The 57,671-nt window shown below is 39.6% G+C and carries 51 protein-coding genes (2 of these 51 cut by a window edge); 36 read left to right on the forward strand and 15 right to left on the reverse strand.

Annotation, left to right across the window (positions count from 1 at the left end; translation table 11 throughout):
* Window positions 1-338: the final stretch of a triose-phosphate isomerase gene (gene tpiA / locus A5888_RS20055; protein WP_086349216.1), read on the forward strand. 418 nt of this gene lie to the left of the window's left edge; the window shows 338 of its 756 coding nt (coding positions 419-756); its start codon lies beyond the left edge, outside the window; it ends in the stop codon at window positions 336-338.
* A gap of 150 nt (window positions 339-488) precedes the next feature.
* Window positions 489-1,787, forward strand: a complete 1,299-nt coding sequence (eno, locus tag A5888_RS20060; protein ID WP_086349217.1) for a phosphopyruvate hydratase — start codon at window positions 489-491, stop codon at window positions 1,785-1,787.
* A gap of 268 nt (window positions 1,788-2,055) precedes the next feature.
* Here eno and A5888_RS20065 read toward each other — a convergent pair whose 3' ends face one another.
* A complete protein-coding gene (locus A5888_RS20065) occupies window positions 2,056-3,567 on the reverse strand; it encodes a helix-turn-helix domain-containing protein (RefSeq protein WP_086349218.1) in 1,512 nt (503 codons plus the stop codon).
* A 320-nt stretch (window positions 3,568-3,887) separates the two neighbouring features.
* Between A5888_RS20065 and A5888_RS20070 the strand changes: the two genes are divergently transcribed.
* Window positions 3,888-4,352, forward strand: a complete 465-nt coding sequence (locus tag A5888_RS20070) for an ASCH domain-containing protein (protein ID WP_170924773.1) — start codon at window positions 3,888-3,890, stop codon at window positions 4,350-4,352.
* Window positions 4,353-4,421: 69 nt separating this feature from the next.
* On the opposite strand, the gene A5888_RS20075 is transcribed toward A5888_RS20070, so the two are convergent.
* Window positions 4,422-5,039 (reverse strand): TetR/AcrR family transcriptional regulator, encoded by a 618-nt coding sequence (locus A5888_RS20075; RefSeq protein WP_339101804.1) that lies wholly within the window; start codon window positions 5,037-5,039, stop codon window positions 4,422-4,424.
* A 524-nt stretch (window positions 5,040-5,563) separates the two neighbouring features.
* Between A5888_RS20075 and A5888_RS20080 the strand changes: the two genes are divergently transcribed.
* From A5888_RS20080 to A5888_RS20100, 5 genes are all read left to right on the forward strand, one after another.
* On the forward strand, window positions 5,564-8,722 hold the full coding sequence (locus A5888_RS20080; RefSeq protein WP_086349221.1) for a BspA family leucine-rich repeat surface protein: 3,159 nt from the start codon (window positions 5,564-5,566) through the stop codon (window positions 8,720-8,722).
* A gap of 10 nt (window positions 8,723-8,732) precedes the next feature.
* On the forward strand, window positions 8,733-9,209 hold the full coding sequence (locus A5888_RS20085; protein ID WP_086349222.1) for a hypothetical protein: 477 nt from the start codon (window positions 8,733-8,735) through the stop codon (window positions 9,207-9,209).
* A gap of 19 nt (window positions 9,210-9,228) precedes the next feature.
* A complete protein-coding gene (locus A5888_RS20090) occupies window positions 9,229-9,711 on the forward strand; it encodes a hypothetical protein (protein WP_086349223.1) in 483 nt (160 codons plus the stop codon).
* Window positions 9,712-9,740: 29 nt separating this feature from the next.
* The gene (locus A5888_RS20095) at window positions 9,741-10,184 is read left to right on the forward strand and encodes a hypothetical protein (RefSeq protein ID WP_086349224.1); all 444 of its coding nucleotides are present in this window, start codon (window positions 9,741-9,743) and stop codon (window positions 10,182-10,184) included.
* Window positions 10,185-10,554: 370 nt separating this feature from the next.
* A complete protein-coding gene (locus A5888_RS20100) occupies window positions 10,555-10,911 on the forward strand; it encodes a DUF7006 family protein (RefSeq protein ID WP_086349225.1) in 357 nt (118 codons plus the stop codon).
* A gap of 53 nt (window positions 10,912-10,964) precedes the next feature.
* On the opposite strand, the gene A5888_RS20105 is transcribed toward A5888_RS20100, so the two are convergent.
* From A5888_RS20105 to A5888_RS20145, 9 genes are all read right to left on the reverse strand, one after another.
* Window positions 10,965-12,383 carry a helix-turn-helix domain-containing protein gene (locus tag A5888_RS20105; protein ID WP_086349226.1) on the reverse strand — a complete coding sequence of 473 codons (1,419 nt, stop codon included), beginning with the start codon at window positions 12,381-12,383 and terminating at the stop codon, window positions 10,965-10,967.
* A 318-nt stretch (window positions 12,384-12,701) separates the two neighbouring features.
* A complete protein-coding gene (locus A5888_RS20110) occupies window positions 12,702-14,126 on the reverse strand; it encodes a gluconokinase (RefSeq protein ID WP_086349228.1) in 1,425 nt (474 codons plus the stop codon).
* Entirely contained in the window at window positions 14,123-15,034 is a 912-nt protein-coding gene (gene gnd, locus A5888_RS20115; protein WP_086349229.1) for a phosphogluconate dehydrogenase (NAD(+)-dependent, decarboxylating), read from the reverse strand. The genes A5888_RS20110 and gnd overlap by 4 nt, the downstream gene beginning before the upstream one ends.
* Before the next feature lie 122 nt (window positions 15,035-15,156).
* Window positions 15,157-16,560: a glycoside hydrolase family 1 protein gene (locus A5888_RS20120; RefSeq protein WP_086349230.1), complete on the reverse strand. Its 1,404-nt coding sequence runs from the start codon at window positions 16,558-16,560 to the stop codon at window positions 15,157-15,159.
* A 22-nt stretch (window positions 16,561-16,582) separates the two neighbouring features.
* Entirely contained in the window at window positions 16,583-17,896 is a 1,314-nt protein-coding gene (locus tag A5888_RS20125) for a PTS sugar transporter subunit IIC (protein WP_086349231.1), read from the reverse strand.
* A 13-nt stretch (window positions 17,897-17,909) separates the two neighbouring features.
* Window positions 17,910-18,947, reverse strand: coding sequence for a mannonate dehydratase (uxuA, locus tag A5888_RS20130; protein WP_086349232.1), 1,038 nt, complete (start codon window positions 18,945-18,947; stop codon window positions 17,910-17,912).
* A gap of 222 nt (window positions 18,948-19,169) precedes the next feature.
* Window positions 19,170-19,871 carry an FCD domain-containing protein gene (locus tag A5888_RS20135; RefSeq protein ID WP_086349418.1) on the reverse strand — a complete coding sequence of 234 codons (702 nt, stop codon included), beginning with the start codon at window positions 19,869-19,871 and terminating at the stop codon, window positions 19,170-19,172.
* Between the two features lie 195 nt (window positions 19,872-20,066).
* Window positions 20,067-20,909, reverse strand: a complete 843-nt coding sequence (locus tag A5888_RS20140; RefSeq protein ID WP_086349233.1) for a TIGR03943 family putative permease subunit — start codon at window positions 20,907-20,909, stop codon at window positions 20,067-20,069.
* 12 nt (window positions 20,910-20,921) lie between these two features.
* Window positions 20,922-21,839 (reverse strand): permease, encoded by a 918-nt coding sequence (locus A5888_RS20145; RefSeq protein WP_086349234.1) that lies wholly within the window; start codon window positions 21,837-21,839, stop codon window positions 20,922-20,924.
* 351 nt (window positions 21,840-22,190) lie between these two features.
* Between A5888_RS20145 and A5888_RS20150 the strand changes: the two genes are divergently transcribed.
* From A5888_RS20150 to A5888_RS20215, 14 genes are all read left to right on the forward strand, one after another.
* Complete coding sequence (locus A5888_RS20150) at window positions 22,191-22,865, forward strand: response regulator transcription factor (RefSeq protein ID WP_086349235.1); 675 nt, start codon at window positions 22,191-22,193, stop codon at window positions 22,863-22,865.
* Complete coding sequence (locus A5888_RS20155; protein WP_086349236.1) at window positions 22,838-23,998, forward strand: sensor histidine kinase; 1,161 nt, start codon at window positions 22,838-22,840, stop codon at window positions 23,996-23,998. Before A5888_RS20150 ends, A5888_RS20155 begins: the two co-directional genes overlap by 28 nt.
* Before the next feature lie 167 nt (window positions 23,999-24,165).
* The gene (locus A5888_RS20160) at window positions 24,166-24,825 is read left to right on the forward strand and encodes an ABC transporter ATP-binding protein (RefSeq protein WP_086349237.1); all 660 of its coding nucleotides are present in this window, start codon (window positions 24,166-24,168) and stop codon (window positions 24,823-24,825) included.
* Entirely contained in the window at window positions 24,826-27,303 is a 2,478-nt protein-coding gene (locus A5888_RS20165) for an ABC transporter permease (RefSeq protein ID WP_086349238.1), read from the forward strand.
* Window positions 27,304-27,618: 315 nt separating this feature from the next.
* The gene (locus A5888_RS20170; RefSeq protein ID WP_086349239.1) at window positions 27,619-28,932 is read left to right on the forward strand and encodes an ABC transporter substrate-binding protein; all 1,314 of its coding nucleotides are present in this window, start codon (window positions 27,619-27,621) and stop codon (window positions 28,930-28,932) included.
* A gap of 149 nt (window positions 28,933-29,081) precedes the next feature.
* Complete coding sequence (locus A5888_RS20175; protein ID WP_086349240.1) at window positions 29,082-29,945, forward strand: carbohydrate ABC transporter permease; 864 nt, start codon at window positions 29,082-29,084, stop codon at window positions 29,943-29,945.
* Window positions 29,945-30,769 (forward strand): carbohydrate ABC transporter permease, encoded by an 825-nt coding sequence (locus A5888_RS20180; protein ID WP_086349241.1) that lies wholly within the window; start codon window positions 29,945-29,947, stop codon window positions 30,767-30,769. The genes A5888_RS20175 and A5888_RS20180 overlap by 1 nt, the downstream gene beginning before the upstream one ends.
* 26 nt (window positions 30,770-30,795) lie before the next feature.
* Window positions 30,796-33,093: a glycoside hydrolase family 65 protein gene (locus A5888_RS20185; protein WP_170924774.1), complete on the forward strand. Its 2,298-nt coding sequence runs from the start codon at window positions 30,796-30,798 to the stop codon at window positions 33,091-33,093.
* Window positions 33,094-33,111: 18 nt separating this feature from the next.
* On the forward strand, window positions 33,112-34,770 hold the full coding sequence (locus tag A5888_RS20190) for a glycoside hydrolase family 13 protein (RefSeq protein ID WP_086349243.1): 1,659 nt from the start codon (window positions 33,112-33,114) through the stop codon (window positions 34,768-34,770).
* A gap of 70 nt (window positions 34,771-34,840) precedes the next feature.
* Complete coding sequence (locus tag A5888_RS20195; protein ID WP_086349419.1) at window positions 34,841-36,463, forward strand: glycoside hydrolase family 13 protein; 1,623 nt, start codon at window positions 34,841-34,843, stop codon at window positions 36,461-36,463.
* A 224-nt stretch (window positions 36,464-36,687) separates the two neighbouring features.
* Complete coding sequence (locus A5888_RS20200; protein WP_086349244.1) at window positions 36,688-37,650, forward strand: LacI family DNA-binding transcriptional regulator; 963 nt, start codon at window positions 36,688-36,690, stop codon at window positions 37,648-37,650.
* 292 nt (window positions 37,651-37,942) lie between these two features.
* Entirely contained in the window at window positions 37,943-38,854 is a 912-nt protein-coding gene (locus A5888_RS20205) for an AraC family transcriptional regulator (protein ID WP_086349245.1), read from the forward strand.
* 33 nt (window positions 38,855-38,887) lie between these two features.
* Window positions 38,888-39,859, forward strand: a complete 972-nt coding sequence (locus tag A5888_RS20210; protein ID WP_086349246.1) for a serine hydrolase domain-containing protein — start codon at window positions 38,888-38,890, stop codon at window positions 39,857-39,859.
* A gap of 193 nt (window positions 39,860-40,052) precedes the next feature.
* Window positions 40,053-40,352, forward strand: a complete 300-nt coding sequence (locus tag A5888_RS20215) for a hypothetical protein (protein WP_086349247.1) — start codon at window positions 40,053-40,055, stop codon at window positions 40,350-40,352.
* Between the two features lie 47 nt (window positions 40,353-40,399).
* Here A5888_RS20215 and A5888_RS20220 read toward each other — a convergent pair whose 3' ends face one another.
* Complete coding sequence (locus tag A5888_RS20220; RefSeq protein ID WP_212647202.1) at window positions 40,400-42,631, reverse strand: ATP-binding cassette domain-containing protein; 2,232 nt, start codon at window positions 42,629-42,631, stop codon at window positions 40,400-40,402.
* 80 nt (window positions 42,632-42,711) lie between these two features.
* Here A5888_RS20220 and A5888_RS20225 point away from each other — a divergent pair, with 80 nt between their 5' ends.
* From A5888_RS20225 to A5888_RS20250, 6 genes are all read left to right on the forward strand, one after another.
* On the forward strand, window positions 42,712-43,641 hold the full coding sequence (locus A5888_RS20225; RefSeq protein WP_086349249.1) for a helix-turn-helix transcriptional regulator: 930 nt from the start codon (window positions 42,712-42,714) through the stop codon (window positions 43,639-43,641).
* A 151-nt stretch (window positions 43,642-43,792) separates the two neighbouring features.
* Complete coding sequence (locus A5888_RS20230) at window positions 43,793-44,389, forward strand: DUF6630 family protein (protein ID WP_086349250.1); 597 nt, start codon at window positions 43,793-43,795, stop codon at window positions 44,387-44,389.
* A gap of 59 nt (window positions 44,390-44,448) precedes the next feature.
* Window positions 44,449-44,697: a hypothetical protein gene (locus tag A5888_RS20235; protein ID WP_086349251.1), complete on the forward strand. Its 249-nt coding sequence runs from the start codon at window positions 44,449-44,451 to the stop codon at window positions 44,695-44,697.
* A gap of 5 nt (window positions 44,698-44,702) precedes the next feature.
* Complete coding sequence (locus A5888_RS20240; protein WP_086349252.1) at window positions 44,703-45,170, forward strand: GNAT family N-acetyltransferase; 468 nt, start codon at window positions 44,703-44,705, stop codon at window positions 45,168-45,170.
* A 13-nt stretch (window positions 45,171-45,183) separates the two neighbouring features.
* Window positions 45,184-46,686 carry a hypothetical protein gene (locus tag A5888_RS20245; protein WP_086349253.1) on the forward strand — a complete coding sequence of 501 codons (1,503 nt, stop codon included), beginning with the start codon at window positions 45,184-45,186 and terminating at the stop codon, window positions 46,684-46,686.
* A 72-nt stretch (window positions 46,687-46,758) separates the two neighbouring features.
* The gene (locus A5888_RS20250) at window positions 46,759-47,058 is read left to right on the forward strand and encodes a hypothetical protein (RefSeq protein ID WP_086349254.1); all 300 of its coding nucleotides are present in this window, start codon (window positions 46,759-46,761) and stop codon (window positions 47,056-47,058) included.
* Between the two features lie 66 nt (window positions 47,059-47,124).
* On the opposite strand, the gene A5888_RS20255 is transcribed toward A5888_RS20250, so the two are convergent.
* The gene (locus tag A5888_RS20255) at window positions 47,125-48,108 is read right to left on the reverse strand and encodes an LPXTG cell wall anchor domain-containing protein (protein WP_170924775.1); all 984 of its coding nucleotides are present in this window, start codon (window positions 48,106-48,108) and stop codon (window positions 47,125-47,127) included.
* Window positions 48,109-48,335: 227 nt separating this feature from the next.
* Here A5888_RS20255 and A5888_RS20260 point away from each other — a divergent pair, with 227 nt between their 5' ends.
* From A5888_RS20260 to A5888_RS20270, 3 genes are all read left to right on the forward strand, one after another.
* Window positions 48,336-48,665 (forward strand): nucleotide pyrophosphohydrolase, encoded by a 330-nt coding sequence (locus A5888_RS20260; RefSeq protein WP_086349256.1) that lies wholly within the window; start codon window positions 48,336-48,338, stop codon window positions 48,663-48,665.
* Between the two features lie 998 nt (window positions 48,666-49,663).
* Entirely contained in the window at window positions 49,664-50,341 is a 678-nt protein-coding gene (locus A5888_RS20265; RefSeq protein ID WP_086349257.1) for a hypothetical protein, read from the forward strand.
* A gap of 395 nt (window positions 50,342-50,736) precedes the next feature.
* Window positions 50,737-51,726: a DUF975 family protein gene (locus A5888_RS20270; RefSeq protein WP_086349258.1), complete on the forward strand. Its 990-nt coding sequence runs from the start codon at window positions 50,737-50,739 to the stop codon at window positions 51,724-51,726.
* A gap of 151 nt (window positions 51,727-51,877) precedes the next feature.
* On the opposite strand, the gene A5888_RS20275 is transcribed toward A5888_RS20270, so the two are convergent.
* Window positions 51,878-52,348, reverse strand: a complete 471-nt coding sequence (locus A5888_RS20275) for a GNAT family N-acetyltransferase (protein WP_086349259.1) — start codon at window positions 52,346-52,348, stop codon at window positions 51,878-51,880.
* 386 nt (window positions 52,349-52,734) lie between these two features.
* Between A5888_RS20275 and A5888_RS20280 the strand changes: the two genes are divergently transcribed.
* Both A5888_RS20280 and A5888_RS20285 read left to right on the forward strand, forming a co-directional pair.
* Window positions 52,735-53,151 carry a hypothetical protein gene (locus A5888_RS20280; RefSeq protein ID WP_086349260.1) on the forward strand — a complete coding sequence of 139 codons (417 nt, stop codon included), beginning with the start codon at window positions 52,735-52,737 and terminating at the stop codon, window positions 53,149-53,151.
* 430 nt (window positions 53,152-53,581) lie between these two features.
* Window positions 53,582-54,490 carry an LCP family protein gene (locus A5888_RS20285; RefSeq protein WP_086349261.1) on the forward strand — a complete coding sequence of 303 codons (909 nt, stop codon included), beginning with the start codon at window positions 53,582-53,584 and terminating at the stop codon, window positions 54,488-54,490.
* Window positions 54,491-54,561: 71 nt separating this feature from the next.
* Here A5888_RS20285 and A5888_RS20290 read toward each other — a convergent pair whose 3' ends face one another.
* On the reverse strand, window positions 54,562-55,260 hold the full coding sequence (locus A5888_RS20290) for a TIGR00266 family protein (protein WP_086349262.1): 699 nt from the start codon (window positions 55,258-55,260) through the stop codon (window positions 54,562-54,564).
* 178 nt (window positions 55,261-55,438) lie between these two features.
* Here A5888_RS20290 and A5888_RS20295 point away from each other — a divergent pair, with 178 nt between their 5' ends.
* The 3 genes in view from A5888_RS20295 to A5888_RS20305 are tightly spaced (at most 3 nt apart) and all read left to right on the forward strand, a layout consistent with a single transcriptional unit that may run on beyond the window.
* Window positions 55,439-56,335: an ABC transporter ATP-binding protein gene (locus A5888_RS20295; protein ID WP_086349263.1), complete on the forward strand. Its 897-nt coding sequence runs from the start codon at window positions 55,439-55,441 to the stop codon at window positions 56,333-56,335.
* Window positions 56,336-56,338: 3 nt separating this feature from the next.
* Window positions 56,339-57,487: an ABC transporter permease subunit gene (locus A5888_RS20300; protein WP_170924776.1), complete on the forward strand. Its 1,149-nt coding sequence runs from the start codon at window positions 56,339-56,341 to the stop codon at window positions 57,485-57,487.
* Window positions 57,484-57,671, forward strand: partial view of an ABC transporter permease gene (locus tag A5888_RS20305; RefSeq protein ID WP_170924777.1) — the 5' end (the start) only. The gene runs 934 nt beyond the window's last position; 188 of the gene's 1,122 nt are visible here — the first part of the coding sequence; the start codon lies at window positions 57,484-57,486; the stop codon falls past the right edge of the window. The genes A5888_RS20300 and A5888_RS20305 overlap by 4 nt, the downstream gene beginning before the upstream one ends.

The following is a 57,671-nucleotide window of genomic DNA, read 5'->3' on the forward strand; positions in this document are numbered from 1 at the left end:
CTGAATGGATCGAAGGACAAATCACTGCTGGTTTAGAAGGCTTAACAGATGGACAAGTAAGTAATCTTGTTATTGCTTATGAACCAATCTGGGCAATCGGAACTGGTAAATCTGCGGATGCAACGATCGCTGATGAAATCTGTGGTGTTGTTCGTAAAACCGTTGAAAAATTATATGGCAAAGAAGTATCTGAAAGCGTACGTATCCAATACGGCGGTTCAGTGAAGCCAGAAAACATTGCTGAATATATGGCGAAAGAAAATGTTGATGGTGCATTGGTCGGCGGAGCAAGCCTTGAAGCAGATTCATTCTTAGCATTATTGGATGCTGTGAAATAATTCAGCATAATTCCTCTGCAAAAACTGCACAAAATGAATTTATTTCATAAAGATAGAAGAAATTCATTGCTAACTTGCGGAAAATTAACTACAATCGTAATTAAGGGAGAATCCCCTTAGTATAAAAACATTTTAAAGGAGAGACAAAACATGTCAATTATTACTGATGTATATGCTCGCGAAGTCCTTGACTCACGCGGTAACCCAACAATCGAAGTAGAAGTATACACTGAAAGCGGAGCTTTTGGCCGCGGAATGGTTCCTTCAGGAGCTTCAACTGGTGAATACGAAGCGGTTGAATTACGCGACGGCGACAAATCTCGTTACCTAGGTAAAGGGGTTACTAAAGCAGTTGACAACGTAAACAACATCATCGCTGAAGCAATCATTGGTTACGATGTTCGTGATCAAATGGCTATCGACAAAGCTATGATCGATTTAGATGGAACTCCTAACAAAGGTAAATTAGGTGCGAACGCTATTCTTGGTGTTTCTATCGCCGTAGCTCGTGCTGCTGCTGACTACCTTGAAGTACCTTTATACCACTACTTGGGCGGATTCAATACAAAAGTATTGCCAACTCCAATGATGAACATCATCAACGGTGGATCTCATGCTGACAACAGTATCGACTTCCAAGAATTCATGATCATGCCTGTAGGCGCTCCTTCATTCAAAGAAGGTTTACGTATGGGTGCAGAAGTATTCCACGCTTTGGCTGCTATCTTAAAAGCTAAAGGTTTAGCTACTTCAGTAGGTGACGAAGGTGGTTTCGCTCCTAACTTAGGTTCTAACGAAGAAGGCTTTGAAGTAATCATCGAAGCTATCGAAAAAGCTGGTTATGTACCTGGTAAAGATATCGTTCTTGCTATGGATGCTGCAGCTTCTGAATTCTACGACAAAGAAAAAGGTGTTTACGTTTTAGCTGATTCAGGTGAAGGCGAAAAAACAACCGAAGAAATGATCCAATTCTACAGTGACTTAGTTGCTAAATACCCAATCATCTCTATCGAAGATGGATTAGATGAAAACGACTGGGATGGCTTCAAGAAAATGACTGAAGTTATGGGCGATAAAGTTCAATTAGTTGGTGACGACTTGTTCGTAACAAACACAACTAAATTGGCTGAAGGTATCGAAAAAGGTATCGCTAACTCAATCCTTATCAAAGTGAACCAAATTGGTACTTTGACTGAAACATTCGAAGCGATTGAAATGGCTAAAGAAGCTGGCTACACTGCAGTTGTATCTCACCGTTCAGGTGAAACAGAAGATTCTACAATCTCTGATATCGCTGTTGCAACAAACGCTGGACAAATCAAAACTGGTTCTCTTTCACGTACTGACCGTATTGCAAAATACAACCAATTACTACGTATCGAAGACCAACTTGGTGAAGTTGCTCAATACAAAGGGTTGAAATCTTTCTATAACCTTAAAAACAAATAATTATTTATAAATGATTCACCCCTCGGAAATTTTTTTCGGGGGGTGTTTTTTGCTGTGAAAGATACGATAAAAATTTAGTTTTCTTGATACAAGATCTCTGTTTATTTAAATGCTGGTCAGATTCATTGCAACTTTCAGACAGTACCTTTTATAGAAGAAGCGAAGTGAGACTTTCTTAAATTAGTTTATCATCATGCACAAAAGCAGAGACTGCTAGAGAACTTTCAACAGTCAAAAAAATATAAGGTTGAAATAGCTTGATGAAATCTCAGTTTCGTTGAAGAAGTTCGCTTTTTTGGTTGGCTAAATTTTTGATGGTTTTTACAAGCAGTTGAAGATCGATTTTATGGATATCATTTGGGATATAGATCCGTGGGATATTCTCTTTAGAAAATGCATTATCCTGTACAACGCTATTACCCACAATCATATCTACAGACAATTGGTGTTCAAATCGATGAACAAATTGAACATGTAAATAAGGTGACAGCAAGTTTGTTAGGTTCTTTATATAAATTTCTTCTGTTACAGTAGATAAATCCATTTCTGAGCGGATTAAAATAAGCGGCTCAAAATCAGTCGGCTGATTGAGCAAGGCGTAAGCTTCGCATAGTCTTAAGAGAAGAACCCTGTTTCTTGTCAGAGTATTCTTTGTAGCAAGCTGCTTTAATCGATTTTTGATAGCTGGAATCAGGTTTGGATAGGTTTGACCAATATAACTGAGATAGTCAAAACCTTTTGCCGTTGTTCCAAAATTTTTAAATATATCTTCCGTAAGAAAACCAATTAGGATTGTTCCAAAATACAATTTTTTTGAGAACTCAAAGGTAAGTTTTGTGCTAACATTCAATTGATCAAAGGCAATATATTCCTCATATAGTGGATAAATACTAGTATTCATTTTCTTATGGCCGATAATACTTTTTTCCAAAAAGCGATCGATTGTATAAAATTGGGGTTTTGTTTGTAAAATAAGTGCAAAATAATGACATTCATCCTCTGAGAGATAAAACTGATTTTTTAAACTAGCAACACTCTTTTCGAAATCAGTAAATATGGATTTATTAAGCTGTTCTGTATATATGGGAAGATCAGAAAGCCTGACTGTTTTAGATAAATGAAATCTTGTCAAATTGAGAGCTAATACATAGGTCAGTTCAATAATTGTCGTCTCATTTAATGTTAGAAAAGGAAGCATATGTTCATTTACATAGCTGCGGATTTTTTGCTCGTTCACAAAGGGAAACGGCCAGCCTAATCCGCGGTACAGCTTCCAAAAAAAGATATAGCCCAGATACCTTATTTGTGGTTCCGGACCTTGTAACGATAGGAATCCTTTTGATAAAGCTATTGAAATATTTAATCTTGAAAATACATGATTGAGTTTACGTATTCTTCTCAGAAGGGTGTACTCACTGATAAATTGCTTTGTAGTGAATTTTTTTAAAGAAATTTCCGGTTCGAAAAATAATTTCTCCATTAAAGCGTAAATATAAGAATTTTTAATAACCAAGTAGACGCATTTCTGAAAACTATTGCCATCTCCTGAGAAAGAGTAACCTTTTCCTTTAGAAAAAATAAGGAGCTCTTGAAGCTCTGGGTCAGTACTGTTCTTAAGTAAAACTTGCCAGTCTTTCATATATTTTTGAACGGTTTTTCTTTCCAATGACGTATGATCAGAAAGCTCGCTTATGGTCAACCAATCTTGCCTGTTTTGAAGCTGTTCCAACAAGATGAGCATCGAGTTTGTTGGTGTATCAAAGATACGATAATAATCCATCGGAATCCCCCCATTTTCAGTATAGACTCAAAGTAGAGATTCTTCAAAATAATTAACCATAAGAACTGAAAGAAAAGGAATTATTTTTTAATATAAGTGTAATTTTTTTTATAGCACAGCTATGAATGATATAAAATTACAAAATAAAATAAATTGTAAACTTCTTTTTTCTATTTTTCCACTATTGTATTTACAAGAAGCGAGTTTGCAACAGTAATAGAAATTGGAAGTAAAGTAATTTTCTAACATTTTTAGGTAATAGAAACAATGAAAGAAGAATGTGGTGATTTGTCCTATTCTATGCAATAAGGAGGAGAACAATGATTGAGGAATTTTGGCAAGCGTATCTTGCAACGGTAGATGAAAAGAGCGGTATAGCAGATCAACTGTATCAATCCTGGCATTTTATGACGGATGATCCAAAGGATGAAGCGTTTGCGGATGAATTGACAGAACTTGTAAAAAATGGTGAGAAAACGGCTACGGCTACTCTTGCGTACATCTATGAAAGGAATCAGGAGCCCATGCCGCAAGTTGGCAGTTATCACATCCTAACAACATTTGCTGGAAGACCAACAAATGTTGTCCGAGTGACAAAAACCTCTTGCGTTCCCTTTTCCGAGGTATCTGCTGAACATGCTTATTTGGAAGGCGAAGGTGATCGTTCTCTTGCCTATTGGCGAGCGATTCACCACTGTTTTTTTACAGAGCTTATGGAGAGTTTTGATAAAGAATTTTCCGAGGATTTAATGGTTCTTTGTTTTGAATTTATCGTCGTTTATTAAGGAGAATTTGTAAGGACTAGCATAGTAAAATAATAGAACTTGATTACGTAGTAAATCTGAGAGGATGCTTTATGAGCATCTGTATAACGAACGTTTTTCGCTATACAGGTCACTAAGTGCAGGTGCCAACATATTGAGAATTGCGTGAGAAATCATTTCAGTTGAACTTTTGAACCCGGACTGGAACCAAGTCTCTACTAACGCAGCGACACCTTTTGTCATATAAGTGGCATAGAATTCAATAATATCGGGTGCAAATTTGATAAAAAATACTTGTGGAAGTGCTGTTAGAAAATGTTGATAGTATTGATCATAAAGAATGTCCATAAATTGTATACCACTGTTTTCAGAAAGAAGCCCTGTGATCAGCGCTTCTTTTTCTTTAAAGAAAGCAGCAATTTCAAGCGTATTTGGAAAGAGAGTATTTTTTATTTGATCAGTATCTGACATGTCGATACCATTCAAAAAAGAACTATTTCTTTTTTGAATAGTGCTGAAGCCTTCTATGATTTCTGATACCAAAGAATCAATGATTTCTTCTTTATTTTGAAAGTAATTATAGAAAGTTACTCGACTGATATAAGATTTATTGGCAATTTCTGTAATCGTAATCGATCCGATATGTTTTGTTTGGAGTAGGGTTAACGTACTCATTTTTATGAGGTTCGTAATATCATGATTTTCCATTTATAGCCCTCCTTATTTTTTGTAGGTTCTCTTGCGCTACGAGAAAGAAGAGGATTTAAGCTTATCGATTTTCGAAGAGAGAGAAGTGTTTTCTAATAAATCCGTATTTTTTTGATATATATAATAAAATAACTTAAAAAAATAGAATATATCTACCGAAAATCGGATGATAATTGTCCGTTTTTTGTGAATTCTGGCTGTTGAACTGTTCAAACAAGTATTTAGAGAATAAAAGAAAACAATTATACCTTTAAATGAAAGCTTCTATTGACTTGTCACTAAAAGAAAAAAACATACTATATTATTAATATCACAGCATTTCATGTTAGAAGTTTACAAAAACGTTAGAAATGTAAATTTATTTTTGAAAAAAATTTTATATTATTTGTTTGAAGAGGAGAATTAGTGCAAAGGGAAAATTATTCATACATAGATACACATGAATTTGCTTATTGTCAAAACTCTTATCAACTTAAAATAATAATTAGAGTTATAAGTGCATTAGGATCAGGAGGATTTGGGAGATGAAAAAAAAGAAGTTTCTATATGCAAGTCTGTTATTGTTGCTCAATTTAGCTGCGGTAAAAAATGGTTATGCAGTAGAACAATCAACAACGGAACAAGCAGTAATGAACAACAGGTTTGCGAATAGTGAGAGAAGTGACATAAATGCTTTGACAGATACCTTACTTTCAGGAAATTATGGGAGTGGTGTCGAAGAGGGGGAATGGACCTTTGATAGCGATACTGGCATATTGGTTTTGTCAGGCGGAAGGTTACCAACTGGAAGTAATAAGACTTGGGAAAAAACTATAAATAAATCAATTGTAAAAACGATCCGCTTTGAGAATGGGGTGAAAGCGAGTCGTGACATGGGCAGCTACTTCTCTATGTATAGAGAATTGGTTACAGTTGAAGGAGTACTGGATACAAGTGATACAACTAGCTTTGATTCTTTATTCTATTATTGCACAAAACTATCAAGTGTCGATTTAAGCAGCTTTGATACTGCAAAAGTAACGAATTTTAGATGGATGTTCATGTATTGTAGTGCTTTAACAACTTTGGATGTTACGGGTTTTGATACTGGAAATGCCGAAAATATGGCACAAATGTTTTATGGGTGCAGCAGTTTGACTGCTCTTGATATCAGTAGTTTTGATACTGGAAAAGTAACCAACATGACAGAGATGTTTAGGGATTGCAGTAACCTAATATCGCTTGATGTGAGCCATTTCACAACTGACAATGTGACTGGTATGGGTGGGATGTTTTTTAATTGTAGTTCTTTAAGTAGTCTAGATATTACGAATTTCAAAACAAGCAAAGTAACGAGTATGGCACAAATGTTTTATGGCTGTAATAAAATTATGAGCCTTGATGCCAGCGGCTTTGATACGTCACAGGTCGTTAACATGTCTGGCATGTTTATAGCTTGCCGAGAACTTACAGTATTAGATGTTTCAAATTTTTCTACCAATAAAGTGACAAACATGAGTAGTATGTTCTACAACTGTTCGAAATTGGAAAAGTTGGAAATTGGTGGCTTTGATACCAGTAATGTGACAACTATGAGTAGTATGTTTTTTGAATGTGCAAGCCTGACTGAAGTGAATACTGCAAATTTTGATACATCAAATGTGGTGGATATGAGTCAGATGTTTCGCGGGTGTAAAAGTCTATCAAAAATAGAAGTAGCCTCGTTTAATACAAACAAAGTGACAGATATGGCTTCTATGTTTCAGGACTGTTCCAGTGTTACTGCTTTGGCAATTGAAGGATTCAATACAGAAAATGTCATAACAATGACCAATATGTTTTACAATTGTCAAAACGTGAAAAATTTAGATGTTACTGCGTTTAATACGGCAAAGACAACTGCAATGGACGGGCTGTTTGCCTTGTGCAGCAAGCTCGAAGCGATTGATGTCAGTCATTTTAATACTGAGAATGTGACGAATTTAAGTTATATGTTTGATAGCTGTAGTAGTTTGACAGAACTTGACATATTAAATTTTAATACTTCAAAGGCTGAAGGAATGAGAGGGATGTTTCGCAATTTGACCGTAGAAGAATTAGAGGTAGGGCATTTTGATACTGCGAATGTAAAGATGATGGACAGTATGTTCGAGGGGTGTATCAATGTGAAACAGTTAAACATCAGTGGCTTTAATACCGCAAAAGTTGAGAGAATGAATAAGATGTTTCTAAATTGTAAAAGCATAACCGAATTGGATGTCACTAATTTTGAAATGGGCCAAGTACGGTATGCTGAATATATGTTTGCTGGATGTGAAGCATTGACAACACTGGATTTCTCTAATAAAAATTGCGAGAATATTTTAAATGCGCAAGTAATGTTTGCTTCACTAACGGATTGTCTTGAACTAAATCTAACAAATACAAGATTTGAGAAAAATAGAGATTTTTCTTATATGTTCTCATTTAATCCTAAAATTACTGAATTAGATTTGGCTGGTTTTTCTACAAGCTATGCAACGAATATGGATAATATGTTCCAGCATAATCAGAGCTTGAAAACATTAGATCTTGCCTCTTTTGATACAAGCTCAGTCGTTACAATGAGGTATATGTTTAGGTATTGTACAGCATTGACGGATTTAAATGTTACTTCGTTTGATACACGAAAAACGACACAAATGCCGGCTATCTTTGCAAATTGTTCTAGTTTGAAACAATTGGATGTCAGTTCTTTTGATACAACTAATACGACAAACATGGACTATATGTTTCAAGGATGTAAGAGTTTAACTAGTTTAGATGTCGATCACTTCAATACAGAAAAAACATTGTATATGAGCTATATGTTTGCTGATCTTGATTTGAAAGAGCTGAAATTGCCCAACCTTAATAATAGAAATTCTAGATCTAATACTGGTGTATTTTCTAAAAGTGATTTTATAGAAGTAATAACTTTAGGAAAAGACATCCTCATGTATGATTATATGTACTTGCGAGAGTTGCCTATTTCAGTTGACTATACTGCGTATTGGTATGATCAAGACAATGTTCAACTTTCTTCAACATCAGAGCTGGTTGCTTATCACAATGCAAATGGAAAAGAAAATACGTATCGAATTGGTTATATCTATACGTTGAATTTTGAGACCTATGGCGGAACGACGATACCAAGTCAAGATATTTTAAATGATCCGAATATTGCTCAATATTGGACAGAACCGGCTGGGTCAGTGAAGGAGAATCATCAATTCCTTGGTTGGTACACCAGTCCGGAATACACAGAAGTATTTGATTTTTCAAAGGAAGCAGTAAGATCTATGACAGCATATGCTAAATGGATCGAGGCCTATACAGTAGAAATTCCAGCAACGCTTTCCTTAAACGATGACACTGCGATTACTATTAAGGGAACCAATAGAGGGCTTGAAAAAACGTTGAAGGTTGTGTTGTCTAAAACTGAAAATGAGTTATCTGATGCCAATGAGTTTATGCTAATGAATGAAGAAGATCCGGCAGTGACCTGTACGACACAATTGACTTGGGCTGACACTGGAGAATCTGAGACAGTGTTGATTGTGGAACCAACGCAATTATTAGGTAGTGAGGTCGAAAAAACAGCGGCTATCGATTTCACTCTGCCAGTGAATCCTCAAGCTGGAAGATACAGCAATACACTGACATTTAAGGTTACGTATAATTAAGGAGGTCACTATGAAAAGAGGACGAATCATCCAAATACTGCTTATGGCTATTCTTATTTCCGGTGCGTCCATCTTCTATTTTGGAAATGTGGGGGCGCAAGAAAAGGATATAGCCGCTTTGGAGACCGAAGGAGAAGCTTGGACTGGGAAAAAGGAGCAGGGAGCTAAGAAGGCTGCTGATCGAATTGCTATCCCTGGTTTTGAATCTCTGACGCTTAAAGCAGATACAAAAGAACAAGCGGTGAATTTTTATAATCCGGAGCAAAACGTCTGTTATTTCAAATTAACATTATCTGTGGGTGAAACAACCTTATGGGAGTCAAAGCTAATAGAGCCTGGCTACGGTATCTATAACATTGAGTTGAATCAACCCCTTTCAGCAGGTGAATACCCTGAAGCTGTACTGAAATATGAATGTTACACCATAGAAGAGACGCCTTCACCGCTTAACGGCTCTGAAATAGAATGCTTACTTTTAGTCATCTGAGCGATTGAGGAGGATAGAGATGAAGAAGATATGGATAAAAAGAATAATTATAGCATTAGTAATGACTGTAGTATGCTGCTGTTTTGGTCAGGAAGCGCTGGCTAATAGACAGACAAAGGTGAGCTATGATCATGCTAGTAGCTATACATTGATTATTCCAGCAAAAGTGCAATTAAGCTTCTCAGAAACTACAGAATTAGTACTTAGTACGGTCAATCGGAATCTGTCACCAAGCAGTGAAGTAGAGGTCAGACTGATCGATGGATTAACAGCGGATGGAGAAATAACCCTTAGTCGAGAGAATGCATCAGAAGGGAAGCTAGTGAGTTCGATCAAAACAGCAGGCAATGATGTAACAAGTGCTAATCGAGTAGTGGGAAGCTTCAAGGGCTTTGTTGCGGAGGAAACACCGATAAGTGTCATTGATCTGGGGATTCCTCAAGGAAACAAATTAGCGGGTGACTATAAAACAGAACTTGTTTTTTCCGCATCCTACAAATAGAAAACAGAGAGCGAAGGGGAAGAGCTTACATGAAGAAGAAGGTAATCGCAAGCAGCATTCTGCTGTTCGGCATGCTTGCTTTCCAACCGACTACAGTGGCGGCTGAAACGACAGAAGTTTCAGCTAACTGTCCGAGTGATTACGTAGTGATGATTCCGCCTGATCAAGTAATTACGGAACGACAAGCAGAGATTGGGGAAGTTTCTATCTACGGAACAATCGAGCCTGGAAAGATAATTCGACTGACAACAACATCGGACGAATTTATACATGAAAATGGAGTGAATAAAGTCCCTTTTATAGTCAAAAGTAATAATGTACTTTGGACAGAGGACACTTGGAATGAGGCTGAGCTGATACAAGGGCAGGAAAAATCAGTTACCTTAGGGATTGAAATCGGGGAAATGAATTGGCTATTTGCTAAACCAGGCAGCTATAGAGCGAAAATCATTTATAAAACAAAAATTGAATAGATGGGCCCACTTTTTTGTATAAGGGGTGAAAGCTTTGGTAATCGTTTAGAAGATTCCAAAGCTTTTTTTTCGGTTAAAGGATCGTAAAAATTCTGTGGGAGAAATTCACCAGTACGAATACAGGCAAGGGCTTCTAAAGCGAAATCAGCTAACTGGAAAAGCTGGCTTCTTCCTAAAAGGAGCTTAATAGCTTTGTATGTACTGTTCCGTCAAAAAGGTCAGATAATCTGTAGAAGGCGTTTGTATCTTTCCATTTTTCTTTTTAAAGGTTTGGAAAAAAGAAACTCAAAAATATTTATAATAATAAATGACTTCTTAAAGAAAGTGTTCTTTGAGTCTTGAAAAATGAATAAAAATGGAGGGAACTATAGTGAAAAAATGGTGCGGATTGTGGAATTCTATGGCTTTTGAGCAGAACGATAGCCGCTCAGAAGCTGGGAATCCCTTATCAGACTATGCGAAAGAGCTTTGTCAAAAAGCGAATGAACTCGTTCTTACAATCAACGGAGAAAATTTTTACGAGATATTGCCTCAACTAATGAGACTTGATGCCAAACTTCGTCTGGTAAAGTTTTATATTTCCAGTCGTGGGTTACTTAATGAGCTTTCCGATCAAGAAATCGTTGCACTTATCGATAAAGAGTACAAGACGGCTCATTTTGAAAAAATACTAAATTTCAATCGGATGGCAGAAGCCGAAGATTCTGTTCTTTTTCAAATTAGCTAGCTGGGAAAAAGGCTGTTGCAGAAAAAATGCAACAGCTTTTTTTCTATTTTCTATCAAAGAAATGTGCAGGCTAAAAGCTTTTGCAGCTCTTTTGTTTCAGGAGGGAAATCGATGAACAGAGAACGGATCGCTACTTGACACTCTTTTGGTAGATAAGCATTTTTGTCAATAACGAATAAGGTTTCGTTTATTTTTTCGTTCTCTTTTTTTGCCTCCAATAGATTGGAATGGATAGAGAAACGGATCGTTTGAGGAAGAAAATCCTGAATCATCATCTTTGTGATATGGCTGTCCATGCTATTTTCTGAGATCAAGGCAATCGTTGAGACCTGTTTTTTGAGTATAAACGGGCTGAGACGACAGCACAGAACCTGGATATGCTTTGTTGTGATATGCAGGCCGTAAGTGTTCCACTTTTGGATGATGCACGCCACTTTACTGTAGATGCCGGTATCTGTTCTGCCAACACGTAAGTATTCTGTTGAAATCAAAGGATGTAAATCTAAGGTTATGTCTTTCAAAAAAATAAAAATGGCAGACAGAAACCACTCTTTTTCTGTAAGCTTTATAGAGAACGATTCTTCGAATAAATCTGTTAGACGGTGAACACTTGGATCATTCAAAAAATTCTCTTGATATGCTGCTAATGTTTCAGGTGCCATGGTCTGATCGAAGACGTGCGTATTAATGATCATTAAAGATAGCAGTGAAAATAAATACTCTACATCAAACTGATCTCCCCAAACAGGCTGGAAATGCTCTTTGATTGCCTCTTCAAAAGCAACAGGTCGCAAATAACTACGAATAGATTCTAGGGTTTCAGATGGGAAATACAAACATCCTTTAGGCATATTTTGAGCAGTGGTTGTTTGAAGCAAAGCGGTGAAAAATTGCTTTTCACTATTGGAAAAAGTAATTGATAGACTGGTTTCTACAGCTTGAAGAGCGATTAACGACTTTTCTGTAATTGTTTTGTCAAAAGCAATTAGATCTAAACCGAATTGTCTGGTTAGAACGGAGACTAAAAAACGAATCTTGATTAAATCTCCTGTTATTTGATTATCTGAAATCGTTAAACCAAGCTCTTTTAGAAATTTTTCTACGGTTGCTCTGAGAAGATACCCTTTTGATACAGAGATAAATTGCTCATCGATGAACTCAATGTACTTTTTTTCAAAAGGTTGTAGAAAGTAAGTCAGGGCTTTTAAAAAGAGTGATTGTGCATATATCTTTTTGCCGAGAATTTCTCGATTTCCTTCAGTAAATGGATCGATTCGAAAATCTCCGGAGCTGTTTTCTAAAATGGTTATATGTAAGGTATTACGCAGATAATTGATATCATTTGCGACTGTGACAGGTGTGCACTTTAGATGAGCGGCGATGCTCATAGGACTAACATATTCTTCGCCTAATAACAGATCAGTTAGTTCGACTGCCCTTAACAGATTTTTTTCTATGTAGGTATAGATCATTCGCGGCTCACCCGCTCCATAAGTGGGTTACTCCATTGCAGCCACTGAAAAAGAGAAGGGCTAGCCGTTATGTGAGCTAACTGTTTTAGCTTTTGCTTTATGGTAATCCCGTACGGGTAAACATCAGTCATATGGTAATCGTCCTTTCCGTTCTATTTTTTGACTCAAAAAAGATTTTAATGGAAAAGCTAGGTAATTGTAAAGCAATTATCTGTAAAGGGATTTTGAATTTATCCTTTTTTAATAAACGATCAATTTCTGAAAAAACAATGAAAGAATCAGAAGTATTTGTTGTGTGGCTCAAATACTTCTGATTCTTTATAAATGGCGGTTTTCATAAGTAATGACTGAGTGTATAAAATGCTGATAAACGGATTGATACAGCTGAACCTGCTCATTATCTTTTTTTATAAGTTTAAAGGAAGGGGTGGATGATGTCTTAAGATCAGTCTCTTGCAATCCTAATAATCCGAATCCCGGTTCGTTATGCGCAGAGAGCAAGCAATCTTTTCCAAGAATATTTGCAGTTAGCTGTGTCAGCTCCGTGTGTCTGAAAACACCGCCGTTGATTGAGACCTCTTCATCTGAAATTTCAACAGTCTCCATAATCATTTTCAGATTCAAAATCATCCCTTCGACAGCTGCGCGAATGAACTCTGAGCGGCGATGCGTCATGGTGATTCCTTGATAAGAGCCTTTAACAAAAGGATTCCACATAGGTGCTCGTTCTCCGTTAATAAAAGGCAGGAACTGTAATCCATTCGCTCCTGGTGAGGTGCTGCTCAGTACGTTGCCTAGCTGGTCGAAAAGCGTGGTCGAATCATCAAAGAATAGGTTACTGACCCATTCTAAAACAGCACCACCATTATTCGTAGGTCCCCCGCAGACCCAAAGATTTTCAGCCAAATAATAGCAGAAGGTTTTTCCATTCGGGTCCAATTCACGCTTTGTTGAAAGCTTTCGAACGGCGCCGCTTGTACCAAGTGTAACACTGGTATGAAGGCCAGTATTCAAATATCCTGCTAAAGCGGCAAGACACCCATCGCTTGCACCAATCAATAATTGGGTGTGGCTGTTTAAACCAAGTGCTTGTTTGCGGTGCTCTTCAATAGGGAGAACCGCATCGGTATCTACCAGTTGAGCAAGCTGGGTCCTGTTTACAGCTAAGAATGCTAGGATTTCGTCATCCCAATCAAGTGTAGAGCTATTAAACAAGCCTGTTGCAGAAGCTGTAGAATAATCCAAGATGTATTCTCCTGTGAAATAATCAGCAATCAATTCTTTCAAGCCGATCCATTGTTTGACTGGTAAAGGAAAGGGATGTGTTTCTTTGATCCATAAAAGCTTGGAAAAAGGTGACATATAATGGATCGGGGTTCCAGTCTTTTCATAAACCAGAGAGCTGAAAGCTGTTTTTCTAAAAGTGTCGATGGTACTTGCTGCTTGCTGATCTGACCATATCAGAATATCCCCATAGCCTTGGTCAAATACAGGGAGTAGACTGTGCATTGCAGTGCTCAAGGCAATAAAATCGATTGTCCTTTTTGTCTCTTCATTTAGAGCAAGTAGGACGGTATGCAATGTTTCTAGCAATTCCTCAGGCTTTTGATACACTTTTCCATTGGCTTCCGTATAAGTTTTAATTCGGTGCTCCTGTCGGTGGATCAGCTGGGCACCTTGGTAGAGGAACAGCTTGATTGCAGTCGTTCCGACATCAATGGTCAACGTTGTATGAGTTGTCATTGCGCGTTCTCCTTTACCGCAGCGTGTCCACCAAATTGGTTTCTAAGTAAGGCGACAACCTTTTCAGCAGTCCGATCTTTGCTTTCAGAGGAATAACGGAAGAGAAGTGACTGTGTGATAACAGGAGCAGCTATTTTCAAGCGTAAGGCTTCTTCGATTGTCCATTGACCTTCACCAGAGGAAGGGATGACACCTTCGATTGCATCAAGCTGCTCCGGAGCACGAAAGATATTTTCTGTCAGCTCCATCAGCCAGCTGCGAATGACAGAGCCGTGATTGAAAACATTGGCTGTTTTTTCCAAATCATAATCAAAGGGTGCGTGAGCAAGGATATCAAAACCTTCAGCAATGGACTGCATCATGCCATATTCGATACCGTTATGAATCATTTTTAAGTAATGTCCGCTACCGGAAGGACCACAATAGAGTGCGCCATCAGGTACGCAAAGGTCCATAATAAGTGGCTCGATTGTTTGATAGTGCTTCGGATCACCACCAACCATCATGCAAGCACCGTTTGTCGCACCTTCGACACCTCCAGATGTACCTACATCTAAAAAGAAAACGCCGTGCGCACGACACGCTTGCTCATTTTCTTGGCTATCCGTATATTTTGAATTACCGGCATCGATGATCGTGTCGCCTTCTTTGAGAAAAGGGAGGCATTCACGAACCATTTGATTGGTTAGCTTTCCGGCCGGAAGCATTAACCAAATCAATCGTTTTTCTCCTTCTCGTGCTGTCAGCAGCTCAGATAATGTGGGATAGAAGGTAGCGCCCAGTTCTTCAGAAGGTTGCTTTAAATCACGGTTGATGTCTGTGCAGTGAATCGAATAGCTGCTATTTTGAGATAAATTTGTTAGAATGCCCATGCCCATTTTTCCTAAGCCAATCATTTCGATATTCATTTGCCGTCTTCTCCTGTCTATAGTAATCTTCTGTCAGTCAAAAACTCCCCTTAAACAAGTCGACTTCATTTTCAAAATAGGGAAGTCTATCTGAATAAGGAGAGTTTTTGGGAAAGGGAAAGTTAGTCCGGAAGAATCAGCTGACGTTCAGTAACTAACTGTTTATACCAAAATCCGGATTTCTTCAATGTTCGTGTTCGCTCTTCATTCAGCTCGATTCGGACTAAACCATAGCGATTCTTGAAGGCGTTCATTGGGGATACACAGTCGGTAAATGCCCATAGCATGTAGCCTTCACAATTTGCGCCTTCCTCTATGGCACGAAGCAACCAGCTTAGGTGCTGTGAAATAAAATCGATACGGTAATCGTCCTGCACCTGTCCAGCTTCATCCATGTATTGCTCTTCCTGTTCACGGCCCATGCCGTTTTCAGTAACAAGCCACGGGATGTTGCTGTAATTCTCCTTCAAATACACAGCCATATCATACATGACTTTAGGATAAATTTCCCAACCACGCGAGTTGTTCATCTTTCTGCCTGGAAGATCGAAGGTTTCGTAGAACATCTCCGGATGGAAAGGTGTCTCAGCATTCCATTGATAGCGTGGCGCTCGTACTCGTTTTGGATAGTATTGGTTGATCCCAAGAAAATCTACTGTATTATTTTTGATGATCGCCAATTCTTCTTTGGTTGATGGGAACATAATATCATGTGTATGGCATAAATCAAGTAGCTCTTTAGGGTACTCACCAAGAATCATCGGATCAAAAAAGACTTTATTGAAGAATAAATCGTACATGTGCGCTGCTTTTTGATCGTGTGCAGCACTTGAACGCGAGTAAACCATTTCTGGGTTCAGAATGCAGCCGATCCGTCCAGCGTATTCATTTTCATGAAACAGCTTGACTACTTTTGCTGTAGCCAATGCTTTGTGGTAATTCCAAGTCATCCATTTTTTTGTATCCTGTTCGTGAGGCCAACGGACAGCATCCAGATAACAGCGTGTTTGTGGAACGATAGGCTCGTTGAAGGTAAACCATTGTGTGACCCGATCGCCATAACGCTTGAAAGCAATTTCGGCATAGCGAGTGTATAAGTCGACAACCTCCTTTGAGCTCCAGCCGTCATATTTATCCAATAGGACAGCAGGTACTTCGTAATGCTCCAGACAGAGCATTGGTTCCACATTCGCAGCTATCAGGCTGTCTACAACAGCATCGATATGAGTAGCGTAATCTTCATCAACGATCAGTTTTTCATGATCTGTAAAGAAGCGAGCCCAGTTGATAGATGTTCGATAATGGGTTAGCTTAATTTCTTTCATTAAATCAATGTCTTTTTGGTAATTTTCCATAAAGTTTGTTGCAACATCCGGTCCATAGCCGTCATGCCAGACAAACGTTTCATTTTTGAACCACAAATCGAGGAAGGAATCCTGATTGTCCTTTTTTCCTTTCCAGCCTTCTGTCTGCCAAGCAGATGAAGCCGCTCCAATAACGAAGTTTTCTGGAATAGTTAATTTCATGATAGTACCTCCGAAAGAGAATTTATTCAGCTGATTGCAGCTGTTGACGATTGGATACTTTTACAAATGGCAGATAAATCAAGACGGAAACAATGATACAGACCAGCTGTGTGATTACCGCACCGAAATCACCGGCAGTTGCCAGATAGCCATTGACTAGTGGTGGCATTGGCCAAGGGACCATAACAACTGCTTTGGCTGCAAAACCAAGATAGGTCGCAACATAGCCGATTGTTCCTGTAACTAAAGGTGTTAAGATGAACGGAATAGCTAGAATTGGATTGAGCATGATTGGCAATCCGAAAATCAATGGTTCATTGATATTGAAAATGCCTGGAGCTGCAGACAGCTTGGAAATTTCTTTCATGTCGTCTCGTTTTCCTACTAAGAATATAGCAATCAACAGCCCGATTGTCACCCCGGAACCGCCCATGCTCATGTACATATCCCAAAATGGCATAGTGATAATGTTCGGTATTTCTTTTCCGGCTTCAAAGGCTTCTGTGTTGACAGCAATTGCAGCTAAAAGCAATGGTTCTCTGACTGGTTTGACCATTTGATTTCCGTGAATCCCAATAACCCAAAATACTTGGGCGATAAACATTAATAATAGAATACCGGGTAGGCCCTGTACCACATTTTCCAGAGGTTTTTGTACAAGATTGTAGATGATGTCATACATATACATGCCAGTCATTGCTTTGACTGCAAAACCAAGCGTAGCGATTCCCGAAACGGTTAGAATCGTTGGAAATAGAGCAGAGAAGCTTACAGAAACATTTGTCGGTACAGTATCCGGCATCTTTAGCTTCAGTCGATCTTGTTTGCCTAACCAGCAATATAGCTCAATAGATAGGATAGCGATGAACATGCCTAGAAATAGCCCTTTTGTATCTGTAAATTGCTTAGCCAATACATTTTCTGCGATGACGGATTTCTCTTCAAAAAGAAATTCAAAGGTGGTCGGGTTGACAGAAAGATAAGACATAACCGCTACAATACCAGGAAAAACACCCTTGACCTGATTTAATTTTGCCAGCTCAATACCTATTAGAAAAACGGCGTAAATTGTCAGAAAGCTGAGTGTCACATAAGAAATGCTGTTTGCAATGGGCTTTAATGCGCCAAGAAATTGGAGCGGACCAAGCTGAGCCAGTCCATTTTCCGTATCAAAAACCATGGCAGAAAACAAGGTTCCAAAAGCACCGGTAATGATGACCGGTATCAGTGCGGCGAATGCTTCTTTAATTACTTTGATGTAACGAAGGCTATTGATTTTTGTTGCGACATTGCCTAGAACATCAGCGAACTTGTCCATAAAACTTCGATTTTCCATTAATAGTTCCCCCTTAATAATGTAAAGCTTCCCAAATACCATTTAAGTAACTTGCGCCAAGTGCCCGATCGTACAACCCATATCCCGGACGTCCATTTTCTCCCCAAATCATCCTTCCGTGGTCTGGCCTTACATAGCCATTGTAGTGGTATTGCTTCAATAGAGAGAAAACTTTGACCATGTCGACGGAACCATATTTAGACATATGGGCCGTTTCTTCAAAGCTGTTATCTGCATGAAGTAGGATGTTGCGTGTATGCATGAAGTGAACTTTTCCTTTTTTTAAATAATCCTCAAGCATAGCATAGATATCATTATCATTTCTTGCGCCCAATGATCCGGTACAGAAAGTCACGCCGTTAGCTGAACTCGGATTGAGCTCAAATAATCGTTGAAATGCCGCATTATCTGTAATGATCCTAGGTAAACCAAAAATGGGGTAGGGCGGGTCATCGGGATGAATCGCCATGTTGATCCCAACTTCTTCAGCAACTGGAATGATTTCATTTAAAAAATAGCCCAGATTTTCCCAAAGGTCATCTTCTGTTACAGACTGATACGCTTCGAATAACGCTTTCAATTCGTGTTTTGAATAAGATTCGTCCCAACCGGGAAGTGAAAAGTCTTCTGTTAACGGATCAAGAGAAGTGATTTCCTTTAGGTCAAGTGCCAATGAGGAAGAAGAATCCTCGTTGATGAAGTTCAAATCTGTTCGTGTCCAGTCAAAGACCGGCATAAAATTATAGCAAATCGTCTTGACACCAACTTGGGCTAATCGTCTGATGTTTTCCTTGTAATTCTCGATATATTTGCTTCTTGTCGCTTTTCCTAACTTGATATCCTCATGTACGGGTACACTTTCTACCACTTCAAAGTGCATTCCATGTGCTTCGACGTCGGATTTTAGTGATTGGATATCTTTTTCCGGCCATAATTCTCCGACTGGAACAGAGTATATAGCGCTGACGATTCCCGTCATATTAGGGATTTGTCGAATGTAACCAAGAGGAATCGGATCAGATGGACCATACCATCTAAAACTAAATTTCATAGTTGTTCTCCTTTCTTAATCATCTGATGAATTTAATATAAAATACATCGGATGATTTGTCAATAGAAAACGTTTACTTTTTGGTTGACGAATAAAATTTATTAGGTGGAGCAGATTGAAGGTTAGGAAAGTGGTCTAAAAATAAGAGGGAATTTACGTATAAAAATGGAAAAAAGGACCGAGGAAAATAGCTCCCCAGCCCTTTTGATTCCATTCATATAGTTATAGATGAGATTGCTTCGTTTTTGCTTGCTCGAAGTGATTCAGATTCATTCGATTATAAGCCATATGGACGGTCATAGCATCGAAAGCTGCATCGCTGTCATGCTTTTTGATGGCTGCAACAATTTCTCTATGCAGTAAAATTGTTTCTTCCTTGACTCGTTGATTGGTGTAGCTATCACTATAGAGGAACATCGATTCGTTGATAACTGGAATCAGATGATGCATGGCTACGTTATTACTGGCTTTCGCAATCAAAGAATGGAATTCAACGTCAAGGTTTAATTGACGTTCGGTATCTGTATCCATAGCTTCCTCAATGGCGATGCGCACATGGTCGATTGCTTGAATTTCTTCTTCTGTAGCATTAGCTGCAGCTAATGCAGCTACACGAGGTTCTAAGATATAGCGGATTTCAAACAGATCCTTGGTCAGCTTGAATGTGTCCTTTACAAGACCGAAGCCCAATGGATCGTCCGCTATTCCCTTTTTCTTACTGATGAAGGTTCCAGCACCCTGTTTGACTTCCAACACATTACGAGAAGCAAGGGAACGAACGGCTTCTCTGATGGTGCTCCGTCCCACGGCTAACTCTTTTGCCAGTTCGTATTCGTTCGGCAGTCTGTCGCCAATCTGCAACTCGTGTGCATGTATGTAATTGATAATTGAATCTGCTACTTGTTCAGGTAGTTTTTTTCCTATGTTTTCCATCTTGATCCCTCACTTGTCTGATGAATGTATTGTATCTCACTTTTTTAGTAGTTGCAAATCGCTCAAATAGATCAGAAAGGTAGGATGACTTTGTGAGGGCATCGCTGAGTCAGAAGAAATAATAAAAATCCCAAGACTTTCTCTGAATTATTCTTTGGAGAGTGGTCTTGGGACCATGATCAATAGTTAAAATGTTCGATAAACATATTCGTTTTTAGGGGGTGCAATTTTTGTTGCTGTAGATACGGTAACGATCGGAAGTGTCCGTTTGAACGGATGATAGTAATCCGTTGTAATCGTACCTTTGATTTCCACCCAGTCGTTATTGTTGAATGATACGTCTTGAGGTAACTGGGTAAGGAGTCCAAAGACACCTGCATCAGCAACACAATGGATAATCCCAAAGCGGAAAACAAACGCATTGGCTGCTGTATCATCCTTTGAATGAAAAACAAAGCCCTTGAAGGAGACTGTTTTTCCGAGAAAGTCACTTGGGTAGTTGTAAATCAGCTCCATGACCTCCAGATAATTCTCATCAGTGATTGTAAGAACCTCTTTATCTTCATATTCGCTCATCAAATCTTTCATCTGCTGTTCGTAGTCAGATTTTTCAAAGAAGATACTTGTGTCCGGCTTCAGATACTGTGTTTGAACATCAGGATCGCCAGTTGATTCTTTGCTTAAAGGAAATTGAAACCCTTTCGCTTCAACGATGGTTGTATCTAAGCTGACCGTTGGAAATGCAAAGCCGACAATTAGGGGCAATGCTAAAAGAATATAGGCACTTAACTGTTGAATAGGTTTTTGCTTGTGGTGATGGTGTCCTTCTCTATGGGTGTGCTCCTGTTCTTCGTCCTTGTCATTGTTCATCCAAAGGAACAACTGAAAAACAGCGAGAATCAAAGATAATGCCATTGATAAAACAGCTAAATAACGATAATGAACATTGATATATTGATTGAGTTTTCCGGAAATCTGTAAGGACATCATAAGTAGAGCGTAACCGGCGAAAATAATAAAGCGAACCATGTGTCTTCCTCCTTAAACAAAATAGGCATATGCTGCTGTCAGAACAGTGATTAAACCAACAAATTTGAGCATAAAGGAACCTTTAAAATAGCGTTTCATCATCAATAGATTTTTGATATCCACCATCGGACCGAAAATGAGGAAACCGACAACAGGGCCGGTACCGAATAAGCTGAGCAAGGAGGAACCGATAAACGCATCTGCCTCTGAGCAGAGGGACAAGACGAACGCCATCAAAATCATCACTGCAATTGCCAGCAGCTTTGTTTGTCCAAATTGAAGGATGGCGGCAGTTGGTAGATAGGTCTGCATAGCTGAAGCAAGTAATGCGCCGATAATCAGATAACGTCCGGTGTCGAAGAATTCATCAATGCCGTGAGTGATCACTTCTTTTGATTTAGAGAGAAAAGACGTGGTGGATTCATGAGGAGCATCAGTCGAGCAAGCTGCTGCTTCATCAGCTGTCTCTTGTGTTTCCTCTTTTATTAGAATGGGCTCTTTATTGATAAAAGCCAGCCAGAAGCCAACCGCAAAGGCAATCAGCATACTGCCGCCAACACGCCAAAAGACAAATTGCCATGAATTACTAAAAGCAATATAGGTAGAAAATAATACGATTGGATTGATGATTGGTGCAGTCAACATGAAAGCGAATGCGGTATAGGAAGGCACCCCTTTTTTCAGAAACTGATGAACGATCGGTACGATCCCGCACTCGCAGGAAGGAAAGAAGAAGCCTAAGATGCTGCCGAAAAAAATGGAGAGAAATTTATTTTCAGGTAGCAATCGAATGACTCGTTCGGGTGTCAGAAAAACATGGATAGCGCCTGATATCAGACAGCCGAGTAAAACAAAAGGGAAAGCTTCAATAACGATGGATAAAAAAATAGTACTCATCTGTAAAATAGAATTGGGAAAGATTTGTTCCATTAGTCGTGTCTCCTTACGTATAAATTGCTGTGTGTATATAAAAATGAATAAATACTTAAAACTCCTCATTCATTTAACTCCTTTTTTCTTCATAAAACAAGTTTCTTCGAATAAATTTAAAAGAAAATTCACTCAGCGCTCGCCATAAAAAGGTTTGCTAGAATGGTTGGTGTTCTATGATACAGGTCTACCATTGGACGAATAGGGAAGCAGTTGAATAGCTATGCCTAGAGAGAAGGGTCAAAATTTACTGAATGTCAAACAAATATAGGATCAGCTACTGCCAAGCAGCTCCTTATTTGTTATATTAATAGATAACAAATGTAATAAAACCTGTGGAAAGGAGCCATGATGAAAAAAATTTTATTGTTAGAGGACGACGCAAATTTGAATCAGGGAATCACCCTGTGTCTTATAAAGGAAGGGTACGAAGTATATCCCTGTAAAACAATTAATGAAGCGAAAAAGACCTTTGCTTCTGAAAAAATCAATTTGATTATCAGTGACATCTCTCTTCCCGATGGGAGTGGACTGGATTTCTGTAAAGAGGTTCGACAAAAATCAGGGGTCATTATTATTATGCTGACTTCTTATAATCAAGAGTATGATATCGTTTCCGGCTATGAGCATGGTGCGGATGATTATGTGACAAAGCCATTTAGTTTAATGATACTGGTTTCTAAGGTAAACGCATTGATCAAACGATTGCCGGACAATAATTCAAAGGTGTTTTCTTCGGGGGCACTTCGATTGAATTTATCTGAGATGAAAGTATTTATTGAAAATGAGCTGGTACAGCTGAGTAAAACGGAAATGCAAATGCTCATTTATTTTATGGAAAACCCTAAGCAAATTCTGACGCAAGAGCAATTACTTGAAAAGGTTTGGGACAATAAAGGGGACTATGTAGATAGCAACACGGTCTCTGTGAATATCAGCCGATTAAGACAAAAGATAGGGAAAGAGGAAATAAAGACAGTGAGAGGAGTCGGCTATATATGGGTAAGAGACGTTCAAAAACTCTGACAGGTGCTTTCTTTTTGCTTCTTTTAGCAACGCTTTTTGCCTTATTTTGGAGTTATCAAGAGTTGTCAAAGCAAACAATGATCGATAGTCAGCAAACACTAGGTGCGCTTTCTTTCGCTAATGAGTTAGATGAAGCTGCTATTGTAGACGGCTTTGAATCAGAGTTAGATCCTCAAAATGTAGCTGAAGGACAACGTCTGGAAGAAAAATATGGCTACTCGTTTAAAAAGACACGTCAGCAACAAAATTTACAAAAATTTTTATTGCGAGCAGGGCTGATTCTTGTAGTCAGCTTTTTCTTGCTTCTGCTTATTTGGTGCATTTTTGAAAAACGACAAAAAGAGCTTCAATCAAAATTGCTGAATATAGCTGATCGATTCGAAGAAGAACAACGTCGAAATGCTGTCTTGTTAGAACGAAGAAAATCAGAGGAAGAGAATGTTAAATCGGTCATCACAGATATCACGCATCAGCTGAAAACTCCTATTGCTTCATTGAAAATGAGTCTGGAAATTGCCGGATCAGATAATTTTTCGACAGAGGAAAGAAAAACATTTTTAGAGCAAGGGAATAACCAGATCGATAAGCTGGATCTGATGTTGGATTCTTTGGTCAGACTCTCTCATTTGGAGGCGGAGCTGATCAGCTTGAAAGCGGAGGCCTTCTCTTTGCAAGATATGGTTGCACAAATTGTTGGTGGTCTGATTATGAAGGCCTTGGATAAGCGCATGGAGATCGAAGTGGAAATAGTAGAAGACCATTTGATTTTTGCAGATAGAAAATGGATGATCGAAGCCATCAGTAATATTTTGGAAAATGCAATAAAATATGCACCAAAGCAAACGACTATTACAATCAGAGGGTCGATTCTTCCTAGTTACGCACTGATTGAAGTGCTGGACGAAGGAGAAGGAATTCCTCCGGAAGAGATCAATTTGATTTACCGTCGTTTTTATCGTGGAAAAAGGGCAACTGTTCTTGAAAATGAAGGCTCAGGGGTTGGCTTATATTTAGCGCGTAAGATTATTGAAGAGCAAGGCGGTGTGTTGCTGGTGAAAAATCGACAACCACAGGGTGCGAACTTTCAAGTAACGGTTCCGTTGAAACGAAACGAAGACCTTGGGAACATGTAGGCACTCAGAGCAACCAACCGATAGAAAGACGATATCTAGGTTCCTTCTACCTTCTTTTGATTTCTGAGCCAAAACCAATTCTTACAAACTTGTTATATTGAATGAAAAGAAACTGAAAGATTCCTTCTATATACTGACCATAGAAAAGGAAATGAGGGAATGGAAAAATGGTATTAAGAATTAATGACTTAGTAAAACATTACAATGACGGTAGTACAATCGTAAAAGCCGTAGACCATACAAGTCTGGAAGTAAAAAAAGGAGAGTTTGTTGCGATCATTGGGAAATCCGGTTCCGGAAAGAGTACGTTGCTGAATCTGGTTGGCGGGCTGGATCGACCAGATTCTGGCGAAATCTACATTGATGGAAAAAATGTATTTGAGATGAAGGATGAGGAGTTGGCAGTCTTTCGACGTCAGAAAATCGGATTTATTTTTCAAAGCTACAATTTGATTCCATCTTTGAACGTTTGGGAAAATGTGGTATTACCTATTGGTTTGGATAATCGAAAAGTAGATGTAGATTTTATTGATGACTTACTGCAAAAGATTGGTATCAAGGAAAAGAAAAAAACGCTGCCTGGCATGTTATCAGGTGGACAGCAACAGCGTGTAGCGATTGCCAGAGCAATTGCTTCTCGACCGGCAATTATATTGGCAGATGAACCAACAGGAAACTTGGATACTAAGACGGAACTGGAGGTCATGTCCTTATTGAAACATTCTGTTGAGCAATTCGGGCAGACCCTGATCATGATCACTCATGATGAAGCGATTGCTCAAATGGCTGATCGAGTGATTCGTATTGAAGACGGGCGGGTGAGCTAGATGAAAATGGTCAATACGCTTGCTTGGGCCAATACAAAATACCATAGAGGGAAAAATTTACTCTCGGGGGTAGCGATTGTTTTAACTACTGTTTTGACTTTTCTGATAATAACAATTGGTATCGGTGTGATAAATGTCCAGAATCAGGCAGTAAATAAGACCTACCCGACTTGGCATGCTATGTATAGAAATGTTTCGGAAGATAAAAAGGATGAGCTGTTGCTACACGCAGATATTGAGAAGGCTGGGCTGCGTCAGGATGTTGGTCAAGCTGTCATCGATACGTCCGACCTTTACATGATGTATTTGGATAATACGGCACAGGAATTGAGCAAAGCGACCTTTACAGAGGGGGTGTCTCCTCAAGAAGGCAATGAGGTGGCAGTGAGCAGAGAGGCTTTGCGACTATTGGGCTATTCGGAAGCTGTTTTAGGAGATGAAATGAGCTTTCCCTATCAAAGCAATGAACCAAATGGGCTGAGCTTGGCGAAAGAGGGGACCTTTAAATTGTCAGGGATTCTTCCTGATAGTGAGGAGGCAACGAAAAAAGACGTCTTCACTCTATTAGTCTCTAAAGATTTCATGGAGCAAACAATTCCAGAAAACGAACGAGACTACCGTGTAATGATTCGTGTAGGTGAGCATGTTGCATCTTCAACAGACGCTATTAAAGAAGCGTGTGAAAGCATTGGCCACTCTTTCGATGTAAAAAAGGACGATGTGGTCGTGAATACGGAGTATCTATTTGCTAACTACGTTGATCCAAGCTTTTTAGTTGGCATGGCTGTTCTTGTAGTCATTATTGCGATTGCCGGTGCGTTGACGATTTACAGCATTTATTATGTTTCTTTAGTCAACAAGGTACAGGAGTTTGGAAAACTGAAAGCACTCGGGGCAACAAAAAAGCAGATTCGCCAAACCGTGTTAAGAGAAAACCTGATCGTGACCGGCGTAGCGATTCCTATAGGTTTATTAATTGGGATTGCCGGCACATTGCTCTTTTTCAATAAGGTCATGTTGTCATTTATGGATGACTCAGTCTCATTGAAAGTGATGAAGCAACTATTGGAACAAGGAGAAGTTCAACTGATTCTTCCTTGGATTGTGGTGTTGACGATTGTGATCAGTTTGGTTACAGTAGTAGTTTCGTCGTTGAAGCCGATGCGTCAAGCTGGAAAAATTTTACCAGTTGAAGCGATGCGTTATACAGGTCAATCACCCACTAATCAAGCAAAGCGTCAGGGCTTTATCGACCTGACCTTGAATAGGCTTGCCGGGGCAACGCTTTCCCGCAATAAAAAAAGAACACTGATGACGATCTTCTCTTTAGGAGCAATCGGGATTCTGTTCGTCGTTGTTTCAACTGTGTTCAATTGTATGCAGCCGAGTGAAATTGCTAAAGAAACACTTGCTGAGGATTTTCGTCTTTCGATTGAGCATTGGAGCGGAGATCAGATGAATCCGGAGCGGGAATGGAAAGCCATTCAACAGAACAACCCGTTCGACGATACGATGGAGGCGAAAATAGCGGCAATTCCGGGTGTTGAAAACATCGTCGCGCATGTAATGATAAGTGGCGAAATTCCTGATTTGTTGGATTCTTATACGGGAGAAGCACTTGGGGTTTCTATCAATGGGATAGAGGAAGAGCAATTTAAGGAGCTTCAATCCAGTATTAAAGAAGGAGCAGTGACTTATGAGAAGCTACGTACAGGAGAAGCAGTAATTGCCGGTGATACCTTTGCTAGAAATTATCCGGAGGTAAGTGTCGGTGATTTTGTTGAAGTGACGATTTTTGATGGCGACAATAGCTATACCAAAAAGCTGGAAATTGCAGCGATCGGAGAGTTTTCGCAAGCGCAAAGTAATTATAGTTCGTTTGTTGGCTCGCGTGAAAGTGTGCAAGCAATGTCGAGCAATAATCTGACAAACTACTATGATATCAAGGTCGATCCGAAGCGAGAAAAAAATGTCAAAAAAGCTTTGACTGAAATCGTTTCTTCGAATGAAATGATTGAAATGGAAACATATCAGGAAACGCTTGCCCAATGGGAAACTGCGATGCTTTTGATGAATGGAGCTGGGTATGGCATTATGGCTATTTTAGGTGTTGTGGGTATCATGAATCTAATCAATACGACGATCGACAGTATTTTGACTCGAAAAAAGGAGCTTGGTGTGATGCAAGCAATAGGGATGTCCAACAAACAAATGAAGCGTATGCTGCAATCAGAAGGATTATTTTATGCGATCGGCATCACAGGATCATCTGTTGTTTTTGGTAGTCTAATTGGTTATGCTGTTTACTTACATGCCGCAGCTAATCGATTGTTGCAGATCAGAGAGTATCATTATCCCTTGATTCAAGTTGTTTTACTGGTAATTATTGTTTTTGCTGTTCAGTTGGTACTGACTGCTCTCACAACCTCATTGGTTAACAAAGAGCCCGTAATAGAACGTATTAGAGGTGCGGAATAGGGGAAATGGCTATATTGAATCAGTAAATAGTTGAAAATAGTGAAAGAGGTTGTGGCTTTAGCTACAGCCTTTTTTTGTTGTTTAATCGGAAGAATTGATTCTTAGAAAATAAACGCATTCGTTTGCGAAATGAATAGCTGACCTTACTTTTTTCTAGTTAAGTGCATCTATAATTAAAATCGGTCTATATCTATATTTTATTAGAAATAAGAAGAAATAGAATCCTGTTATCGGTAACATCATAAAAACGCTTGCAAAATAACGCAATCGATTGCACAATAAGGGTGTCAAAAAAATAATTTTGGAGGGACCAAAATGAATAAAAGAAACTGGAAAAAAATTGGTTTAGGTTTATTGGCATCAGGAGTTGTTCTTGGATTAGCAGCATGTGGTAATTCATCTGATTCAGCAGGCGGTTCAGATAGTGGGTCATCTGGTGATAAGACAACCGTCGATATTTTCCAATTTAAAGTGGAGTTCAAAGACCAATTTGAAGAGTTGGCGAAGAAGTATGAAGAAGAAAATCCAGATGTAAAAATCAATGTTGAAACAGTTGGTGGTGGTTCAGATTATGGAGCAGCGCTGAAATCGAAATTCTCTTCTGGGAACGAGCCGGATATCTTTAACATTGGTGGTCCCGAAGACGTGGATATGTGGATTGATAGTTTGACTGATCTAAGTGAAACAAAGGCTGCTGATCAGGCACTTGAAGGTACATTGACAGGGGCAACGAAGGATGGCAAGGTTTTGGGATTGCCATATAACATTGAAGGCTATGGCGTACTTTATAATAAAGAAATTTTTGAAAAAGCAGGCATAGATGCAGAAGCAATCACGACTCTGACTGACCTTGAAGATGCAGCAAAAACATTGGAAAAGAAAAAGGATGAGTTAGGCATCGATGCACCGTTTGCACTTGCAGCAAAAGAACAATGGATCACAGGGTTACAAGGATCGAATGCATTTTTAAACGCTGAATTCGACAATGATGTGATGAAAGCTTTTGAAGCAGACAAAGTAGAATTCACTTATGGCGATCAATTCAAGAAATACATCGATATTTCTAATAAATATTCTGTTCAGCCGACAAACAGTCTGGATTATTCACAACAGGTCGAGCAATTATTCTCTAATGGGAAAGTAGCAATGACGCAGCAAGGGAATTGGGTTTATACAACGATTGAAGATATCGATGAAGAATTGGCAACAGAAAATATTGGGCTACTTCCTATCCCAATAGATGGTGTAACAGAAGGAACGATTCCTGTTGGTGTTCCGATGTACTGGGGTGTGAATCCAAATGGTTCCGATGAAGAAGTTCAGGCAGCAAAAGATTTCCTTGATTATCTGTATACTTCTGATGAAGGAAAACAAATCGTTTTAGAAGATTTCAAATTTGTGCCGGCATATGAAGGCTATGACACAGATAAAATTTCAGATCCATTATCTAAAGATGTCTACACATATTACACAGAAGGTAAGACAACAGGCTGGGTGTTCATGGGTTATCCTTCCGGCTGGGGCGAACAAACACTTGGCGCACAAATCCAAAAATATGTTGCCGGAGAAGCTTCTTGGGAAGAAGTTCTGAAGACATCGCAGGACAAATGGGCAGCTGAACGAAAATAGTTTTTATAGAAAATAGTGGGATCAAAAAAAGCAAGTACGAAAGAGTTAGATAGAAATCCTGCTTTTTGGTAAGAGTATATGGCGGGACAGAAGCGGCTAAAGGTATGGCTCTTCTGTCCCAGCCTCGTTACATAGGAGGGGACAAAAAAATGAAGCATCAAAAGAAAACCTGGTTTTATTTATTTGCAGCACCTGTAGTTCTGGCACTGATCATTGTTGTGGTTATCCCATTTTTATATGGTGTCTATTATTCGTTTACAAATTGGGATGCAGTGGCTAAAGGCGAATTTATCGGCTTGGCCAATTACCAAGCACTGTTTTCAGATAGCGGCTTTTGGTCAGCAATCGGCTTTACAGTGAAATTCGCTGTAGTATCGATTCTTCTGATCAATGTGATTGGTTTGGGGCTGGCGATGCTGGTTACTAGTAAATTCAAAGGAGCCAACTTGCTGAGAACGGTATTTTTCATGCCGAATCTAATTGGTGGTTTGATTTTAGGTTTTATTTGGCAATTTATTTTCATCAATGCGTTTGGTGCTATCGGTGATGCCCTTGGCAATGAATCGCTGAAAACTTGGCTATCAACAACGCAAACCGGATTTTGGGCATTGGTGATCGTGATGTGTTGGCAAATGTCCGGGTATATCATGGTTATTTACATCTCTTATCTACAAAATGTTGATGACGCATTATTAGAAGCTGCTGATTTAGATGGCGCAACGGCTTGGCAAAAATTTTGGCATGTCAAATTTCCACTAATTATGCCTGGATTTACAGTTAGCTTGTTCATGACCTTATCTAATAGCTTCAAGCTTTATGACCAAAACCTTTCATTGACAAATGGTGGGCCATACAACTCAACACAGATGGTCGCAATGAACATCTATAACAGTGCCTTTGTAGAAAATAAAATGGGGTATGCGCAATCAAAAGCAGTTATCTTCTTTATCATTGTCGCTGTTATCTCGTTGGCTCAGGTTTACTTGACGAAAAGAAAAGAGGTTGAAGTCTAATGCAGAAACAAAAAGCAAGCAGTCAGCTGCTTCGGGCAGCCGTAGGGTTTATTTTGGGTCTCGTGTGGCTGATTCCGTTTTACTTGATGATCAGCAACTCAGTCAAAACCAAACAGGAAATTTTTACGAATCCGTTGGGTATACCGGATTCCTTTACTTGGGACAACTATCCTGAGGCGTTTACACAATTAGACTTTTTGAAGACCTTATTTAATTCATTACTTATCACAGTAGTCAGTGTGGTCGTAATTGTAATCTTTTCTTCCCTTTGTGCGTATGCGTTGGAGCGGATGCAGACAAAACTAAGCACATTTATCTTTATGGTTTTTGTGGCGGCTATGTTGGTTCCTTTTCAATCGGTAATGATTCCATTGATTTCACTATTTGGGAAAGCACAAATGCTGAACCAGGCCGGGATTATCTTTATGTATCTGGGCTTTGGGGCAAGCATGTCGATTTTCCTTTATCATGGGGCTTTGAAAAGTATTCCCAAGGCATTGGACGAAGCAGCAATTATCGATGGAGCGAATCGTTTTCAGGTATTTTGGAAGGTCATCTTCCCGATGCTGAAACCGACGACAGTAACTGTTGTTGTGTTGAACACAATGTGGATATGGAATGACTATTTACTTCCTTCATTAGTTATCAATTCACCATCTACGCAAACGATCCCATTGAAGATGTTCTTCTTCTTTGGTCAATATACAAAGCAATGGCATTTAGCGTTAGCCGGTTTGGTCATCGCAGTTCTGCCAGTTATCATTTTCTACTTTGTTATGCAAAAACAAATTATTAAAGGAGTTGCCGATGGCGCGGTGAAATAGGCTGCGGCAACAGTTGGAGGATTGACATGCATAAACGACTATTTAACATCGATCCCTGGAAGATTTCAACAGATCATCTGGATCGAGAAAACAAACGCTTGATGGAAAGCTTGACATCTATTGGCAATGGGTACATGGGAATGCGCGGCATGTTTGAGGAAACCTACAGTGGCGATTCTCATCAGGGGGTATATCTTGCAGGTGTCTGGTATCCGGATAAAACACGGGTTGGTTGGTGGAAAAATGGCTACCCGGACTATTTTGGAAAAGTGATCAATGCAGTAAACTTCGTCGCTGTTGATATTTTCATTGATAATGTACCGCTCGATCTTGCGCAGACAGAGGTAAATGACTTCCATGTGGAGCTAGATATGAGAAATGGACTTTTGACTAGAAGCTTTATTTACGAAGCGGAACAGACCGTCATTCGATTTACTTTTGAACGTTTTGTCAGTATCGTAGAAAAGGAGCTGGGGTTTGTTCGAGTAACCGCGGAGGTCTTGACAGGGACACCGGAGCTTCGTTTGATATCCAAAATGGATGGCAAGGTTCGTAATGAAGATAGTAATTATGAAGAAATGTTCTGGGAAGAGAATGCTCGTGAACACCAAGGGGAAACGAGCTATTTAACGATGCAGACGATTCCTAATGATTTTGGTACGCCACGTTACACAGTGACTGCGATGATGAAAAACACTGTCCGTCAGGAAACGACAAGTGAGGTACTGAATGAACCGTTTGTCACTGGAGATGTGTTTACATGGAGTGGCAAACAGGGAGAAAGCGTGTGCTTGGAGAAAGCAGTCGCAGTTGTGACCAGCCGAGATATTCCGGAAGCTGAACAGGCAGCGACTGCGCAACAGCTTCTTCAAAACAGCAGTACAGAAAGCTTTGATCAGCATCTAGCGAAACAAACAGCCGCTTGGCAGGAACGCTGGCAGAAAGCCGATGTTCAGATTCAAGGAGATGACGAAGCACAGCAAGGGATACGCTATAATTTGTTTCAGCTTTTCTCGACCTATTATGGAGAAGACGAACGGCTGAATGTCGGACCAAAAGGCTTCACGGGTGAGAAATATGGCGGAGCAACCTATTGGGACACAGAGGCATATATCGTGCCAATGTACTTATCTGTTGCTGATCCCGAGGTGAGTCGGAAGCTGTTAGAGTATCGCTATAAGCAGTTAGATGGTGCAAAAATCAATGCGCAGCGTCAAGGGCTGAATGGGGCTCTTTATCCGATGGTGACCTTTACCGGTGTCGAGTGTCATAATGAATGGGAAATCACGTTTGAAGAAATTCACAGAAATGGTGCGATGATTCATGCAATTGCCGATTATACAACGTATACTGGAGATAAATCCTACTTGTTGACTGATGGCATCAAGGTTGTTGTTGAGGTTGCACGTTTTTGGGCCGATCGTGTCCACTATTCGATTCGAAACCAGCAGTACATGATTCATGGTGTGACCGGTCCCAATGAATATGAAAACAATGTCAATAATAACTGGTACACAAACTATCTTGCGGTGTGGTGCTTAAATTATGCATTGACGAATTATGAAGAGGCGGATGCAAAATCGAAGGCTGAGCTGAATGTTACCACAGCTGAGAAGGATAAATGGCAGGACATTATCACAAATATGTATTATCCCGAAGATGAGGAGCTGGGGATTTTTGTTCAGCATGATACCTTCCTTGATAAGGATCTGTCTCCGGCAGTAACATTGAGAAAAGAGGATCGACCGCTTAATCAAAATTGGTCATGGGATCGAATTTTACGCAGTTGCTATATCAAACAGGCGGATGTACTACAAGGGATCTACTTCTTTGGTGATCAGTTCACTCTGGAAGAGAAGAAACGAAATTTCGAGTTTTATGAGCCCTTGACTGTACATGAATCTTCACTATCACCATGTGTGCATGCTATTTTGGCAGCAGAGTTAGGTCAGGAAGAAAAAGCAGTAGAATTATATAAGCGGACAGCCCGTCTAGATTTAGATAACTATAACAATGATACGGATGACGGATTGCATATTACATCAATGAGCGGGAGCTGGCTGGCGATCGTTCAAGGCTTTGCCGGTATGAGGAACTATCAAGGGCAGTTGAGCTTCAATCCGTTTTTGCCTGAAATGTGGGAAGGGTATTCCTTTACGATTAATTATCGAGGACGCCTGGTTTCAGTCATGACGGATCAAAAGCAGGTAACGATTAAGCTTCTTGAAGGAGAGCCGTTGGAAGTACAGCTCTATGGAAAAGCGAGCTTGTTAACAGAAAAATTGACCGTTCCTTTGATATTGAAGGAGGAACAGGGCGTATAAGTAAAAGAAGGAGAGCGTATGGAAAAGACCTGGTGGAAAGAAGCTGTTGGGTACCAAATCTATCCCCGCAGCTTCAAGGATAGTAACGGAGATGGTGTGGGTGATCTGAATGGTATTAGAGAGAAGCTGCCGTATCTCAAAGCGGTGGGTATCGATTTTATTTGGATCAATCCGGTTTATGAGTCTCCGAATGTGGATAACGGCTATGATATCAGTCACTATCAGGAAATTCTGGCAGAGTTTGGAACCATGGCGAATTTTGATCAGTTATTGGAAGATGCGCATCACATGGGAATCAAGGTCATCATGGATTTGGTCATCAACCATACTTCGGATCGACATGAGTGGTTTAAGGAAGCGAAGAAGAGCAAAGACAGCCCGTTTCGTGACTATTATATCTGGCGAGATGCGGAAGAAGGAAAGCCGCCTTCTGATTGGCAGGCAATTTTTGGTGGTTCGGTGTGGGAATACGATGAAGAGTCTAAGCAGTATTATTTCCATGCGTTTGCCAAAGAACAACCGGATTTGAATTGGGAAAATGAGCAGTTGAAAAAAGAAGTATTTGCGATGATCAGCTGGTGGTTAGACAAAGGGATCGATGGCTTTCGGATCGATGCAATTTCCCATATCAAGAAAGATGCGTTCCATTTGCCGACGGATTCAGAGAATGTCGCGGGAAGGTATCAAAATATCACAGGGATCGGGGAGTATCTGAAAGAGCTGAAGCAGGTATTTGATCGCTACGATATTATGACGGTTGGTGAAGCGAGTGGTGTGACTGCGGAAGAGGCTGAAGATTGGGCCGGTCATGAGGGCTATTTCGATATGATTTTTGAATTTGAGCATATTGGTCTATGGAAAAAACAAAAAGAAGCTCAGTTTGATATCCGAGCCTTTAAGCAAGCTTTATCTCGTTGGCAATATGCGTTGGATGGGAAAGGCTGGAACGCCCTTTACATGGAAAATCATGATGTCTGTCGGTCAGTATCTGTTTTCGGCAGTGAGGTACCAGTGTATCGAGAACGATCTGCGAAAGCATTGGCGATGATGTATCTGTTTTTACAGGGAACCCCGTTTATCTATCAAGGGCAGGAAATTGGGATGACCAATATGCACTTTTCTGATATTGATGAAATTAATGCCTTGGATTCGAAGCATATCTATCAGGAGCTCGTCGATCAGGGAATGGATAAAGCCGAAGCTTTGGCAATCGTCAGTCAAACAACGCGTGATAATGCGCGAACGCCCATGCAATGGGACGACTCAGTCTATGGAGGCTTCTCTGAGACAAAACCGTGGCTTGCTGTGAATCCGAATACCAAGGAAATCAATGTAGCGAGTCAATTGACCGATGCAACGTCCGTTTTAAGCTTCTACCAGCAGTTGATTCGGTTGCGTAAGGAAAGTCAGGCATTGATTTATGGCAGCTTTGAAGAGTTGATTTCTGACCATGAGCAGATTTATGCGTATCTTCGTACAGTGGTAGATGAAACATTTTTGATTCTTGTCAATCTATCTGGAAAAGCAGCCGAGTATCAATTGACGGGATCATTAGGATCAAAGGAAGCTGTCTGGGATTTGGTTGTGAGCAATATGGAAGAGCCAGATGAGGTGTCGATAGAGACAGATACTTTAGCACCTTTTGAAGCAAGAGCCTATAGAACTACCGGAAAGTAAAAATGCGAAACATGACAGAAAATCATAGATAGCAGGTGGTATGAGGATGAAACAGGAAACAATGGGGCAGATGGAGCAAACGGGTAAGTGGTGGCAGCAAGCAGTTGTTTACCAGATTTATCCACGAAGCTTTCAGGACAGTGATGGTGACGGTATTGGCGATCTGCAAGGGATCATTTCGAGAATCGATTATTTGAAGAAGCTGGGAATTACAGCAATCTGGCTTTCTCCGGTTTATAAGTCACCTAATGATGATAATGGCTATGATATCAGTGATTATCAGGCTATTATGGATGAGTTTGGTACGATGGTGGATATGGACCTATTGATTGAAAAGGCCGCTGCGGCCGGAATTCGACTTATTATGGATTTGGTTGTCAACCATACGTCTGATGAACATCGATGGTTTATAGAATCTTCCTCTTCAAAGGAAAGCCCGTATCGAGATTATTATATTTGGCGAGACCCTGTTGCAGGAGAAGAGCCAAATGGCTTACGCTCGATTTTCAGCGGTAGTGCTTGGCAGCTGGATGAAGCAAGTGGACAATACTATCTTCATCTTTTCAGTAAGAAGCAGCCGGACTTGAATTGGGAAAATCCGCAGGTAAGAAAGGAAATCTATGACATGATGAATTTCTGGTTGGACAAAGGGATCGGTGGTTTCCGCATGGATGTGATCGATTTGATTGGCAAGCAGCCGGATAAAGGATTGACTGATAATGGGCCGAAGCTTCATGACTATTTACAGGAAATGAATCGGGCGAGTTTTGGCAGCCATGATGTCATGACGGTCGGTGAAACTTGGGGAGCAACGCCGGAAATTGCTAAGATGTATTCTGATCCTGCACGTCAGGAGCTGTCGATGATTTTCCAATTCGAACATGTGACACTGGATCAGCAAGAAGGAAAAGAAAAGTGGGACTTAAAGCCATTAGCTATTGCTCAATTAAAAGAAGTGCTTTCCAAATGGCAGACCTCCTTGGGCGATCAAGGTTGGAACAGTTTGTTTTGGAACAATCATGATTTACCGCGAATTATTTCTCGTTGGGGCAATGATCAGAAGTACCGCGAGCAAAGTGGAAAAATGTTTGCGATTTTGCTGCATATGATGAAAGGCACGCCTTATATTTACCAAGGTGAAGAGATTGGAATGACCAATCGACCGGTACAAACGATTGAAGAAGTCCAAGATATTGAAAGCATCAATATGTACCATGAACGACGAGCCGCTGGTTTTTCAGAAGAGGACATTATGGTTTCTATCAACACGAAAGGGCGAGACAACGCCAGAACACCTATGCAATGGGATTCCTCCGAAAATGCAGGCTTTACCAAAGGCACACCTTGGCTACCGGTCAATGACAATTATCTTGAGGTAAATGTAGAACGGGCGTTAGCAGATCCAACCTCCATTTTTTACACGTATCAGAAATTAATCCAGTTACGAAAAGAGCATCCATTGATTGTTTGGGGGGAATACGAGCTGATCGATACAGACAAACAGGTCTTTGCTTACTATCGCCGATATAAAGGAGAAAAGTGGCTGGTTGCTGCCAATATGTCGGATGAGCCTCAGGAGCTTGAGCTGCGTGAGAAGGCAAAAGAAGTAATCATCAGTAACAATTCAGCTTTATCGCTTCATTCAGACAAGGTGATTCTTCAGCCATATGATGCCTTTGTCGTTCGTGTCTGATTGCTTCATCGTGTATAATGAAAGGAGAGGTGGAGTGGAGACGTTACTAGGTCACCTTTCCTTAAATCCTAACAAAAGTGGGACAAAAGCAGCGTCTTCAGCAACAAATCGAGAGTGTTGAGAATCACTATAGTGTTAAAAATGGATGATGAACAATACCTACTCGGGATTTGAAGCTTAGCACTTCTGTCACATTCTCATAAAACCATGAAGAGGTGATGGCAATGGCAACTCTTTCTGATGTTGCGAAGCTGGCAAATGTATCGAAAATGACGGTGTCACGAGTAATCAACCATCCTGAAAAAGTGACAGATGAGCTGAAGGAGCTGGTTTATAAGGCTATGAAGGAATTGGACTATCATCCGAATATAGCGGCCAAAGCATTGGTTAAGAACCGCTCTCAAATTATCAAACTGTTCGTTTTAGAGGAAATTGATACGACCGAGCCTTATTACATGAATTTATTGATGGGGATTGCGAGAGCAGTGGGCAAGGAGCACTATTCCTTACAGCTAGTCACTAAAGATGGATTTGATACGGGGACTTGTGATGGCTATATCATCACAGGCTTTCGAGCGCATGATTTCCAATGGATCGACAGCTTGGAAAAGCCAGTTGTTTTATTTGGTGAAAATGATCATGGGATTGATTTTGTCGATAGTGATAATCAGTACGGCACAGAAATGACAACTAATTATGCGATTGCTTGCGGCTATGACACAATCATCTATATTGGTATTGATGTGGAGGAATCCTTTGAAAAATCTCGTGAGCTTGGATACGAGAAAATCATGAAGGCCAACGGCAAACAACCAAGAATTGAGCGGTTTAATAATCGTTCTACGTTAAGTCAGCTATTTATTGAAGCGTATTGGGAGGAGTTCTCAAAAAATACGTGTTTCATCTGCAGCTCGGATCGCTTGGCGATCGGCGTGGAGAGAGGAATCGCAAATTGTGGTGGAAAAATTCCTGATGAGTACGGCATTATCGGGTTCGATGGTGTATTTTTAGATCAAGTCAGTTCTCCAAAGCTGACGACAGCAAAACAGCCTATCGTTAAAATGGGTGAGGTTTGTGGGGAGATGCTTGTCAAAAAAATCGAAGAAGATGGACAAAGTCAAGGGTATCGACGTTTTCTGCCTGAGCTGATCATAAGAAGCTCGACGAAACAGCATGAAAATAAATAGGCAAGAGTGAAGCACTACGTATTTCTCTGAATCAAAGCAATAGTTTAGAAAATAAAGATAAAGCGGCAAGCAAAATGGCCGCTTTTTTTGTTGTGTCTTTGAAAAAGAGAGTCAAACCGTTGTCAGTAAACTTTTCCCGTAGCGAGGAATGAAAAGTAAAAAAAGCTTGAATATCATTTTTAATCGTTTTACCATCTATATGACACACACGATTTAAAGCAAACTGGATGACGATCAATGCTTTGAAAGGAGTATAGCTGGTGATTGAGATAGATAAGGCTGGAGGGAAATCATGAACACATATAGACAAGAATACATCAAACGTATCAACTATCTACAGGATTACATAGAAAAATATATTGAAGATACTCATACCTCAGAGAAGCTGGCGGAGGTTTCAGGATTTTCAAAATACCACTTCCATCGGATTTTCAAAAGTATTACAGGGGAGTCTATCTTTGAATATGTGACTAGAACAAGACTAGAACAAATTGCCAGTCAGCTTGTTCATCGTCCGGATTTGTCAATTACGGATATTGCTTATCGATTTGGATTTAGTGATTCAGCAGTCTTTTCGAGATCCTTCAAACGTCATTATGGTATCAAGCCAAGTGAGTTTAGGCAAAAATACAGCAACAATTGCAAAGATTCTTCCTTCGATCCCTTCTATACTAAGAGAGTAGACAGTCAGATCAATGAAGTAACAGCGGAGGTGGAAATTATCGACATGGATTCGTTTCCTGTTCTCTATGCAAGGAAAATCGGGGCGTACAAAGAGCTATATGATTATACAGATTCTTTTGCTAAGGCGATCAATGATTTATTTGCTTTCGGAATGAGTCGAAACCTAATTGATGAGCAGGTCAAGGTGCTATTTGCCTATCATACGTATCCGGATTTTTCAGAGGTGGAAAAACAACGAACGAGTTTTTGTGTCTCGATCACTGAGCCTGTCCACATTGATAATGAAAGCGAGATTGGCTGTATGACTGTACCGGCCGGCAAGTATGCTGTGGGACACTTTGAGATTTTTCAGAAGGAGTATCCGGATGCTTGGAATTACCTGTATGGGGAATGGCTGCCGCAGAGTGGTTATCTTCCGGGAAATTCTTTTCCATTCGAAGTATACCTGAATAAGCCAGAGGAACATCCTCAGAACAAGCATATTGTAGATATTTACATGCCGATCGACCCATTCTCGTGAGATACGTTTTGACAGGAAAAGGGAGGAAACATCATGGAACAAAACAAGCAGACGGAACTGGCACAAATTATCAATAAGGAGTACCCAAACACAGCAGGTTTGGTTATTGTGAAGGATGGAGAAACGTTTTACGAGGATTATTTCAACGGCTGCACTGCAGAGAGCCGCATCCACATTTTCTCTGTGACCAAAAGTATTATTTCTCTTTTAATTGGGATCGCGATCGACCGCGGCGAGATTAAAAGCGTTGATCAAAAGGTCTTAGATTTTTTCCCGGACTATGAAATTTCTGAGGATGAAGAAACGATACAAAAGATTACAATCGGTCATTTGTTGACGATGACAGCCCCCTTCAAATATGAAGTCGAACCGTATGTGGAGTACTTTACAAGTGAAAACTGGGCGGAGTTTGCTTTACAGCTTTTAGGAGGAACAGGAACAATTGGCTCGTTTCAATACAGACCAATTGTTGGCCCAGATATTCTATCAGGGATATTGGTAAAAGCAACGGGCCGTACGGTTCTCGCTTACGCAACAGAACACCTATTCTCTCCGTTAGGAATCACAGTGGCTTCCGACATTGTCTTTCATAGCCAAGAGGAACAATTTGCTTTTTACGAAGCACAAGATATCAGTGGCTGGGTAGCAGACCATGCAGGAACGAATGCAGCGGGTTGGGGTCTGACACTATCGCCGCTTGATATGGCTAAAATTGGTCAGCTATATCTAACTGCTGGCAACTGGCAAGGGAAACAGCTTGTGTCAGCAGACTGGATTGCTGACAGTACAAAAGAGCACAGTCGTTGGCAGGAGATGAATCTCGGATATGGTTATTTATGGTGGTTGATCGATGAGGATTGTTACGCAGCGATGGGGGATGGCGGGAATATCATTTATATAAATGCCAAGAAAAATTTGGTTGTAGCCAGCACGGCGTTATTCGTTCAAGAGGCGAAGGATAGAATCGACTTCATTAAGGCGCATATCGAGCCGTTTGTTGACTAGGGAGTACACAAGTCTGTTTAGCGTTCGATCAAAGAATAAGTGTCATCGCCTGTCCAATAGGCGATGATACTTATTTTTCTGCATTCGTTGTTTTATGGCACTTAAGGCTGATAAGAAAATAGGTTCTTGGCTGGATATGTTTTTTTAAGGTGGATGCTATACTAGAAAAAAAGCGATCGGAGATGTTTTAAAAATGAAAAAAATGGCTATTGTTATCTTTAATGTATTGGTTACTTCTTGGGCGTTATTCACGGTTTATGTGCTGATTGCCAGCGCGTGGTTCTCACTTACAATGTTTGCTATCTCACCACTGCTAGTGATTGGTGCTTCGATAGTAGGATTACAACACTTCATGATTCTGAACTTTGGTTTATCTGTTCTTCTAGCAATGGCAGCGATCATTCTTTTACCTGCACTACTTAAAGGAACCAGAGCTGTTCAACGCTTTGTTTCAGGATTCTTCGCACAAATGAGTCTGATTTGGCATTCATAATAGATGCAAAAATGAGCGATTGCTTTTGAAAGCAATCGCTCATTTTTCTATTTGTAGTCCCCTAAAAATTGTCCTGTTATCGATGCGGAGTGATTTACGGCATCCTCAGGCGGTCCCTCGAATAGAATGGTTCCTCCTTTTTTTCCAGAACCTGGTCCAAATTCGATCATCCAGTCTGCTTCCTTGATCAGAGCAGTATTATGTTCGATCACATAAAGTGTATTGTTCTTGTTCAGCAGTTCCTCAAAAACACTTAAAAGTGCTTGGGTATCTTTTATACTTAAACCGCTTGTCGGCTCATCCAAAATAATTATTTTCTCATGACAATCAAGATTACATGCCAGCTTTAGTCGCTGCAACTCACCACCAGACAAGGTATCTAATGTTTGTCCTAGAGTCAAATACCCCAAGCCGATTTCATTCAACCAGTGCAGCTTGTCGGTGATTCGCTTTTCTTCATTGAAAAAGGAGACGCTCTCTGAAACAGATAACTCAAGTACTTCAGCGATATTTTTTTCATGATATAGATACATCAACGACTCCTGCTTGAATTTTTTTCCATGACATAGTTCACAATCAGAACGAACAGCTTCTAAGAAAGCAAGCTCTGTTTCGATATAGCCCTTTCCGCGGCAAGCGGGACAAGCACCTTTTCCATTGAAGCTGAAATAGCCGACAGGAACATGATTGATTTTTCCGAAGATTTTCCGAATATCATCTAGTACTCCTACATAAGAAGCAATCGTCGAACGATTGCTGGTACGTATCCGTTTTTGATTAACATAAAAAACTTCATCTGTGTATTTTTGGCGTAGCCCTTCAGCAAAAGAACTTTTTCCCGAACCGGCAACTCCTGTAATTGCTAATAAGCGATGAAGTGGGAGCTTGATAGTCACATCCTGCACATTGTTCTTTGAGATATTTTCAGCCGTGAAAAATTGATTCGTAGCGCCTCTCTTTTTCCTATGCAACGGTGGGACGAGCCTCTGTCGTGCCTCCCAATCCGCGTAGGTGCCACTACTGAGAAGTTGACCGCCATGACGACCTGCACCGGGTCCTAGCTCATACACTGTATCTGCAAGTTGAATGATTGCTGGATCGTGGTCAATCAAGAGAAGCGTGTTGCCATTTTTTTTGATGGCTTGAATGAGACGACCGATCGCCTGCATATCTTGTGGGTGGAGACCTGTACTTGGTTCATCCAGAATATAGAGCATATCTGACAGACTACTGCCAATCGAACGAATCAGCTTGATTCGTTGAGATTCACCGCCTGAAAGCGTGCCGGTTTCCCGAGAGAGACTGAGATAATCCAGCCCAACCTGACAAAAATAGGTTAGCTGTTGAATAACTTTTTCAGTCACTTGTCGTGTTTCTTTTGGTTCAAGCTGTTTCAAAAAAATAGCTAACTCATCCAACTGCATATCTAGACACTCACCAATATGCTTTCCATTGATTTTACAGGAAAGTGTTTTTGCATTCAGGCGAAATCCGTGACAATCAGGGCAGCCATTTTGTTGGGTGACACGTTGGATTTCCGGCTGATATTTTTTTGCCAACTGCGAAGAGCTTTGAAGAAACGTCTTTTTGATACGAGGGATCACGCCCTCGTACACCGATGACTTGTACCAGCCCTCAAGTGGATGAGGCGGTTTTAGCTCTGGTGAATAAAGCAACAGCTCTAGTTCTTCTTCTGTAAAATCCTTGATCTTTTTATCATTATCAAACAATCCAGAGTCGACATATCGTTTCCAGCGATAGGTTTCCGGCTCGAAGGTCTCGAAACGAATAGCTCCTTCATTCAACGATCGTTCCTTATCAAGTAATTCATCAATGATGAATGTTGACACTGTTCCTAATCCTTCACAAGTAGGGCACATCCCAGCTGGATTATTGAAAGAAAAAACGTCAGAGTAACCGACAAACGGTTGACCAAAACGTGAAAACAATAGACGCAAGGTCGGATTGATATCTGTAGCTGTACCAACAGTCGATCGACGATTATCACCGAGTGGTTTTTGATTGACAATGACGGCAGGAGAAAGATTCTCTATCTGATCAACTTCAGGAATCATTAGATGAGGCATCCGATTTCTCACATAGCTGGGATAGGTTTCGTTCATCTGGCGCTGTGCTTCAGCGGCAATCGTATGGAAGACCAATGACGATTTTCCAGAGCCGGAGACACCAACAAACACATTGATCCGATGCTTCTCAATTGTTACATCAATATTTTTTAGATTTCCGGTTCTTGCCCCTTTGATTTTTATTTGACTCATAGTCATTCCTCCTTTACTCTAGTAGTATATAAAATAAATATGACAATAATTGTCATATAAAAAGAAAAAGAGGCACATTCATGAAAAAAGAACAGGTACTCTATGAAATGATGTGGTATATTCAAAATAAAAAAGAGTTTACCGCACAAGAGTTGGCTGACCGTTTTCACTTGTCGATTCGCAGTGTCTACCGCTATATCACAGATCTTGCAGATTTAGGGCTTTATGTGGATAGTAAGAAGGGACGAAATGGCGGTTTTACGGTACTTGCTAATCAGGTTCTGCCGCCGGTCTTATTTACAGAAGATGAAATTACGGCATTATATTTTGCTATCCAATCATTACAAAATTTCGAAGACTTTCCTTTTCAGATGAATACAATCACTGCGGGAGAAAAATTGTTAGCTGTCGTTCCACAAAAAATGCAAGAGAAGCTGCTGCATTTGGAGGATCATTTCCAGCTGTCTACACCAAGGCAAGTTGTAGAGAACTCTTTTTTGAGTGAGCTGATGCGCGCATCCATGGATCATTTGAAAGTAGAGATCGATTATCACTCACCGAAGCGCCAATCAATCAAACAGTTGGAGCCGATCGGTATCTATGCAAATAATGGATTTTGGTATCTATTTGCCTTCGATGCTGAACAAGAGGAGACGCGGCATTACCGAGCGGACCGTATCCAACGAGTGACGATTTTGGAAGAGCCGAGTAAAACTGAGCTAACCTTGGCTGAACTGGACAAGGAGTTTATTCCAAAAAAACCAATAAAAATGAAGGTGGAGCTGACAGAAAAAGGGGTCCGACAATGTATGGAAAATAGATATTTATATAAGGGGATTATTCCTAAAGAGCATGGCGGAGTATTGGAGCTTATGGTCGCTCATAGAGATATTCCTTACACAACCACCTATCTGTTGCTTTTAGGAAAAGAAGCAAAAGTGATCGAACCACCAGAGCTGGTCGATCATTTAAGGCAAAGGGTACAAGAAATAGAAGCTTTGTATCAATGAAAAATAAAACGGATGAATAAAGTACAATTTTCCTTCAAGACTGTTGTCTGCTGGGATAAAATAGATAGAGAGACTGCAAAAAAATAATTATTTTGGGTAATAATAGAACATAGGAACTCTGAAGAGTGAGTGAGGAAAAGGAGGAAGATACATGAATTTCTTACAAAAAATATTTGGTAAAACAAAGCAAGTAAGCGAACCGGTACCAATTATTGAAAAGGTAGAAAACAACCAAAACCCTGAAGAAATCAAAGAAAGCTATTTGACACTTGTCCGGTTGCTCAGCCAGGACAATAATCGGGCGGCACAAGGAATGGTCTATGCTTTGGAGGATTCAACAAAGTTTCTTGAGCAATACAAAGCGATGTTTGCTGAATGGTATTCCATTGAAACGACTGTCGAGGAGGTCGAGAGCTATCCTACTTGGGATTTATTCAACTATGTGTTGTACGATGAGGGCTATGTGACATTAAACGACTGGAAATCAGCGGCAGAGGATTTTGTTTATTTTCTGGAACAAATCGTGGAAAAGTATGGGGAGACATTGGATCATAGCAAAATCACGAATCAGGAAGAGATGGCGCCGGAATTTTTTGAACAGCTGAAAGCAGCCTTGCCGCAAGGCCTTGCATTACTAAACATAGATATCGATTCAGACTCCTACCAACTAACAGTGGTGCCGGTGGATAAAGTGAATGCGGTTAAAGATGCTGCAGCGGTGGTAGGTGGAAAAATAGAATGGTATTAACTGCTTAATGTAAGAAACTATGATTTGATGTATAGAAATGCTGAAGAGGAGCGGATAGCATGGTCATTGAATTTGAAGGGTATCAGCTGGAACTTCTTGTCTATGGAAAAAAGTGTTCCAAAGAACAATTGGCGAGGTGGATTCATCATTTAACTGTTCAGTATCCTAAATTGACAACCAAGAAATTGGTTGATCGTTTTATTTTCATGTATGATTACCAGCAGCTACCCGTAAGCCACTCAAATCAAGAAGCAGATTTGCTGGTGGATATGGATACGTATATGGTCTTTGACCAAGGGAGGGTGTGAGACGCATGGGATTTTTCGTCAGAAATGCAATGTCTGAGGATGTTGATGCGCTTGTTTCTATGTATAATGTCGCTACGCAAAAATTGATGGAAAAGGGGATTCATCAATGGTATTATCCATGGCGACGATCAGTCATTGAAGAAATGCTTTCAACTGTTGTTGTTTTGTTGAAAGATCAGCAGCTTGTTGGAGCAATGATGATCACTGGTATAGAAAGGGTTGATGAAGAGTCAGAGGATATGGAATCACTCTATATAGAAAAACTGGTCATACATCCAGCTTTTCAAGGGCAACGAATGAGTAAACGACTATTTGATTATGCACGTAAGTTGGGACGTGAGCAAAAACAGGCAGTTTATTTTGATTGCTGGGCAGGGAATACACGGTTGATCGATTACTATTTGAACGAGGCAGAACAGATAGCTGTAGTTGATGAAGACGAGTATCAAGTTGCGGTGTTCAGGCTCAACTAAAGGGGAGAAACGAATGGAAGAAAAAAGGGTATCAGTAATGGAGCATTTTACGCAACAAATGACTTCTGAGTCGCAGGCGGAACTGATCAAGAAATGTTTTTATATAATTAGAAACCATAAGTCTGAAAGGGACCAACTGTTTCAAGTGTTGGAAAATTGCTTGGAGGGTCTGACTCCTAAGGCGTTGTTGGATACGGTCAAGGAACTCCGAGTCTTTTCCTACTACAAGGATAAATGGGGATGGGGGGAATGGAGCCAGAGAAAGCTGGCTTTCAGTTTAAGGAAAAAGCCAGCCGTGTTTTGGCTTTGGCTGACTGCTCATCCCAATGGTCATATTAGAGAGCTTGCATGGATCAAGTTAGAAAAGGTATCAACGAAATTCAAGCTTGTTTTTCTCCTTTTGACTGTGAATGACAATGTTCCTGTGCTCCGACAGAAAGCGATCTATCTACTGATGAATGAGAATCAGTTCAGTAAAAAGGAGCTGATTTTCAGCTTACCCTTTATTCAGCGACTAGGCGGTTTGGGCCATGTGGAAAGCCGAGCCGTACAGAAATATTTTATTCACCTATTGCTGGAAAGACCTGATATTTTACTGGAGGCACAGCAGTCAGACGATCCATTTATTTATCGTTATGCCTTTGAATTGAGCTTTCTACCAGATAGTAGAATCATAGCTGAAAGTATTCTGCACGGGTTAGAGAAATCAGATAGGGTTACATTAGCAAGAACCTTTAGGGAGCTAGTACAAACTGCAGAAGATAAAGAAGAGCAGATTAAGAGTCTGCTGTCACATCCGCAAACTGTCATTCGGAAGCTTGCTAGTAGCTGGTGTTACAATCATTTGAAAAGAGAAGCAGCGATGATTCCTTTATTACTTGATTCAGCTATGAGTATCCGCTATCTGGCAAGAGATTATGTGAGTAACCATTTTCCGGATGTTGTTATTCGTTCATACTATCTTGAACATGTTTCTAGTCATGAGGTCACTTCAATTCAGGGACTGGCCATGCTTCAAGACAGTAGAGACAGTGAGCGAATGTGCGCACGAAAAAATGACCTTAGGAAAAAAATCCGAGTTGCCGTTTTAACTTGGCTGAGCTGTCTACCAAAAGAAGAGAGACTGGACTATTACATAGTTGCTCTTGGCGATATATCCAGAGACGTACGAAAAAAAGCAGAAATACAATTGGGAGAATTATTTCCTTATTTCCACGTTCAATTAAAGCAAACGTTGTTCGAGCGCTTTAAAAAAAGTAAGGAAGAGAAGGAGCAGCTGAGTATCCTCAATGTTCTTATCCATGGTACAAGGAAGGAGTACCTATTTCATTTGTTTGACTTGTATCCGGATAGCATAAATGACACTGTACAAACAGAAATCAAAAGACGAATTATTCTATGGGAGTATGAGTGGAATCGGCGGTTTTTTATTGCCTTTACGGAGGAGGAACAGGCGCTGTTAAAAGAAGGCGAAGAACAGGTTCAACTATTTATATTTGATAATAATGAAAAATAGGAAAGTAAAGAGGGAACCAAAGATTCTAAAGAGAAGATAGTTACCAATAGTTGATTATAGAAAGGGAACTGTATGAAGAAAAATTTTCAAGACTGGCTTCACATTGCGGCACATATTCCGGACACTATAGAAGTGGATACTTTCTGTCCTTCGTGTAGCTGTGCATCAGTGGACTATTGTTACTGTGGCGATCGAAAAACAAGGGTGGGCTATGGTTTGTTTTGGTGTATGAGCTGTAAAAAAGGGATTCATATTAGTCGATTAACAATACCGGAAACAATACCAGACGGAAAAATTGCCTATTTTGATGATCCGAATGGAGCAGAGAAAATGACTCGCTATGTGCCGGAGTTTGAGCGGATCACGCCATAGGGAATATAAAAAAACCGAAGCAAAAACCGTTGAGTTGGTAGTTGTTTCGGTTTTTTATCTAGTTTTTTAAGACGAATGATTGTGTTTTTTACTCAGTAAAATAAGGGAACATGCACTTATTAATGAAAGGAATCCACTGTATATCAAACTATTCTGATCACTTTCTCCTGTTGCTGGAAAGCTTTTCTTTTTAGTTGTGGTTTCTTGCTCTGTAGTAGTTGTAGCGGCCGTTTCAGCAGAATCAGAAGGGCTGCTTTCAGATGAAGCGCCAGTTGCTAAAGGAATTTTAAAGAGAACGGGTTCGCTAAATTCGACGCCACCAACTGTATAAACGATGACGGACATCAATCGTCCGGTTTCAAAATTACTACCTGATATAGAGAAGTTTCCATTAGCGTCAGCATGGACAACTTGAAGTGGCTCCTTTGTTTCTAAGCCAACTTCATAGAAGTAAACACTGGCATATGGGAACGTGATGCCTGTAAGCATATTTGTCTGTGCATCATAATTAATTGTTGGAGCATTCAATGTTGGACTATCACTTTTCACAATATACGTACAAGTGATGACATAACTTGTACCATTAGTATCTGTTGCGAGTAGTTTTGTTGTATGCAAATCAAGTGTTGCTGTCGTCTGATCGCTTCCTTCTTGGAATGCTAAGGTGTGAAACCTTAATTTCAATACTTGCTCAAGGACAGCTTTAAAATCTTCTGCTTTAGGTGTAGCGCCCTTGGTGTACGAAGCAGCTGGACTAGCTGTGTGCTTTAATTCAGTGACGATGTTCTCTTCTGATGAAGCGGTAGTATCTGTCTTTGCTTCCGTTGATGGTACAGTAGCTTCGCTTGACTCAATGATAGCTGGTCCGCTTTCTTCAATGGATGGGGTAGTAGTCTCAGCCTCTTTAACGGATTCCTCCGAACGTGGGGTGGTGACTTCTGTACTAGAAAAACTACCTTCCGCTTCTTGAGAATCTGTTTCTGCGAAAGCTGAAAATCCAAAGGAAAAAGAACCAATCATTAATAAACCAACCAAACCAATTTTTTTCATAATATCCCTCCTATAGTATCGTTGCAACGTTATTGTAACATAAAAGATATGAAAAAGACATGTAAAAGTCATTTTTGAATTATTTATTTATAGCTTATTTCCATTCTAAATATGAGGAATAGTTATGAAAACAGTGTTCACAGACAAACGAAAGAAAATAGCGTAAAATGGAAAATGAAAAATAAAGCGTAATTGACGAGAAATCGTAAGTTAGATGGAGGGAAACAATGAAAGAGCTGATCGATAAAATCAATCATTTTAGAGATGAAAGGGAGTGGAGACAATACCATCATCCAAAGGATTTGGCAATCTCAATTTGTCTTGAGGCATCAGAACTGCTTGAAAATTTTCAGTGGTTGACAGATGAAGAAGCTGTAAAAGAAAATGAGGAAAACATTCGGCAAGAGCTTGCAGATGTTCTGATATATAGTTTAATGTTGGCTTCTGATTTGAACTTGGATGTTCATGAAATCATTGAAAGCAAAATGACATTGAATGCATTAAAGTATCCAGTGGAAAAAAGTAAGGGGAGTAGAGAAAAATACACAGAATTTTAAATTTTAAAACAATAAAAAACGATTAATTTTCTATTTGTGAATGTTTATGTTCTAAATGATGTAAATATTCGCATATTAACTGGAAATTACTTATAAAATTGGGTACAATAAACGTACTGGTGCTATTGTACTGGTATTTGGGTAAACCTGTAAAAAAATTGTGGTTTTTTTACAGGGCCTCGCAGATTGGTTGGCGCCGATTTGTGAGGTGCCTTTTTTTTGTTTATCGTAAAAATGTAGGATAGAAAAAAACGATATCGGCAGCTGCCCGATATCGTCGCAATAGCGTATACCAAAATCAATACTCTTTTGCCGGATTGGCGCACAGAAAAGAATTCCTAGCGGAAGAAATGAATTTTCTGTGCTGGAGTATGCAAAAAAACATTGGGAATTGGTACTATTGGCAATAAAGTTGGGCAATTGTGGTTGTCTCAACATTCTTTTTGCTCGGTTGGCGCCGAAACAGAAAGAACCAAATATATTTGATAATTATTTTTTTCTATCCTACTATTACAAGTATATACGAACAAAAACAAAAGGCAAGACAAAAAGTGAGAAAAGAATAGCGTTTTTGTGGAAAATAACACAGATTTCAGCTGAAGTAGCTAATTTTTTGCCAACGTATTAATGAGTTGGTAATCTTAAAATAATAGTTATATCAAAAATATCATTTATTTTCATATCTTTTTTTGAAGCAAAACAACTTAAAATAGAGGGAGATGTTCCAGTGACCTTGGATAGATTGATTTGATTATTCCTTTATAATCAGAAAAATCAGTATTTTCTCATTATTCTTCAAAAGAATTCAAAAAAATGATAATTAGTCTAATTCTATTTATGTTAGAATTACTTGATATACAAAAATAAAATTTTCTGAAGTTATGCCTTAATAAAAAGAATTGATTAACGGAACAACAGCGTTTTTAAATGAAGAAATACATAAGAACAAATGACAATTTTTCATAGCACCAAGAATAGTAGAAAGGGAACTGACTAAGATGAAAGAAGAAGCAAACAGAATTGATCTACTACGCAAAAATCATCAAGAAACCTGTGAACAGCTACAACATAATCTTTCGTTATTACTCCTTGATGTTGAGGAACATTCGGAGCGCAGTCATTCAACAAAAGAATACCATGACAAGGTATTGGTTCCGCTGATTAGAGGAGCAGCGCTATTGGGAGACATGATTGGGGAAGCAAATGTAAAATTTTCAGAGGAGTATGTATTAGCAGCACATCGAAGTGAGATCAGTACAAGTGATTTGGAGGATCAAATCATTCAATGGGATCAGTTGATTTTGGAGGTTCAAGGTAAGCTGAAGGAGCTGGCAGTTTCAGAGCTTGATCCATTAAATAAAGCCTTTCAAATCAGCAAGTGTACAACCCTTTTGGGATTATACGGCTCAATAAAACGTGAGTTGAAGCATGAGCTAGCCCAGTATGAACGCGTCATAGATTCCTCCTCTGCAATTATTGAAGAAATCGCCTGCTTGAATAAATGGATCAATCAAGGCTATGAGCTAGCGAATGGTTGTTGGGATAAAACGACGGCCGTATTTACAGAACCTGAACCAGAAGAATTTGAATGGGTCACGCAGCTCAAAGAGGCAGAACAAAAGTGGTTGGAGAAGCATCAGTCAAAAAAATACTTGCTTGATCCATTTGAACACTAGACAGGAACGGTGGGTGTGAACCCTTCAAGATAATCCATGCTTGACTATTTCTAAGAAAGCTCCTAAAAAAGGGATCATTCAGCCTTTTTCGCATCTATCATAAAAAAGAAAGTTTTTGATTCTGCTTTGCCTGCCGAAGTTCTTTTAAGGTTTTTGGCTAAGGGTAGAAAAGTATAAATTCAGAGTTATCTATTGTGAAATGTGTGGATATTCGATATAGTAAATGATATATGCTTATGATTCAGGGATACAAAACTCACTGAATTTCTTTTTCACAGACTCTTTTTTGAGTTGCTGTTGGATGAGGGAGGAGCTTCCTTAAAAGATACGAAAAAGGGGAGTATAAGATGTAGTTTGCTGAAATGAAGAATGACTTGATAAAAGGAGAAAATGGGATGACGAGAAGCGAAATCAAAAAAAAGGCGCAGCAACTGCTGCATAGGAACTATGGGCATTGGAGTACCTTGATCATGATTCCATTCATTATTATGGCGATTTACTCTTTTATCATTTTTGTAGGGATCGGAGCAACAAGCACTTATGACAGCTACAATTATGAGGACGACAGTGAGATTTATCGTTCTTGGCAGGATGATACGGATTCAGATGGCAATTACTATAATGATGATTATATGGAAGGCTACAATGACGGCTATGACGATGGCTATGATGATGGGTACGACGATGGGTATTATGATTATGAAGATGAAGGCGGCTATTTTGATAACCAAAAGCCTGCTGATGAAGGACATAATTTGAACCATTCATTAAATACAAAGACTGAAACGGTATCTTTGATTAATAATACAACAAGAATGAGCAGCTACGATTATGGCTACTATAGAGTTAGAACGAGAACATTTAGCTTCTTCTGGTTTTTATTCATGTTAGTAATCATGGCAGCGACAATTTTGTATCAGGGAATGATTCGTTGGGCAGCAGTCGATAATGTAGAAGGAAGACCTTTCAGTTTGAGATTGACGTTCACAAAATTCTTTAAAGAAAACGGTAGACGAGCGGCAACAGCCAATTTCTTAGTAGTACTTTATACATTCCTGTGGACCTTGCTATTTTGGGTGCCGGGGATTGTCAAGCAGATTTCCTATAGTATGACCAATTACTTGATGAGAAAAGATGAAGCCCTAACGCCTAAACAAGCCATTGCTTTGAGCACAGAGCTGATGAAGGGCTATAAAATGGAGTATTTGATGTTTACTTTGTCCTTTATTCTTTGGTACTTTGCTTCGTTTTTCAGTGGAGGTATCGCATTGTTTCATGTGATTCCTTACTATAGTGTATCAGAGACATTATTTTTCGATGAAATCATCAAAGAGAAACATCATCTGTTCAGCAATGAGTTAGAAGATGGCTTCACAGATTTCTAATGAATTTTTCTGAGTAGAGGGTGTGACAGAAGCTGCTTCTGTCACACCTTTTATCCGGTTTTAAAGGGCTATGGCACATTAATGTCATCATCCCACTCTATCACTACCAAAAAAGGACCCGTCTGAGGTCCTTTTTTGATTACTCAAAGTGCTAGTCCACGGATTTGGTCATTTTAATAAACTCATAGGTGCCACCATTTGTTTGTTGAAGAAATGAATGACTTTCTTTGAAGCCGACTGCTTGATAGGCTTTGATAGCTCGTTTATTGAAAGCAGCAACGGACAGCTCCACCTCGGTTACCGCAGGAAATGTAGTAGTTAGAAACTGCAGGATTTCAAGAATAAATGATTGCCCCAAGCCTTTGCCTGTCAAATCAGGTCTAAGCCCCAAACCGATCTCAGCGGTGTCAGGTGTGTCAAGGATAATGACAAAGTAGCCGTACAACTCTTTGTTTTTCCATACTTCGTAATATTGGTTGTTTCTTTTTTCCGGATCAATCAACTCCTGATAATCTTCTTCATCAGCAGTGGCATCGTAAAAGGAATAAGGCTCTTCGTATTTCCAGTGATCAGCAATCGTAACGGCTGATTGTTGTGACATTGTTCGAATAATTGTTTTCATAGAAATTTCTCCTTTTTAGAATGAATACATAAGCCAGCTCAATGTGTAGAGGGCTGGCCTTTTCGACAACGAGCTCAATCCCGTTTTTTTGAGTATACTATCTATAGTAATCAGTATAACGCAGTGGGAATGGAAAAACAGTTTTTTTCCAAAGGGACTGTTCATTAAGGTCAGAGTTGAAAATTAGGCAGAGACTGATTTTTTCAGACACGTTCTAGGTTAAGTGCTATAATGTTGTCATGTCTTTGAGCGAAAGAAGAGATACCCATTAATGGTGTGTGAATCGTGGAAGCTGAATGTATAATTGGGTTACGTAGACACATGATCATGGCTTTCAGACAGAAAGCAAATGGCTAGTGCAATAATTAATTTTGGGAGATGAGTGAATGAAAGCAAATGCAGAGAAATTAAAAAATAAATTTAAGCAGCCTCAGGTAATCATTTATTTGGTTATAGAAATTTTGATCAATGCGATGCTTTATTACCCGATGTCCTTTGCTTATTCATTAGCAGAAGGGACGACAGACGGGTTTCAATTTATCTATTTAGCAACATATATGACAGTTGCTGGCGCTGTTTCAGGATTGGTTGCACTTATGTCAGAGAGTGGTGGTATCAGAAAATTTTTCTCGGGACTTTTTTTTGTGGCGAGTATACTTATAATCGTCTATGTCATCCAAAATCTTTTTCAAAGCTGGTTTGGCTGGGTGCTCCTATTGTTCCTTTTGGGTAGCTCGCTGATCATTTTTCAGAATATGCGAAAAGGTCCGGTAGTTGTGAGCCCAAAGTCAAAAAGTGAATAAAAACCAATGGCTGCTTCTATTCAGCAGATAAAAAACAGATAGTGAATGAATAGACAAATAATTAATCGAAATATTTGAACGTTTATCTTTTTCTAGATATGTATTCTGGTTAACATTTAGTAAATCAAGGTGTTTTTTTGGTTAATCAATCGGAAATTTTCACAAAAGTAAATAATAATCTAAAAAAAATCTTAACATATCTTTAGTTGACTTCATTTTTTGATATAGGTATAGTAAATATGAATTATTTGTTCTTATAGAAAAGAATGTGATGCAGATTTCTTATTATGAATGTAAATGGGTTTTGTAATAAGAAGCTAATGTGTGTCCGGATGAGCTTGGAAAAGACATAAGCAAATCATAGGGAGTGCTCTTATGAGCAACTTGTAATTAAATGAGCAATGCTTGATGAAAGGACATAACCAAACCGATGAAAAAAACAGCTAAAACAGGAATTATTGTTCTACTTTCTATTATCTTTGTACTGGATGCTTTAGGGTGTTATGCGGCACTGACGTTTTTTAGTGCAAAGGAGAATGTGGAAGCAAAAGCAATTGTGACGAAAAATAAGGACTTCAGTGGAGACGATCAAACCAGTGAACAAGAAGTCAACGTTCTGCTGATTGGAACAGATACCAGAGATGATGATGGAGATGGGGGACGATCGGATACCTTGATGGTTGCCCATTATGACGGCAAAACAAAGCAACCAAAGCTGATTTCAATTATGCGTGATAGCTTTGTAAATATTCCCGGTTATGGGGTTGGAAAAATAAATTCAGCCTATGCATACGGTGGTGCCAAGCTTACGAAACAAGTATTGAACGAAAGCTTTGATTTACCCATCAATTACTATGCGATTATTGACTTTAGTCAGTTTAGTGAACTGATCGATGAGCTTTATTCGGATGGGGTAAAGATCGACGCTGAGAAAGATATTAATCTGGATGGTGTTGATATTTATCAAGGAGAGCAAAAGATGGACGGCAATACTCTGTTACAATATGCGCGATTCAGAATGGATGAAGAAGGAGACTTTGGTCGTGTTCGGAGACAACAACAGGTGATGAACGCACTGACTGACCAATCTGCGAACCTGATTCCTATTTTGAAGCTTCCAAAGGTTGCAGGAGAAGCCGTTGGAAAACTGGATACCAACATGCCAACAGATTTAATTATTGATTTAGCAAAAGATTTTCTTATGGGAAGTGTCAAACCACTTGAAACATTGTCTGTTCCAGTGGAAGGCAGCTGGGACTTTAACGATAATACTTCTGCAGGAAGTGTCATCGAAATCGATGAAGCAACAAATGCACAAGCCATCAAAGAATTTTTTTGAATCAGAGTAAGAATTTTTTTTAGAAAAAGGACGTTGCGAAAATTTTGTCGCAGCGTCCTTTTACTTATCTATTATTTTCCAGTAGCGATGAATGGTGCAACCATACCTGCTAAAGCTTCGACATTTCTTGTTTGAATTAGAACAGTTCCTCTTCCGTGGAATTCGTTGACTAATCCTTCACCAGTAGTGAAGCCGAACATACCGGAAGCTACTTTGATATTGTAGTCCAGTGATTCTGTCCAAGCGACAACGTGCTGGTTATCGATGATAAATGGTTGGTTTCCATCTAGTTGAAGCTCAACGATGTCCCCATAAGCATTCACCAATAATGTCCCTTTTCCGGCAGTCTCCATTACGAAGAAGCCGCCTGTTCCGCCAAATAGAGAGGTGCTTACCTTTTGACGTTTCATTTCATAAGAAACTGTTGCATCACATGCTAGAAATGCCCCGTCATTCAAACGCCAATGCTCCATCCCAACTTCCAATTCTTTGATTGCGCCAGGTGTTCCCGGAGCTAAAGCGATGACTGCATTATCGCTTAATCCTGTTGCTTGAGTAATGAAGAAGCTTTCTCCACTAGTCATAGAACGTCCTAATGCACGAATCGCACCACCAAGACCAGATTGACCGTTGCTGTTCATTTTTCCTTCAAGATTGATCTGACCATTATGGTAGACCATCGCACCTCGTTCTAATTGAATCATTTCTCTGTTTCTTAGTGAAACCTCAACTAAAGGAAACAGTGTGTTTTCTGTCATTGTAAAATTCATTTTTCTCCCCCTTATTAATGTAATGTAAATAGAGACTAGTTTAATTATAACTTTGTTCTCAGATAATTCAAAGAAAATTCGAATTTTAAGATTCAAACTTCACAGTTCTTCTATAGATTAAAGATAGACTGAATATGGAAAGTTGAAAAACGGATGAAGATATGGGGAGTGGGAAGAAATGAAGGAAATTCTAAGAATGGAAGGTATCTCTAAGAGCTTTGGTCATCAACAGGTTTTGAAAGATATCGATCTTATTATTGATAAACCGGAAATTATTGCGTTGGTTGCGCCAAATGGGTCTGGGAAAACAACGCTGCTGAATTTGATTGCAGATATAGAAGAACCGAATGCAGGAGAAATAACTATTTTAGGCAGGCGGAATGTAGATTATCACATATTTTATGACATGTCCTACTTGCAGGACCCATCTATTTTATACCAGCATCTGACAGGCTGGGATCATATGGAGTTTATTCGCAGAGAGCATAAGAAGACAAAAGAAGACATGCTCGCACTTGTTGAAGAGCTGGGGATGACTCAGTATATGAGTAAAAAAGTCAAAAATTATTCATTGGGGATGAAGCAGCATCTACTTTTGGGAATTGCTTTGATGAATGATCCAAAGCTTCTATTAATGGATGAGCCGTTAAACGGACTCGATCCTTTTAGTATTGAACAAGTTCGAACGATTTTGAAGAGGCTGCATAGCCAGGGCGTAACGATTATTCTTTCGTCTCATAATTTAGATGAAATCGAAAAAGTCACAGAGACGATTTTGTTTTTACATGAAGGTCAGCTTGTTTCAAAAGAAAACATTAAAATAGAAGAAATCGAGTATGAGTTTGTCCTTGCAGAACAAGAGCTTGCTATGAAATTTTTAGATAGAATCGATGTTCCTTATGAGATTTGTTCTTCCTATAAAATTAGAGGAACTTTTGTATCTGAACAGTTGTTGGCATTCAAAGCCTTCTGTTCTGAACAGGAATTGACTGTGTTTGATCAGCGAATGGCAAAAGGCACATTAGAAACGATGTACTTCAATTTATTTGCCAGTAGGACGCAGTGTGTGAGCTAAATGATGTTCGAATGGGTAAAGTGGAAAAGAAACCCTAAAAATTTATTGTTGTTAGGTATTTTATTTGTATCATTAGCCGTTCAGCTGACCAATCAATGGGATCGCAGTACACGAATAGGTGCTGAAGATCACGAAGTATTGAAGGCTATGGCTGATGAGATACAGCCTCCGCAAGGGTATCTAGGAACGCCGGAACCATACAAGATGCTTCACCATCTTGATGAGAATGGTGTTTTTTTATCTGAGAAGGATGAAGCACAATATAAGACAGTGGTTGCTATATTGTATCTTTTAGAAGATGAGAATACCGCAAGAAATAACCGAGCGTGGGAGGAACAGCTTGCTGTACAGACGGAAAGACTGACACTTCAGAAGGAGTATATAGAGGCCGGCGGGACAGAATGGACGCTGCTCTCTCTCAAAGAAGTGAATCAGCAATTAGCACGAAATGAGTGGTTGCGCACAAAGGGCTTGACCATTGAGGAAATGACTGCCAGTCCAAAGGGAGTCTATTTCATTTATTCATTACTGCAGCAGGCTATGGTTTTCGGTGGGTTGATTCTGGTTGTTGCATTATTTTTCTTTGACTATTTATCAAATGAATATGAACGAAAAACGTACTTATTTATGTCGGTACAACCAGTAAGTAAATGGCAACGGTATTTCCGAAAGGTGAAGACAGCTGTATGGATTACTGGTGGGACGTATATACTCTATCTTGGTATCGGCTTTTCTGTCGCTTCTTTGCTGTTCGGTACTGGAAGCGTGCATTATCCAATAATAGTAGAAACAGCTACTACGTTCTATCCTATTTCTGTAGGCAGCTATATTTTAGCAGTTGCTAGTCAGCAATTGCTATTCATGGTCTTTATTATTCAAATACTTTTGCTTCTTTCGTTAGTACTGAAAAATGCACTGGAGGTTTTAGCAACATTCTTAGTACTTCTTTTTCTGCCAAATATTCTTGCATATGTTATTCCAGCGGTAAGCCATATTGGGCAATGGCTGCCATTTTTTTATATGGATGTAACACGCTATCTGACAGAAGGCTTTGGTTTTAGTGAAGCCTTCTTGTTGGGAATAACAGTGTTGGTGCTCGGTAATATAACGATTTTTCAAGTGAGCAAATGGACGGTGAGGAGGCTAAGATGAACAGCATTCGTTTTGAAGAGAAAAAAATCTGGAAACAACGAAAAAACTATGTGCTGGTTGCAATAGGTTTAATAGTGATTGTAGTACTGTTTCTATTCAACAGACATATGGGGATCGTAGAAAATAATGAAATAGATCAAGAGGCTGTGTTTTCTGGGCCAATTCTTGGTCGTAAAGAATTTGA

Source organism: Enterococcus sp. 9E7_DIV0242 (genome assembly GCF_002140975.2).
Classification (GTDB): Bacteria; Bacillota; Bacilli; order Lactobacillales; family Enterococcaceae; genus Enterococcus_L; species Enterococcus_L clewellii.

Excerpts from the sequence above, each read along its gene's own strand:
- eno (WP_086349217.1), top strand. The coding sequence starts at position 489 with ATGTCAATTATTACTGATGTATATGCTCGCGAAGTCCTTGACTCACGC.
- A5888_RS20065 (WP_086349218.1), bottom strand. The coding sequence starts at position 3,567 with ATGGATTATTATCGTATCTTTGATACACCAACAAACTCGATGCTCATC.
- A5888_RS20070 (WP_170924773.1), top strand. The coding sequence starts at position 3,888 with ATGATTGAGGAATTTTGGCAAGCGTATCTTGCAACGGTAGATGAAAAG.
- A5888_RS20075 (WP_339101804.1), bottom strand. The coding sequence starts at position 5,039 with ATGGAAAATCATGATATTACGAACCTCATAAAAATGAGTACGTTAACC.
- A5888_RS20080 (WP_086349221.1), top strand. The coding sequence starts at position 5,564 with ATGAAAAAAAAGAAGTTTCTATATGCAAGTCTGTTATTGTTGCTCAAT.
- A5888_RS20085 (WP_086349222.1), top strand. The coding sequence starts at position 8,733 with ATGAAAAGAGGACGAATCATCCAAATACTGCTTATGGCTATTCTTATT.
- A5888_RS20090 (WP_086349223.1), top strand. The coding sequence starts at position 9,229 with ATGAAGAAGATATGGATAAAAAGAATAATTATAGCATTAGTAATGACT.
- A5888_RS20095 (WP_086349224.1), top strand. The coding sequence starts at position 9,741 with ATGAAGAAGAAGGTAATCGCAAGCAGCATTCTGCTGTTCGGCATGCTT.
- A5888_RS20105 (WP_086349226.1), bottom strand. The coding sequence starts at position 12,383 with ATGATCTATACCTACATAGAAAAAAATCTGTTAAGGGCAGTCGAACTA.
- A5888_RS20110 (WP_086349228.1), bottom strand. The coding sequence starts at position 14,126 with ATGACAACTCATACAACGTTGACCATTGATGTCGGAACGACTGCAATC.
- gnd (WP_086349229.1), bottom strand. The coding sequence starts at position 15,034 with ATGAATATCGAAATGATTGGCTTAGGAAAAATGGGCATGGGCATTCTA.
- A5888_RS20120 (WP_086349230.1), bottom strand. The coding sequence starts at position 16,560 with ATGAAATTAACTATTCCAGAAAACTTCGTTATTGGAGCGGCTTCATCT.
- A5888_RS20125 (WP_086349231.1), bottom strand. The coding sequence starts at position 17,896 with ATGGAAAATCGAAGTTTTATGGACAAGTTCGCTGATGTTCTAGGCAAT.
- uxuA (WP_086349232.1), bottom strand. The coding sequence starts at position 18,947 with ATGAAATTTAGTTTTAGATGGTATGGTCCATCTGATCCGATTCCTCTT.
- A5888_RS20140 (WP_086349233.1), bottom strand. The coding sequence starts at position 20,909 with ATGGTTCGCTTTATTATTTTCGCCGGTTACGCTCTACTTATGATGTCC.
- A5888_RS20145 (WP_086349234.1), bottom strand. The coding sequence starts at position 21,839 with ATGGAACAAATCTTTCCCAATTCTATTTTACAGATGAGTACTATTTTT.
- A5888_RS20150 (WP_086349235.1), top strand. The coding sequence starts at position 22,191 with ATGAAAAAAATTTTATTGTTAGAGGACGACGCAAATTTGAATCAGGGA.
- A5888_RS20155 (WP_086349236.1), top strand. The coding sequence starts at position 22,838 with ATGGGTAAGAGACGTTCAAAAACTCTGACAGGTGCTTTCTTTTTGCTT.
- A5888_RS20160 (WP_086349237.1), top strand. The coding sequence starts at position 24,166 with ATGGTATTAAGAATTAATGACTTAGTAAAACATTACAATGACGGTAGT.
- A5888_RS20165 (WP_086349238.1), top strand. The coding sequence starts at position 24,826 with ATGAAAATGGTCAATACGCTTGCTTGGGCCAATACAAAATACCATAGA.
- A5888_RS20170 (WP_086349239.1), top strand. The coding sequence starts at position 27,619 with ATGAATAAAAGAAACTGGAAAAAAATTGGTTTAGGTTTATTGGCATCA.
- A5888_RS20175 (WP_086349240.1), top strand. The coding sequence starts at position 29,082 with ATGAAGCATCAAAAGAAAACCTGGTTTTATTTATTTGCAGCACCTGTA.
- A5888_RS20180 (WP_086349241.1), top strand. The coding sequence starts at position 29,945 with ATGCAGAAACAAAAAGCAAGCAGTCAGCTGCTTCGGGCAGCCGTAGGG.
- A5888_RS20185 (WP_170924774.1), top strand. The coding sequence starts at position 30,796 with ATGCATAAACGACTATTTAACATCGATCCCTGGAAGATTTCAACAGAT.
- A5888_RS20190 (WP_086349243.1), top strand. The coding sequence starts at position 33,112 with ATGGAAAAGACCTGGTGGAAAGAAGCTGTTGGGTACCAAATCTATCCC.
- A5888_RS20195 (WP_086349419.1), top strand. The coding sequence starts at position 34,841 with ATGGAGCAAACGGGTAAGTGGTGGCAGCAAGCAGTTGTTTACCAGATT.
- A5888_RS20200 (WP_086349244.1), top strand. The coding sequence starts at position 36,688 with ATGGCAACTCTTTCTGATGTTGCGAAGCTGGCAAATGTATCGAAAATG.
- A5888_RS20205 (WP_086349245.1), top strand. The coding sequence starts at position 37,943 with ATGAACACATATAGACAAGAATACATCAAACGTATCAACTATCTACAG.
- A5888_RS20210 (WP_086349246.1), top strand. The coding sequence starts at position 38,888 with ATGGAACAAAACAAGCAGACGGAACTGGCACAAATTATCAATAAGGAG.
- A5888_RS20215 (WP_086349247.1), top strand. The coding sequence starts at position 40,053 with ATGAAAAAAATGGCTATTGTTATCTTTAATGTATTGGTTACTTCTTGG.
- A5888_RS20220 (WP_212647202.1), bottom strand. The coding sequence starts at position 42,631 with ATGAGTCAAATAAAAATCAAAGGGGCAAGAACCGGAAATCTAAAAAAT.
- A5888_RS20225 (WP_086349249.1), top strand. The coding sequence starts at position 42,712 with ATGAAAAAAGAACAGGTACTCTATGAAATGATGTGGTATATTCAAAAT.
- A5888_RS20230 (WP_086349250.1), top strand. The coding sequence starts at position 43,793 with ATGAATTTCTTACAAAAAATATTTGGTAAAACAAAGCAAGTAAGCGAA.
- A5888_RS20235 (WP_086349251.1), top strand. The coding sequence starts at position 44,449 with ATGGTCATTGAATTTGAAGGGTATCAGCTGGAACTTCTTGTCTATGGA.
- A5888_RS20240 (WP_086349252.1), top strand. The coding sequence starts at position 44,703 with ATGGGATTTTTCGTCAGAAATGCAATGTCTGAGGATGTTGATGCGCTT.
- A5888_RS20245 (WP_086349253.1), top strand. The coding sequence starts at position 45,184 with ATGGAAGAAAAAAGGGTATCAGTAATGGAGCATTTTACGCAACAAATG.
- A5888_RS20250 (WP_086349254.1), top strand. The coding sequence starts at position 46,759 with ATGAAGAAAAATTTTCAAGACTGGCTTCACATTGCGGCACATATTCCG.
- A5888_RS20255 (WP_170924775.1), bottom strand. The coding sequence starts at position 48,108 with ATGAAAAAAATTGGTTTGGTTGGTTTATTAATGATTGGTTCTTTTTCC.
- A5888_RS20260 (WP_086349256.1), top strand. The coding sequence starts at position 48,336 with ATGAAAGAGCTGATCGATAAAATCAATCATTTTAGAGATGAAAGGGAG.
- A5888_RS20265 (WP_086349257.1), top strand. The coding sequence starts at position 49,664 with ATGAAAGAAGAAGCAAACAGAATTGATCTACTACGCAAAAATCATCAA.
- A5888_RS20270 (WP_086349258.1), top strand. The coding sequence starts at position 50,737 with ATGACGAGAAGCGAAATCAAAAAAAAGGCGCAGCAACTGCTGCATAGG.
- A5888_RS20275 (WP_086349259.1), bottom strand. The coding sequence starts at position 52,348 with ATGAAAACAATTATTCGAACAATGTCACAACAATCAGCCGTTACGATT.
- A5888_RS20280 (WP_086349260.1), top strand. The coding sequence starts at position 52,735 with ATGAAAGCAAATGCAGAGAAATTAAAAAATAAATTTAAGCAGCCTCAG.
- A5888_RS20285 (WP_086349261.1), top strand. The coding sequence starts at position 53,582 with ATGAAAAAAACAGCTAAAACAGGAATTATTGTTCTACTTTCTATTATC.
- A5888_RS20290 (WP_086349262.1), bottom strand. The coding sequence starts at position 55,260 with ATGAATTTTACAATGACAGAAAACACACTGTTTCCTTTAGTTGAGGTT.
- A5888_RS20295 (WP_086349263.1), top strand. The coding sequence starts at position 55,439 with ATGAAGGAAATTCTAAGAATGGAAGGTATCTCTAAGAGCTTTGGTCAT.
- A5888_RS20300 (WP_170924776.1), top strand. The coding sequence starts at position 56,339 with ATGTTCGAATGGGTAAAGTGGAAAAGAAACCCTAAAAATTTATTGTTG.